The organism is Luteibacter sp. dw_328 (genome assembly GCF_018449605.1).
Lineage (GTDB): Bacteria > Pseudomonadota > Gammaproteobacteria > Xanthomonadales > Rhodanobacteraceae > Luteibacter.
Genome location: NZ_JAAVUW010000008.1, coordinates 115,343 through 171,958 on the forward strand (window position 1 = coordinate 115,343; position 56,616 = coordinate 171,958).

Sequence of the window (56,616 nt, forward strand, 5' to 3'; positions counted from 1 at the left end):
AACGCCGTTACCAAAGACACCGCATTCCAGGACTTCAAGGTCCGCGATATCACGCAGGCCGCCCTCGGTCGCCGTCGCATCCGCATGGCCGAAGAAGAAATGCCGGGCCTGATGCAGATCCGTGCGCGCTACGCCAAGGAGAAGCCGCTTCAGGGCGTGCGCCTCTCCGGCTCGCTGCATGTGACCAAGGAAACCGCCGTCCTCGCCGAAACCCTGCGTGAGCTGGGCGCTTCGGTGCGCTGGGCATCCTGCAACATCTTCTCCACCCAGGACGACGTCGCCGCGGCGCTCGCCGAGGGTGAGCTGCCGGTGTTCGCCTGGAAGGGCGAGTCGCTGGAAGAGTACTGGGACTGCACGCTCGACATGCTGACCCACCCGGGCGAACTCGGCCCGCAGCTCATCGTCGACGACGGCGGCGACGCCACGCTCTTCATCCACAAGGGTGTCGAACTCGAAGACGGCAGCGACTGGGTCAACACGCCCAGCGGCAACCACGAAGAGCAGGTCATCAAGGACCTGGTCAAGCGTACCGCCGCCGCCCGTCCGGGCTGGTTCAAGAAGGTCGCCGCCGAATGGCGCGGTGTCTCGGAAGAGACCACCACCGGCGTGCATCGCCTGTACCAGCTCGCCGAAGCCGGCAAGCTGCTGGTCCCGGCCATCAACGTCAATGACTCGGTGACCAAGAGCAAGTTCGACAACCTCTACGGTTGCCGCGAGTCGCTGGCCGACGGCATCAAGCGCGCGACGGACCTCATGGTCGCGGGCAAGGTCGCTGTCGTCTGCGGTTACGGCGATGTGGGCAAGGGTTGCGCGCATTCGCTCAAGGGCTTCGGCGCCCGCGTGATCGTCACCGAGATCGATCCGATCAACGCCCTGCAGGCGGCGATGGAAGGTTTCCAGGTCACCACGATCGAAGAGACCCTCGGCCTCGGCGACATCTATGTCACCACCACGGGCAACAAGGACATCATCACGCTCGAGCACATGGCGGCGATGAAGAACAACGCCCTGGTCTGCAACATCGGCCACTTCGATAACGAAATCCAGATGGATCGCCTCAACGGCGCGAAGGACGTCACCCGCGAGACGATCAAGCCGCAGGTCGACCGCTACACCTTCGCCAAGGGCAACGCCATCTACATGCTGGCCGAAGGCCGCCTGGTGAACCTCGGTTGCGCCCACGGCCACCCGAGCTTCGTCATGTCGAACAGCTTCTCCAACCAGACGCTCGCGCAGCTGGACCTGTGGGCCAACAAGGACACCTACGAGAAGACGGTGTACCGCCTGCCGAAGAAGCTCGACGAGGAAGTCGCTCGCCTGCATCTGGCGCAGATCGGCGTGAAGCTCACCGTGCTGACAAAGGACCAGGCTGACTACATCGGCGTGCCGGTGGAAGGCCCGTACAAGCCGGATCATTACCGCTACTGATCGATCGCTTCATTGCGATATCGAAGGCGCCCCTCGGGGCGCCTTTTTTTGTCCGGGCTGTCGTAGGAGCCGATTCATCGGCGAATGGGTGCTCGCGACGACCTGGCCGCTGCCGCGGGATCGCCGATGAATCAGCTCCTACAGGGGCCACGCAAGTCGGCCGGGGGCCAGTCGATACCGAATAGCCATCTTTCCATCTGGATGGAAAGATATATACTCAGGTCATCGTACCGGGAACCGCACCCATGCCCGCCATCAGCTTCGAGTTTTTCCCGCCCAAGACCGACGAGCAGCGCGCCCAGCTCGACGCGGCCGTCGCCCGTCTCAAACCGCATGCGCCCGACTACGTCTCGGTCACCTTCGGTGCCGGGGGCTCGACCCTGAGCTATACGGACGAGACGGTGAAGCGCCTGCGCGTCGAGCATGGCCTGTCGGTGGCACCACACCTGTCCTGCATGGGTGGCACCCGCGCCGAGATCGCCGCCCTGCTCGACCTCTACAAAGCCACCGATTGCCGCCGCATCGTCGCGCTGCGTGGCGACCTGCCCTCGGGCATGGCGTCCCCCGGTGACTTCCGCTACGCGGCAGAGCTCGTCGCCTTCATCCGCGAGCACAGCGGCAACCACTTCCACATCGAAGTGGCCGCCTACCCGGAAACGCATCCCCAGGCCGAAAACGCCCTCCACGACTTGCACCACTTCAAGGCAAAGGTCGACGCGGGTGCCGACGGTGCCATCACCCAGTACTTCTTCAATGCCGACGCCTATTTCCGCTTTATCGATGACGTGACGAAGCTGGGCGTGAAGGTCCCGATCGTGCCGGGCATCATGCCGATCGCAAACTTCAGCCAGCTGCGCCGTTTCTCCGAGCAATGCGGCGCGGAAATTCCGCGCTGGATCGTCAAGCGCATGCAGGCCCATGGCGACGACGCAGCCGCCGTACGCGACCTCGGTGCCGACGTGGTGGCCGAACTCTGCCAGCGCCTGCTCGACGGCGGCGCGCCCGGCCTGCACTTCTATACGATCAACCGGGCCAAGGCGACGATCAGCGTGCTGGAGCGACTCGCCGCGCGCTAAACGTGCGCACCGTCACTCTCCGCTGAAGCGCGTACGCGGATGATGGCGCACCATCGCCACGCGTGCCGCCCTCGTGAAACGTGTCCTCGTCCTGCTGTTGCTCCTGATCGCCCTGCCTGCCGCCGCGCAGACGACGATCCACCGCTGCGTCGGCACGGACGGCCGCCCCGTGTTCTCCGACCAGCAGTGCACGAGCATCGGCGCGACATCCATCATGCCGCCGCCGGTTCCGGCAGCCAGCTCCAGCGCCGCCGACGCGCCTGCCGGACCCAGCACCGGCCTCCTGTGTGCGAAAGACGTAGCCGGTCTACGCGAGGGCATCGCCCAGGCCTTCGCCAACCGCGATGCCAACCGCATCGGCGGGCTGATCCTGTGGAACGGCTACGGAAGCGGTGGCGCGGTAGAGAACATCCGAAACATGGAGGCGCTGGTCCACCAGCCCCTGTTGGCGGTGGAGGGCAATGAAGCCGGGGGGCTCGACGCCGTGACCTCGCGGCCCGGCAACGACGCCGCCACCCGCCGCGCCCATTTCAGCGTGGTGCGAGACTCCGGCTGCCTCTGGCTGCGCCCGCCGGCCTGAGCCTGGTGGCGCCCGTTGACGCGTCGCGCCATGGCCTCGCTGGCGCCGCGCGTTATCATGGGCGGTCCCCTGGAGAGCGAACCCATGCAGAACTACCCCGATTGGATCTGGCAGAACGGGCAGATCAAGCCCTGGCGCGATGCCACCGTTCACGTCATGGCGCATGCGCTGCACTACGGATCCTCGGTGTTCGAGGGCATCCGCAGCTATGAGACACCGGACGGCGCGGCCATCTTCCGCCTCACCGACCACCTCAAGCGCCTGTACATGTCGGCCAAGATCTACGACATCGAGATCCCCTACTCGATCGACGAGCTCGCCGCGGCGTGCCGCGACGTAGTCAAGAAGAACGACCTCAAGGCCGCTTACCTGCGCCCCGTCGCCTTCCGCGGCCTGGGCGGTTTCGGCCTCTCGGCCGAGTGCCCCACCGACGTCGCCGTGGCTACCTGGCCCATGGGCCCCTACCTCGGTCCCGAGGCGCTGGAGAACGGCATCGACGCCTGCGTGTCCAGCTGGCAGCGCTTCGCGCCGAACACCATTCCGGCCGGTGCCAAGGCGGGCGGCAATTACCTTTCAGGCCAGCTGATCGCGCGTGAAGCGCGTCGTCTCGGCTTCGGCGAAGGCATCGCACTGGCCTCGACCGGCCTGCTCAGCGAAGGCGCCGGCGAGAACCTGTTCCTCGTGTTCGAAGGTGTGCTGCATACACCGCCGGCGAGCGCGTCGATCCTCACCGGTATTACCCGCCACACGCTCATGACCCTCGCCCGCGAGGACGGCATCGAGGTGGTCGAGCGCGACCTGCCGCGCGAGTACCTGTATCTCGCCGATGAAATCCTGATGTGCGGCACGGCGGCGGAAGTCACCCCGATCCGCGCGGTCGACGGCAAACAGATCGGAAACGGCAAGGGCGGCCAGATCACCCGTCGCCTGCAGGAGCTTTACTTCGGCCTGTTCAGCGGAAAGACCGCCGACCGCTGGGGCTGGCTCGAGGCACTCTAAGCCCCCTCCTCCGTAGCGCACGGACGCGCTACGATGCCCCCGCCAGGGAACGAGCCAACAGGACTGGCTAATCAACAGGGGGAACACATGAAGATCCGTCATATCGCCGTTGCGGCGATCGTCATTGCGTGCCTGGTCAGTGGGTGCGCCAGTGTCAACAAGGCTGGCCGCGATGCCAGCGAACAAGCAAAGACGTTCTCGCCGATCACCGACAAGGCCGTCGTCTACATTTATCGCGACGAGATCCTTGGCTCGGCCATCAAGCTGCACGTGAGTGTCGACGGTACCGCCGTTGGCGACACCGGACCGAAGAGCTTCCTGCAACTCGCCCTGCCGCCTGGCCCGCATACCATCACCTCCAGGGGCGAAAAGATCTCGTCGCTCTCGCTGGATACACAGGCTGGCAAGACGTATTACGTTTGGCAGGAAGTGAAGATGGGCATGTGGTCCGCGAATAGCATGCTGCACCAGGTCGACACCGACAAGGGGCAGGACGGCGTTCGCGAGTGCGCTCTACTACGCACCGACGCACCGGCGTTCCGCTTGCCGGACGACAGCACGCCGAAGGTCGCCGCACCCGTCGCTTCCGCCCGCGCTGTTGAAGCGACTCCAGCGTCGGCTCCGGCCGAAGCAGCACCCGCTTCCATCAGCGCGCAGACCGCTGACGCGACCGCGCCCGCCGTCGGGACGGTCCAGGCAGAAGGTGGTCCAGCCTCCCTCGATCCGCGCGTGACCGTACCGATGTTCAACGCCGCACAGAACCTCGCCGCCATCCATCAATGCGACCGCATGATTCGCGTCCGTAGCGTCGATGGAGATAACGCACGCCTGTACAGCACGTGCCCGGCCGGCGGAAGTGCGCTGGAGATCGTCTGCAATGGGGCGAACTGCCACGAAGGCGCGCCGCAGGGGTAAGACAAAGCATCGCCGACAAGTCGGCTCCTACCGAGCGGGGTGTCGCCTTGCTCGGTAGGAGCCGATTCATCGGCGATGCTCTCGATCCCGCTTAGTTGCAAAACCCGTTCGGGTACGAAGACGACCGATAGGCATAAAGCCAGCTCGTCTTCCCACCATCGTTGGCGATATTCCAGTTGTTGCCGATTGATCCGATCGCCGTGTTCAGCGTCTGCGACCGCGTGAGGATGGGTGTGGTGAAGTACTTGTCCGCGTCCGCGTCGACACGGAACGACAGCTCGGCCAGCGCCGGCGTCGTGGCGCCATCGATGTACCACAAGGTCAGGGTGAACTCTGCCACGGACTCACCGATGTCGGACACGGGGCCGTCGTATTCCTGCTGGGTCACCGTGACACCAGCCACCTTCGACAGCGCAGAGGTGGATACGTCGGACAGCGTCGTTGCACCCGGGAATAGCTTGATCAGCGCGGCGACCGTCGTCGGCGTGGTGGTCGCGTCCTGCTTGGTCGAATGCGCCAGCACGAGGTTGCCCGGCGTCACGTCGGTCTCGAGCTTGGTCGACTTGTTCTTGCCCGCACCCGACACGTCCGTCCAATAGGACAGTTCTTCGTCCGCATGGCGAAACTTGAACTGGATGTCGGTATCGTCACCGGCACGCGTACGCAGCGAGTAGCCGCGCTTGTTCAGTGGGCACGTTCCCGGCGTGTCGTAGTAAGCCAGCGTGTCGCGGTTGCCAGCAGCGAAGTTGCCGGTGACGGTCTTGTCGAAACCGAGAGCCGACAGGCGGGCGGAAAGATTGGTCAGCAAGGTAGCCGCCGCGCTCGACGGATTGCTGGCGAAGCGCGTGGGGTCGACCAGGACCTTGTATTCCTTGCTGTCGACGTAAGCCGGCGTATTGGCATGACTGGCGATCGAACCCAGCATGAGGGTTGCCGACAGCAGCGAAAGAACCGTACGTTTCATCATGCGCATAACCCTTTATCGGTGGTTGAAGGCGGCGGTGGAACGCATGCCCGGCAAAGTCAGCCGGTACACGAGGATGCGGTTGTCGTTGTCGATGGGCGAGTCGCAGTTCTGCCCGTCCATGACGCAATGCTTCGCGATGAAGTCGTTGTCGTTGCCGACGAGAAGGAACCAGTCGTCGGGACGCGCCGGATCCAGCACGGGAAGGAGGTCCATGGCCTCCCACTTTTCGGAGAGCTGGGCCCTGCCCGTAACGTCGGCATCGATGCCCAGACCGAATCGCGCCAGGTCGGGCGGATCCAGGAGATTGACCAGCGGCGTCCACGCCGCGGCGCGGATGTCGCTGCGCAGCTCGCCATCCTTGCCCAGCACCGACCTCGTCGACGTCTCGTAGGTCGTCCTGGCAAGGTTGCTCGCGCCATCGGTGTCGACCAACAGCACGCTCTTGTACACGAGGGGCTTTCCACCATCGGCGCCGTAGCCGTTGCCGTCTCGCGAGAGCATGAGGAAGGTGTGGTTGTCGAGGACGCGGATTTCGCTTTGCGCCGCCGTTTTGTTGGGAGCGCTTCCATCACCGCGGTCGGCGTATACAGGCAGCCGAACGACGTAGTGCCCCAGCGGCGTTTTCGGTACGTCGTTACGACTCACGTCGTAAACGAGCACGCGGGTTAGCGAGCGCCCGGACGCGTCGCCCGGTGCCTCGCGGGTCGCCGTGTCCTGGATCAACGCGCTCTGCAACACAACGAACAGACGTGTGCCGTCCGGCGATAACGCCATCCCTTCGACACCCTGGTTGTTGCGTCGTCCGGTTACCGGCGGCCTCAGCGACGTAAAGTCCGGCTTGCCGTCCGCGTCCAGCGGACGCACGGCTCTGGGCGGCACGATCACCCCGGTGAGTTTCCCCTTCGCGTCGAACCGGTACACGTTTGCCGCGTACTCGTCACCGACGTAGAAACCGCCATCGTGAGTGAACTGCAGCGACTCCGCGTCCAGTGAGACCTTCCCTGCACCGATACCACTGGCCGGCGAAGGAAGGACGATAGCGCGCTCCGTCCGTAGTCCCTTCGCAGGCTCGGCGCCGGTAAACGGCTTCCCATCGAAGTCCCGCAAAGCAAGCCCGCCATCAACCACCAGCGACACGCTGCCCCCTGTGGGAGCCGCTTCAGCGGCGATCCCAGCCTGCGCCAACGTCAACGTGAACCTGAACCGATGTAACCGCCCCTCATAATCGAAGAACACATTATGTTCGGGATCGTTCCTCCCACGATCGGGCAAGGTCCAGAGCACCCCCGTATAGGTGTCCCCGTCGCGTTTCCAGCTACCCGGCTCGATCATCAACGACGAGAACGACCCCAGCGTGTCGCCGAGAAAATCTATGGTCCCCGCGGGCAATGATCCCGCGGCGACCAGCCCCTGATTGACATACGTCTTCCCGCCGAACGTGACCGAGCGCGGCAGCGGCGCCTGCGCGACATCCGCCGTACGAACATCGACGGTCTGCGCCGACGCGCTGCCCAGAAGTAGCATCAAGCCCAGACCGACGATGCGGCGAGCCATCAGAACCGTACATCCAGCGTCGCGAATACCTGCAGGGGCGCGGATGCGTGGAACACATAGGCGGTACCGGCCGGGTCGCTGGGCACAAAGGCGCTCGAGTCGAAGTTGCTGGCATAGCGCTTGTCGGTGAGGTTAGTCACGTTGAGCGAGAGGCGCACGTCCTTCGCCACCGAAAGCGGGCCGAAGTCATAGCCACCCGACACGTCCCACGTGGTGAATCCACCAAAGCCCTGGTCGTTCGTATAGGTGTAGTAACGCTTGCCGGTGTACTTGCCGCGTAGCGAGGCGAACCATGGCCCCTGCGTCCAGTCGATCTGCGTCGCGAACAGCTTGGTCGGCGTGTCGGTCTGGATCTTGCCGCTGGTGTGCTGGACGACACCGGCCTGCACGTAGTCACTGGCATACGTCGAGCGGTTGAAGGAGGCCGAGTTGTACCAGCGCAGGTGACTGGTCGGCTGCCACACGAAGGTCAGTTCAACGCCGTGGCTGTTCACGCCACCGACGTTGTAGAAGCGATTACCGCAGCTCGGCCCGACCGGCTGGCGTGAGTCGCAGGGGTTGTACTGCAGCAGACGGTTGTCGAAGCGCACATTGTATGCGGCGACCGAAGCGGCCACCTGGTCCGTCTCGATGCGATAGCCGGCCTCGAGGCTGCGCGATTTCTCGGGCTTGAGGTCGCCCTGCGTGTCCCAGATGGACTGGGCCACTGCCTGCGGACCGAGCTTGAACCCACCCTGGAACATCGCGACGTTCTTCGAGAAGCTGGTGAAGACTTCCTGGCCTTCGGCTAGCTTGTATCGCGCACCGAACTGCGGCAGCAATGCCTTGCTTGCGCTGAGCGAACCCGTGGCGAACTGGTTGTTTGAGTTAGCGGGAATCGGCTTCACGGCGTCGCCCGGCAAAGCCTCGGCGCGCGAGGTGACATGCGGGCTCTTGACGCCGACATCGATCGTGAGCGCATCGTCGAGGAAGCGCATCGTGTCCTGCAGGAAGGCCTGTCGCGTGTTCCATACCGTACGCTGGTCGAAAACGCCGAGGTCCGGCGTGGCGTCGATCGGACCACTGAGGTCCCGCGGCCCGGTGACGTAGCTGCTGTAGCGCGACGCCGTAGAGACATTGTGCTCGTACCAGACACCGCCTTCGATGTGCTGGTTCGCGATGTCCCACGCTGCCGACAGCACGGCGCCCGAGCGATTGATCGTATAGAGCGTGTTGCGGAAGATGATCGGCAACTGCTGCGGCGTGCCCGGGTAGGAATACGTGCCGCTGTTCCAGTTGTGTCCTTCGCCCGCATCCTCGTGGTGATAGACCTGGGCGTGGATGGTGACCGAGTCGCTCGGGAAGAAGTCGCCGGCGAGGTAGTAAAGATCGTCGTTGCGCAGGATCTGACCAGCGGTGAACGCACCGTCCGCGTCGGTATCCGCACCGCTCTTGTCACAGAGCTTGGCGTTGAGCGTGCCGGCATTGCAGTAAGCCTTGCCGATCGCTTTCTGCCAGTTCGGTGCCGAGCCACCCCAGTCCCAACCCAGGCCGCGCGCCAGCTCACTCTTCGACAGGTAGAAATAATCCGCCTGCGACGTGCGTGAGGTGTCTGCGAAGCCGGTGAAGCGCGCCCAGTCGAGGTCCCACACGGCCTTGCCGTTGAACTGTTTCGTCGTCGAACCGTTGTAAGCCGTCTGGTCGTTCCACAGGTCGGACGTGGTTTTCGCGCCGGACAGGTACATCGAGAAGCCGTTGTGCTCACCCGTGTCGAAGCGCGCATACGTGCGGCGATTGGCGTCGCTGCCGAAGGTCTGCGAGACGCGACCACCCATCGTCTTCGTCGGATCGTTCGATGTATAGGCGATGGTACCGCCGAGGTTGCTGGTCGACGGGGTGCCGAGATTGCCGATGCCCTCGGAGAGTTCGGCGCCGGCGAAGTTCTCGGAGATCAGCGCGCGGTTGATCGATAAGCCGTTGTAGTTGTTGTAAGCGCTGTCACCCAGCGGCATGCCGTCCAGCGTGTACCCGAGGCGCGTGCCGCTGAAGCCGCGCAGGCTGAGCGTCATCGACTGTTCGTTGGTACCCAGCGCGTCGACCGACTGTGCATTCACACCTGGCAGTGTGTTGAGAACTTTCTGAAGACTCGTTCCGGGCGGCAGGGCCTTCTGGTCCGAGGGACGCAGGCGCTGCACCTGGCGCGTCTCGCCCGTGCCGATCACGGAGACCGCATCGAGGTCCTGCACCTTGTCGCGCCTTGTGGCGCTGGCGTTATCAGCCGGGGCGTTGGTGTCGGTGGTATCGGTGTCGGTCGCGTAGGCAACGGAAGACAGGGCCATGCCGAGGGCGATGGCCAGAACGGTCTGCTTGAACAAGGGACTGCATCCTTACACTCGCGGACGCGTCGCGGCACACCTCCCCTGAGGGTGCCCATCACGCGCCGTGGAAGCGTCGGATAGTCGTGCAGTAAAATGGCAGCTTAGTGACAGCCCCTGTGACAGGACGCCTGGACGTCCGTCTTCGCTCAGCGGAAATCGATCGTCGAAATCGCGCCGGCCATGTCGGCCCGCGGTCGCAGGGAAACGTCCCAGTCGTACAGTTCGCACAAGCGACGCACGATCGCGAGGCCTAGGCCCGCACCACCGCCCGTGGCACTTTCGCCGCGAATACCGCGCTGGAACAGCTTCTCGGCGTCTTCCGGCTTGATGCCGGGGCCGGTATCGATCACGTCCACGCGGCCGTCGAGCACGCGCACCGTGACCTTGCCTTCCATCGTGTACTTGATCGCGTTGCCGATGAGGTTGGTCAGGGCCACCGAAAGCACCGAGGCCGGCGCGTTTACCGACACCGACCCATCGGACACCAACTCGATCTCGATGGGCTTGCCGCCCATCTGCGGGCGCTGGCTTTCGATCACATCCGAGGCGACCTTGGCCACGTCGGTGGTTTCGCCGCGCGTGGGACCTCGACGTTCGGCGCGCGACAGCAGCAACAGGGCTTCGATCATCTCGGTTGCCTGGCGCGATGCGCGCTCGATGCGCTTCAGTCGCTCGCGCAACTTGTCTGTCAGATCGGGCGAGCCCTGCAGGAGCTCCGTCGTGCTGGCGATCACTGCGAGCGGGGTGCGCAGCTCGTGGCTCACGTCCGAGTTGAATTCGCGATCGCGCTCGACGACCGAGGTCAGGCGCATGGCGTATTCATCGAGCGCCACGGCCAGCTCGCCGACTTCGTCGTCGGCGAAGTGCGGGGCCAGCGCCTCGGCTTTGCCCACGCGGCGGAAGTCACGCAGGCGCCTGGCCAGATCGGTCACCGGGCGCAGGACGCGCGCCGAAAGCCACACGCCAAGCACCAGCGAGAACAACCCGAACAGAAAGACCGCCGCGATGACGCTGGTGATGAGCTGGCGCTTGCCGAGTTCGTCGCGCGAGACGTCGAACTGGAGGAAGTTGATGATGCCGCCTTCGCGCCGGACGGCCACCTTGAAGTGGCGCGGCTTGCCGTCCTTGCCGGTCTCGTAGAGCTCGTGCACGCCCGTATCGAGCGACTGCCAGTTCAGCGGCGCCTTGTAAATCGTACGTTCGCTGAAGGTGGCGGCCTGGATGATGTTGAACTGCGGCCTCTCAGCCGGGTTCGCCCGAACCTGCGCGTTGAGCGAGTCCGCTTCATCCTGCAAGGCCGAGTTGATCAGTTGCTCTTCGACACGCTCACGGATGTTGATCGCCGCGAACGCGAAAAGAGCGCTCAGCCCGAGACCGAACAGCGTAAAGGTGACAATCAGGCGAAAACGAAGCTTACGTCTGGACCGCATCCGGATCGACCATGCGATATCCGATACCGTGACGCGTGTGGATCAGCGGCTTCTCGAAAGGTTTGTCGATGGCCGCACGCAGCCCGTGAATATGCACGCGTAACGAGTCCGAGTCCGGAAGCTCCTCTCCCCAGACCCGCTGCTCCAGATCCTGCCGCGTCACCACGGAGGGGCTGGCCTCCATGAGTGCCTGCAGCAGCTTCAGGCCGATCGGATTGAGCTGGATCGACTTACCTTCGCGGGTCACGGTAAGCGTGTCGAGGTTGTAGGTGAGACCGTCCACCTTGAGCACGCGGCTTTGCGGACCCTTGCCCCGACGCGCAAGCACTTCCAGCCGCGCCGCCAGTTCCTGCAGGGCGAAAGGCTTGGTCATGTAGTCGTCGGCACCGGACTCGAAGCCAACCAGCTTGTTGTCCAGCGAGTCGCGCGCCGTGAGCATGAGCACCGGCGTCTGCTTGTGCGCCTCGTGGCGGAGCTTCTTGGCGACATCCAGCCCGTCCATGCCCGGTAGGGTCAGGTCGAGCACGATGACGTCGAAATCGTGTACGACAGCCAGATGCAGCCCGGTGACGCCGTCGCCGGCGAAATCGACCACATGGCCGCGATCCTCGAGGTAATCCCCGATGTTGGTCGCGATGTCGGTGTTGTCTTCGATGACCAGAACGCGCATTCGGCACTCCATTGTGCGGTCGCGGGTGAGTCTTATCAGTATTGCGACCGGAAGCTTAACGCCGAATCCGTGAAGCGGACAGCAGTAAAAGAGAGGCCCGGACGGGAAACCCCGCCCGGGCCGAAAGAACTACTGCCCCGATACCGTCACCCCGCGTCGCGGAATCACAGTGAAACCTTTATAGGCGACACCCGTTTAAATCGCTGTTAACCCCTTCGGGGCCCTTGGGCGGCGCGGCTTGGCGACCGCGGGGCGGGCGGCAAGGCGGGTTTCACAGTGGGCAATAATGGCGTCGGCCACGTCGACGCCGGTGCTGCCCTCGATGCCCTCCAGGCCTGGCGAGGCATTCACCTCCAGCAACAACGGGCCACGGGACGAGCGCAGGAGGTCCACGCCCGCGACCTCCAGACCCAGGGCCGAAGCCGCCTGGATCGCAACCCGGCGCTCGTCGTCGGACAGCTCGACCGAAGCCGCCGTGCCGCCCCGGTGCAGGTTGGCGCGGAACTCACCCGGCGCCGCAGAGCGCTGCATGGCCGCGACCACCTGGTCGCCGACCACGAAGCAGCGCAGGTCGCTGCCATTGGCCTCCCGGATGAATTCCTGGACGAGGAAGTTCGCGTAGAGGCCACGGAAGGCTTCGATCACGCTCTGGGATGCCGAGCGCTTCTCGGCCAGGACCACGCCGGTGCCCTGGGTACCCTCGTTCAGCTTGATGATGTGCGGAGGGTCGCCCAGCATCGCCAGCAGGTCGGAGGTGTCATCCGGGTTGTCGCCGAAGGCGGTGACCGGCATGTCCACGCCCTTCACCGCCAGCATCTGCAGGCTGCGCAGCTTGTCCCGCGCGCGCAGCACGGCGTCGGAGGGGTTAGGCGTGAACACGCCCATCAGCTCGAGCTGGCGGAGCACGGCCGTACCGTAAAAGGTGCTGGAGGCGCCGATGCGCGGTATCACGCAGTCGATCGGCCCAAGCGGCTTGCCCTTGAAGTGGATCGCGAACATCTGCGGCGCGATGCTCATGTAGCAACGCAGCGGATCGATCACGCGGACGGTGTGCTTGCGCTTGCGCGCCGCCTCCACCAGTCGCTGCGTGGAGTACAGCCGCGCATTGCGCGACAGGATGGCGATCTTCATGTGGGTTCCCGGACGGCGCGGCGCGGCGTCTGTGAATAGGAAAGCGAAGGATCGACCTGGAAGCGCCCGTTCAGCGCCGTCCGGCCGAGCAAAAGGGGAAAGAGCATGTGCCGCCGGTCGGTCAGGTTCACTTCGGCAAGGAACGTCTGTCCGGCCAGCTCGATCTCGGTCTGGATAAACCAGCGGGTGGTCGCATGGCCGCCAGAATCGGTCACGGTACGCTGGCCGATGGCTTTGGCCTCGCAAGGATCAGACACGCCGCCCTTTCGGGTCGTGCGCACCTGGAAGCGCAGCCATGTGCCGTCGTCTCGCTCGTCGATCTCCAGCCATTCGACGTGCAGCGACGACGAGCGCGCGCCCGTATCGAGCTTGGCCTTGAGGACAGCGACGCCGAGCGACGGAAGTGCGAGCCGTTCGCGCCAGCCTAGGGTGATGACATCAGTCATGGGTCTGGTGCGAAGGTAGGGGGACGGCGGTGGACCGGGGGAACGGTCCGGATGCAAAAGCATGCCGAAGGTGGTGCCGGGTTTCAACCGGCACGATCATCGGACCCCTCCAGACTGTCACGCCCATGAAATCGACGTGAACAGCAAGGGGTCCGAGGCGCTTTCAAGGGCGAAGGGAGCCCCGCCCGGTCACCATCATGTAGACGGACGCGCCCACGCCAGCCAGCGAGACGATGGCCACGTAGTGCGCCGGCCCCAGGCCACCGGCGGTTCTGGCGAGGATGGCCACGAGCACCGGCGTGGCGGCGCCGGCGATGGCATAGGCCACGTTGTAGGAGACCGATATCCCGGAAAAGCGGATCGCCGGCGGAAACGAAGCCACCAGGATAGCCGGGACGATGCCCGCTACCCCTGCGAACACGCCGGCAAGCGCATAGAGCGGAAACAGGTTCGCACCGCCGCCCTGCAAGTCGATGTACAAAGCATAGGTGCTGAGCATCAGGCCGATCGACGACAGCAACATGGCGCGGGCGGTACCCATCCAGTCGACGAGAAGGCCGCCGCCGATGCAGCCCAGACACAGGGTGAACGCCGCGATGCTTCCGCCTTCAAACGCGCGCGCCGGAGCAATGTGGAACGTCGTCTGCATCACCGTGGGGGTCGTCAGGATGACCACGACAATCGCCGCGGTGAGCACCCAGGTCACCGCCATCGACAGCAACACACCCGGCAAGTGATCGCGAACGACGACCAACGCGGGAAGCTCTTCTGAAAGCTCCTTGCGCTCCCGCATGCGCGCGAATACCGGCGTCTCACTCAGCCACCGGCGAAGGTACACCGCGATGAAGCCGAAAACGCCACCCAGAATGAAGGCGATTCGCCAACCGTGGTCCAGCATATCGGCTTCGGAAAGGTTGGCATTGAGCCATGCCGCCAGCAGCGAGCCCATGAGGATGCCGGCGGTGAGGCCTGCCGAGAGGCTGGCAACGGCGATCCCTACGCGGCGTTGCGGCACGTGCTCGGCCACGAACACCCAGGCCCCCGGCACTTCACCGCCGATGGCCAGGCCCTGCAAGACGCGAAGCAGGGTGAGCAGGATCGGCGCCAGTACGCCCAGCGTCGCGTAGGTCGGCAGCACGCCAATCAGCAGGGTCGGCACGGCCATCAGGAACACGCTGAGCATGAACATCCGTTTACGGCCGATGCGATCGCCGAAGTGCGCCATCACGATGCCGCCGAGCGGCCGGGCGAGATACGCGACGGCGAAGATACCGAACGTCTGCAGCGTTGCCAGCCACTCCGACGTACCGGGTGGAAAGAACAGGTGGCCGATCGTCTTGGCAAAATAAACGAAGATGACGAAGTCGTAGAACTCCAGCGCACCACCGAGGGCGGACAGGAGCAGCGTTTTCACATCGCCACGGTTGAGCGTGCGGCGGGCCGCAGTATCGAGGGTCGAGCTCATGATTCGTGTCAGTCCTCGAGGAGGTTCGCGACGGAGTCGAGGATTTCCGCAGGACGGAACGGATAGCTATCGACGTCCGCCCGGGTGGCGATGCCGCTGAGCACCAGCACCGTGTGCAGGCCCGCTTCGATACCCGCGACCACGTCGGTGTCCATGCGGTCGCCGATCATGCCGGTGTTGTGCGAATGCGCGCCGAGCTTGTTCATGGCCGAACGGAACATCATCGGATTGGGCTTGCCGATGACGTACGGCTCGCGGCCGGTGCAACGGGTGATGAGCGCGGCCACGGCGCCCGTCGCGGGCAACGGACCCTCGGCACTGGGGCTGGTCGCATCCGGGTTGGTACAGATGAAACGCGCGCCGTTGCCGATCAGACGGATCGCCTTGGTGATCGCAGCGAAGGAGTAGGTCCTCGTCTCGCCCAGCACCACATAGTCCGGCGCGGTGTCGGTCATGATGAAACCCGCCTCGTGGATCGCCGTGGTGAGGCCAGCCTCGCCCATGACGAAGGCCGAGCCGCCGGGGGATTGGTCCTTGAGGAAGGTGGCCGTGGCCAGCGCGGACGTCCATAACTGCTCTTCAGGCACGTCCAGGCCCGAGGTACGCAGGCGCGCACTGAGGTCGCGCGGGGTGAAGATGGAGTTGTTGGTCAGCACCAGGAACGGCGTACCGCGATCCCGCCACTGGCGGATCAGTTCAGGTGCTCCCGGCAAGGCCTTGTTCTCGTGGACGAGGACGCCGTCCATGTCGGTCAGCCAGCAGGCAACGTTCTTGCGGTCGGTCACGGGGAATTCCTTACAGAAAAACGGGACACAGGCGCCAAGGGTACCGCGACGGGATGCCATTCGGCATGGCATGACTAATCGCACGCTTGCCGGCCATCGCAAGCTCCTACGATGAATTCGAGCCCGCCACGGGCCCAGGGGAAAGGAAGCATCATGCTCAAAGCCGTCGTAGCTCTCGCGGCGCTTGCCGTCACCTCCGCCCACGCCGAACAGACCCGCCACGACACCGTCGTGGACGGCGTTCGCATCACCTACTGGACCTCCCGAGACATCAAGCCGACGGATACGCCCGTGGTCTTCCTGCACGGTGGGCCCGGCTACAACAGCTACAGCTTCCGTCGCACCGCGGGGCCGCTACTCGAAGGCGACGCGCCCATGGTCTACATGGACGAGCGCGGCTCCGGCGCCAGCGAGCGCCCCCTCTCCAAGGACTATTCGCTGGGCGCCATGGCAGCCGACATCGAAGGCGTGCGCAAGGCCATGGGCGTGGATCGCATCATCCCCATGGGGCATAGCTTCGGCGGGGCCGTGGCGGCCACCTATGCCACGACGTACACCGCGCACGTGGATCGCCTGATCCTGGTCGATGCGGCCATCGATATGCCGGCGGCGATGGGCGTGTGGATGGATGCACTCAAGGCGAGCCAGCCCGACGCCTGGAAAGCGGAACAGGCGTCCGACCCCGGCCGCGCGCTCGCGGCGACCGATCCGGAAGACCGCTGCGCCCTGAGCAGGGCACGATTTGCCTTCGTCATGGATGCGGCGGAAAAACTCCCCGACCCAACGGTGTTCTACACCATGCAGCAGTTTCGTAAGCCCGAGGGAAAGACCGAGCAGAAACGTATCGACGCCGAGGGTGGCTTCCGCAGCTCGGGCGAGGTCGCGGGCGCCGTCTTCGGGCCGAAGTCCGATTTCGTTTGCTACCGCGCGGATCCTGCGGCGTTGTCCATGCCGGTGCTCGTCATCGTCGGCAAGTACGATTTCTCCGTCGGCGCCGCCCCGTTGAAAGCCTTCGCGAAGGAGCTAAGAAAAGGCCACTTCGTGCAACTCGACGAGAGCGCCCACTTCAGCTACCAGGAGCAGCCGCAGGCGTTCACGAGCGCCGTGGAAGGCTTCCTTCGGCAGCGTTGAGGGCTACTCGCTGGCGAGCCGCTTGTGCAGGGCGACGTACTCCTTGCGGTATTTCTTCGCCAGCGAGGTCTTCTGCCGATCGGTAATTATCTTGCCGCCCAGCTGGAAGAAACTGCGCTCCTCCTCGCGAAGATGGTCGTGCAGTTCGTCGGAGAGCTTGCTGAGGTTGGCGGTCCATTTGCGGCCGGAATGGGTCGCCGTCTGCAGCTCTTCCACGAGATCGTCCATCTTGTGGTGGTCGGCCAGCGCGTCCCGCGACGGATGCAGGCCGCGGTCATCCATCAGCATCGGCACATAGAGAAAGCGCTCCTCCGCCGCTTCATGGGCGGCCAGCTCGATGCGCAGCGCGGTGAACAACTCCACGCGATGCTCGCCCGGATCGGAGCGCATGAGCTTGCGCATCAGCGAGCGCTGGATGACGTGGCTTTCGCGGAGGGCTTCGAAGATCGTCTCGGACATGGCGTTCCCGGCGTTGTCATGGAGGCACCATCCTCGCCGGTGTCATGTCAGGGTTTCGTCAGCGGTTAAAAAGAGCCGGCGCTAATAGGGCCTCGGGTCCGGTTCCTGCGCAACGCTCTTCCATATGCCGTTCAAGAGCAGATGGCGAACCCTGCCGACATAGTCCCCAGTTGCCGCGAGCACCCTCGGCCTGGCATGGTCTCTGAACGAAACCACGGTGCGCGACTGGTCGCACAAGGCCGATACCACGTTCGCACCGTCAGCTTTCACGGGGGGAAGCCGTGTCTTCGGTTCAAGGACGCATAGGGTTTCGGAGGGCCCCGGGACATTCCCGACGTACACCTCGACACGATCCGAGCCACTGGCCTCGACGTGACTGCCCGCATCCGCCCAAACCTTTCCATGGTCGTCGAAGGCCTCCATACGACCGTCCGGGAAGTGGAACAGGAACGGCATGTGATCCATCTGTTCGGACCAGTGCAGGTACGTGTCGGACGCCTCGACCGTACTGGTCTTGGTTATCGCACTGCACCCGACCGACAAACCTGTGCTGACGACGATGAACAGGGCGTATCGAAGGGTTCTATTGACGCATGGCATGCTGTTGATTCTCCGGGTAACGTGAAACGAGAGGGGGACCGCCAGGCTCACCGCCGTTCCAGCCGCCGCCCATGGCGCGGATCAGGTCGACGCTGGCCTGCAGTTGACGAGTGCGTACACGCTCAGCCGCGCGCTCGGCCTTCAAGGCCGTCGCCTGGGCCGTTACCACTTCGAGATAGCTGACGACGCCCTCGTTGTAGCGGTTGGTGGCGAGCGCCTGCGATGACTTCGCTGCCTCGGCCGCCGTGTTCTCTTGCCGTCGTTCGCGGCCCAGGGCCTGCAGTAACGACAGGTTGTCTTCCACCTGCTGGAAGGCCTTCAGCACCACGCTGCGGTACTGGGCCGAGGCGGTGGCGAATTCCGCCCGCGCCTCAGCCTCGCGCCCGCGACGCAGGCCACCGTCGAAGAGATTCAACGACACCAATGGGCCGAGGCTCCAGAACTGATTGCCGGCGGCCAGCAAGTCGCCATGACCGACGTCCTGCCAGCCCAAGGCGGCGCCGAGGCTCAGCGTCGGATAAAAGGCCGCGCGCGCGACGCCGATGCCTGCGTTGGCCGCAAAGGCGCGACGTTCCGCGGCTGCGATGTCCGGCCGACGCTGCAACAACGTGGACGGAACGCTCAAGGGAATCACTGGCGGCGTCAACGCGGTAGCACGAGCTTCCAGCGCGAAGGTCGATGCGGGCTCGCCGATCAGTGCCGCAATCGCGTGTTCCGTGAGAGCGCGCCGAACATCCAGGTCCGTGGCCTGGGCTTCGGCATCCGCATACAGCGCGTTTGCCCGGGCGACATCGAGTCCGGACGAAACACCGCCGGCCATGCGGTCCTGTGTCATCGTCTGGCCGTCGCCGAAGGCGACTAGGGAATCCCGGAGGATGCGCAGTTCGACGTCGTCACCGCGCAGTTCGATATAGAGGTCGGCCAGTTGGCCCTGCAAGCTGAGACGGACGGTTGCCAGATCGGCCTGGGCGGCTTCACTCCGTGCCTTACCTTGCGCCACTTCGTTACGGACACGACCCCACAGGTCCAGCTCGTATCCGGCACGGAAGCCGACCGTCCGGCTGTCGTACTCATTGGGCTGATTGGAACCACGTAGCGGCCGGTTATCGGACTGCCGATCGTTCGTGGGGCTTGCTTCGATGCCCGCGTGTGGGGCCTGTTGTGACCCCAGCTCCTGCAGGTACGCGCGCGAGGCGTCCAGCCGCGCCACCGCTACGCCGATATCCGGGTTATTGGCGTTGAGTTTGTTTTCCAGGTCATCCAGCACCGGGTCGCCATATACCTTCCACCAAGGGCCCTTCCCAGCGGCGTCATCAGGCCGGGCCATGCTCCAGCCTTTCGGATAGGCAGCTCCCTTGTACGCCGCAGGCAGCTCGCCCACGGTCGGCCTGACATAGGCCGGCGCGAGCGAGCAACCACCCAGGGCCAGCAGCACGACGCAGCACCACGCGCGCATGGTCGACTCATGCACTCTTGTCATGGCGGCTCTCATCGGCCTGCGGCAGCGCCAGACGTACGACATCGCCCTGGCTCAGCGAGTCGGTGGGATGGTCGATGATCCGGTCGTGCGGGAGCAGGCCCTGATCGATCTGGAGCGTGTCGCCCAGATCCATCGCGATGTGGACGTCGCGCAACAGGACCTTGCTGTCAGGGCCCAACACTGCAACCTGGGGCCCAGCCGCACGGAACAGCAGCGTGGTCGCTGGTATCGTCACCGTGTTCGCGGCAGCGTGCGTGCTCAGATGGACTTCGGCGAAATCACCCGGCAGCAGATCCTGCTGCGGATTCTCAACCTCGAACTGCGCCAATAACGTGCCTGATGTCCGGTTGATGGCCCGCGAGGTGCCAATCAACGTGCCCTCCACGGTTTCGCCGCCGTGACCCAGGACCAGCAGCCTCACCTTCATACCGGGCACGATCGACGACGCATATCCTTGCGGCACCTGTGTGTACAGACGCATCCTGCTGGTGTCCGCGACGGAGAACAGCGGCTCTCCGCCGTTCGTGTTGGCCGTGATGAGGTCACCAATGTCCGTGTTGCGCGCCGTCACCGTGCCGTCGAACGGCGCGACGATGCGCTTGAACGATTCGAGCGCCACCAGGCGATCCACGTCAGCGCGTGCGGCAAGCTCATTCGCCCCTGCCGTCTCGGCCTCGCTGGCTTTCTCGTCGGCTTCCTGCTTCGACACCGAGTGCGATGCGAGCAGGTTGTTCCAGCGTCGCGCTGTGGTGTCGGCCAGACGCACGCTGGCCTGAGCACGCACGAGTTCGGCCTTGGCCTGCTCGAACTGCTGATCCAGCTCGGGCGTCTCGATCAGCCCCAACAACTGGCCGGCGTGCACCTTCTCGCCGATGTCCACGTTCCATTGCTTCAGATAGCCGCCAACGCGTGCGTGGATGGGGGCCGCGATCCATGCATCGAGGTGGCCCGGCAAGGTGAGCCCTTGCGTACCGCTCAATGCGGATGCCGAGATCACCTGCACGCTCGGCGTGAGCTGCGCCTGTGTCCACGCACTGAGGTCGCGTGATTCAACAGCACGTAACGCAAGCCCGGCAACGACGCCGACCGATGCGATCACGACGCCCATGGCAAGGGCCAGCCGAACGCGGAGTGGCCGCCCCGGTGCCGGCGTGATGGCATCATGCGACATGAGGCTGCTCTCCGATGAGGTGGTGGCCAGACCGGACAGTCGCGACGCGACCGTGCACGATGGCGAAGATGACGGGTACGAAAAGCAGCGTGGCAAACGTCGCAAACAGGAGGCCGCCGATCACGGCACGGCCGAGTGGCGAGTTCTGCTCCTGGCTCAGCGCCATGGGCAGCATGCCGATGATCATCGCCAGCGCGGTCATGCATACCGGGCGGAAACGAGTGAAGCCTGCCTCGAGCGCCGCCCTGACGGGATCGCCGTGCTCGGCGAGCCGTTCGCGGCAGAAGGTCACCACGAGGATCGCATTCGCGGTTGCCACGCCCATGCACATGATCGCGCCCGTAAGCGCCGGCACCGAAAGGCTCGTGTGAGTGAGAAACAGCATCCACACGATGCCGGCGAGCGCCGCAGGAAGCGCCGTGACGATCACGAAGGGATCGAGCCACGACTGGAAATTGACCACGATGAGTAGGTAGATCAGCACGACGGCGCCAACGAGACCGAACAGCAGGCCACTGAAGGCCTCGTTCATCGTGCCCACCTGGCCATGCAGACTGACCAGCGAGCCCTTGGGCCGTTGCGATGCAAATCGGGCCAGCACATTTTGTACGTCGCTGGCCACGCCACCCAGATCACGCCCTTGAATGGAGGCGTAGATGTCGTATGCGGGCATGATGTTGTAGTGGGACACGACCGCGTCACTCGGCCCACGGGTGAAACTGGCGACACCACCCAGGATCTGCGCGGCACCGTCGCCGGACGCCGTCACCGGCAAGGCCTTGAGGTCGGCCATGGAATCCATGAGGTACTGCGGCGTGGAAGCAACGATGGCATAGGAAACGCCATTCTTCGGATTCAACCAGAAGGCGGGAGCCACCTGGGCGCTGCCGGCCAGCGAGGACACCATGCTGTTGGTGACATCGCGCTCGGTGATACCCAGACTATCGGCACGCACGCGGTCCACCTTGACGTTGAGCTGCGGGTAGCTGGAGCTTTGTTGAAGGCGCACGTCGACGATGCCATCGATCTTGCGCAGCTCCTTCATGATGTGTTCCGCGTATGCCTCATTGCCTTTCCTGTCGCGGCCGGCAATGGATACGTCCAGCGGCGAGGGAGAGCCGAAGTTGAGGATCTGGCTGGTCATGTCCGATGGCAGGAAGGCAAACTGCGTACCGGCGAAGCGGCGCGGAAGCGTCTCCCGCAAGCGCTTGATGAAGTCGGCCGCCGGCCGGTGCCCTTCCTTCAGCACGATCTGTATGTCGCCATCCTGGGACCCGATGGTGCCGCTACTGCTGTAGACCAGGTTCACGCCGCTCAAGGGCAGACCGATGTTATCGATGATGGTGTCCAGCTGGTCGGGGGGAATGACATCGCGAATGGCTCGCTCGATGTGGTCGAACTCCGAAGCGGTCTCTTCCACGCGCGTACCCATGGGGGCGCGCACGTGCATCGAGATGGCATCGGAGTCGACCGTGGGAAAGAAGTCACGACCGAGCGAAGGAACGAGTGCGAAGGAAGCCAGAACAAAACCCAGGAAGCCCACGACAAAACGCTTGCGATGATCCATCGCGATGGCGAGCGTGCCGTAGTAAGTATCCCGAACGAGGGTGAAGCGCCGCTCGAACCCGGCCTGAAACGCCAGCAGGCCACGCACCACGACGCCATGCTGCGTCGGGCGATGCTGGTCGCCTTCGTGATGATTGAGGTAGGCGTCCTCCGGGTGAGCGCCCCCGCCATCTTCGACGTGATGCGGCTTCAGAAGGAACATGGCCAGCGTCGGTACCAGCGTGCGCGAAAGAAGGAAAGACGACACCATCGCGAAGATCACCGCCAGCGCCATCGGGCGGAACAGGAAACCGGCAATCCCGTCGAGCATGAACATCGGCACGAACACGATGCAGATGCAGAGGAGCGAGACGAAGGCTGGCGTAACGATCTGCTTCGCGCCATCCATGATGGCGGTCATCACGCCCTTGCCTTGCTCCAGGTGCCAGTTGATGTTCTCGATGGTGACCGTCGCATCATCGACGAGGATGCCCACGGCAAGCGCGAGGCCACCCAGGGTCATGACATTCAGGGTCTGCCCGAATAAAGCGAGCAGGGCGATGGCCGACAGGACCGACAGAGGAATGGATAGCGCGATGATGACCGTGGATCGCCAACTACCCAGGAACAGCAGGATCATCACCGAGGTAAGCACCGCGGCAATCACCCCCTCGCGCGCAACCGATGCCACAGCGGACTTCACGAAGACGGACTGATCGCCCAGCAGACTCATCGTCAGCGATTTGGGCTGGGTTTCCCCGATCAGAGGGAGCAGCTTCTTGATCCCGGCGACGACATCGAGCGTGGATGCGTTGCCGTTCTTCAGCGCTGGCATGAGTACTGCGCGCTTGCCGTCGACGCGAACGATATTGTTCTGTGGTGGCGCACCGTCGCGAACATGGGCGACGTCACCGATGGTGATCGTGGCGCCATTGACCGTCTTGATCGGCAGATCGTTCAGTTCGTCGATTGCGGTCGGACTGTTGTTGAGCTGGACGTGATACTCGAACGTGCCTATTTTCGCCGTGCCGACGGGAATGATCTGGTTCTGCGCGGCCAATGCACTGCTCACGTCCTGCGCGGAAAGGCCCTTGGCTGCCAGGGCGCGGGGATTGAGGTCCAGCGTCACCTGTTTCTGCTTGCCGCCGTACGGCGTCGGAATGGCAACGCCGGGAACCGATATCAGTGTCGGCCGCATGAAGTTCTGCGCGATGTCACGGATGGTGGCTTCCGATAGCACCGGACTGGACAATGCCATCTGCAACACCGGCACCGTGGAAGCGTTGTAGTTGAGAATCAGCGGCGGCGTGATCCCGGGTGGCATCTGCTTCACCACCGTTTGCGAAATGGAGGTGACCTGTGCCGTCGCCGTGCGAATGTCCACGCCCGGCTGGAAGAAGATTTTCACGATACCCACGCCAGGCAACGACTGCGACTCGATGTGCTCGATATCGTTGACCGACGTGGTGAGCTGTCGCTCGTAGTAGTAAATCACGCGTCCGGACATCTGGTCCGGTGGCAGACCGTTATAGGTCCAGACGACGCTGATCACCGGAATGCCGATGTTCGGAAAGATGTCCGTCGGCGTGCGCAGGACGGCGAGCGGTCCCGCGATCAGGATCAACAGGGCCAGCACGATGAAGGTGTATGGACGCGATAATGCGATGCGGACTAGCGCCAGCATGCAGAAAACTCTTGTCGCGTCGCGGATTGTCTTGGCGCGTTACGTTTCATCGGCGGTATCGATGGCATCTGACCTTGGCATGAGTGCCTGGGGTCATTCTCCGTACCGATGCTTGTGGAAATCTTTTGTCTGCGAAGGAAATCCGGTGTAACGCCAGCTCGCCTAGCGGGCCGCGATCGAAATGTGCACGAGAAGGCCTTGCCCGGACGGTGCTTCCAACAAGGTAATCCAGCCATCGTGCAGTTCGACGGCGCGCTGGACGATGCTCAAACCGAGACCGAACCCCGCCTCCTTGCTATCGGCCCCACGGTGGAAACGCTGGAATGCCGCCTCGCGCCGTTCCGCGGGAATACCCGGACCGTCGTCGCAAACCGTGATCAGCGCCCTGCCTCCCTCGCGCGCCAGTCCGATGTCCACACGACTGCGGTCGGGCGTATGACGCAGTGCGTTCTCCACCAGGTTGCGAATCATTGCGGTCAGGGCCACTTCGTGACCGGACACGATCAGCTCAGGCTCGTCGTGGTTCAGACTGAGTTCGATTTCTTTCTCGGCGATGCCCGGCGCCAGCTCCTCAACCACCTCAGTAGCAAGGGTGACCAGGTCGAGCGGTACACGGTGCTGTGACGCGGCGCCCGCTTCGAGCCGCGCCATAGCCAGGATTTGCTCGATGCGGCGTGCGAGCCGTGCGAGGCTGCGGCGCGCGTTACGCACCGTGTATTGGATCTCCACCGGATCGTCGGTGATGAGCGCGCTCTCCATGTGGATCATGGTGGCGGCGAGCGGCGTCCGTAGTTCGTGGGCAACATCACCTGCGAAGCGTTGCTCGCGTTCAATGGCGTCCTCAAGACGCTCCAGTTGCTGGTTGAGGGTAACGATGAGTGGCTTGATCTCGTCCGGCGAGCCGTCGACGGCAATCAGCTTGCGGCTGCCGGGTTCGCGGCGCGCAAGGACGCGGGTAAGCGTGTCCACCGGCCTGAGGCCACGCCTGACGGCAAGGCCCGCCAGAAACGCGAGCATCGGCAAGCCGATCACCAGGGGCAGACCGTGCTCCAGGATCAGTCCGTTTGTAATGTCACTTCGGTTATCCGCGCGCTCGCCGATGCGAATCGTGAGATTGAAACGATTGGTCAGCGTGAACAACCGCCAGCGCGCGCCACCATGCTCCATGTCGCTGAAGCCGTGTTCACCGTGCCCTGGCGGCGGGAGGTCAGCGAGATTGGCGGTGGCCGCAATCAGGGTGCCATGAGGGTCGTACGCCTGGAAGCCGACCTCGGGCTCGTAGTTGCGTGCATGCACCGAGATCACGACGGCGCCGTGCTGGGCCTCGGTGGCCAGTTGCAATGTGCGGGTGGGGTCCTGCCCCGCATAGCCGCCCTGGCCATAAGCAATCAGCGTACCCAACGTGCGCCCAGCCTCGGCCAGGCGTCCGTCGAGCAGATGATTCATCTCATGCCGTTCGCTCTGGTAGCTGAAAACACCCAAGGGGATGAGCACCACCACCTGCACGAGGATGATCAACCATGTGATGCGCGCGCGGAGGCTGCTCGATGTCACTTCGGCTCCCTCGGCATCATGTAGCCGATGCCGCGCACGGTCTGGATCACCTCCGCGCTCAGCTTGCGACGCAGCCAATGCACGTGCACCTCGATGGCGTTGCGGTCTACCACGGTGTCGAAGCCATACACCGAACCCTCGAGGGACTCGCGCCTCACGATCCGGCCGGCGCGTTCCATAAGGATGCGCAGCACGGCGAACTCACGGCGCGTGAGCGCAATGCGTTCGCCGCGAAAGGTGACATCCGTCGTGTCCAGGTCGAGTACCAGGCCGCCGACCTCCACGCGGTTGTCAACCAGACCCTGGGCCCGGCGCGTCAACGAGCGAATACGAGCGGCCAGCTCACCCAGGTGGAAGGGTTTGACCAGATAGTCGTCGGCGCCCAGGTCGAGACCCTTGATCCGGGCCTCCGGGGCGTCCCGCGCCGTCATCACAAGGATCGGCGTCTTCACCCCCGCCCGCCGGGCTTCCAGCAGGACTTCCAGGCCATCCTTGCCCGGCAGACCCAGGTCGAGCAGCACCAGGTCGACCGAGCCATCAGCCAGTGCTGCCGCGCCGTGGCGGCCGTCGGTAAGCCAGGTCACCGCGTAGGATTGCTGCTCAAGCGCGTGCTTGATCGCTTCGCCCAGCTCGGCGTCGTCTTCCAACAGGAGGAGGTGCATGGCGGGGGTGCGGGCTCGGTATCGGCAGGGATCGAGGGCAGCATGATCCCCGAGAAGGCTTTTCCCAACCTTTTTGCGCCATGCGCTACTTCGAGGTCACCGGGGGCGACACCGGGTCGATGGCGCCCACGCTGACGTGCCCGCTCCAGTCCTCGAATACGTCGGCAGCCTTGCTGTCGACGTATTTCACAACGACCGGCGACGGCGGACACGAAGCCGCCAATGAGCTCATCGCGCCGGCGTCCAGGGTCCCCGGACCACCCATGTCCCGTGCATCCCGCGTGCCCTCCATGCAATAGGTCCCGGTCGCGGCGGCGCCGACCAGACGGCGGGTGCCGTCCTGATAACGTTGCTCGGCTCGCGGCGCGGCGACAGCATCCGCGTAGGTTTTCTTCAGTGATGCGAGGTAGTCGTCCGCCTTGGCCAGTTCCGCAGGGCTCAGCTGAGCCTTCAACTCGTCGTAGGGCGCCTGGAAACGCGGCGTATGTCGCTCGGATGCCAACGCGAACCAGGCCAGGGCGAGCGGCCGATTCACCGGCTGCTGGTCACCGTTGAGGGCCATGACGCCCAGGACATACTGCGCGGGTTTGCTGGCCCAGCTCGCTGCTTCCTTGAAGAACTTATCGGCGTAGCGGTGTTTGTTCTCGCCGTAGCTCTGGGTGGCAAGGCAATAGAAATACTCACCGGGGAGAAACTTCTCCATACCCGAGATGCACTTTGCGGCGGCCAGTTGCTCGTTGCTAGGCGGCGCTGTCGATGTTTGAGCATCCTGGGCCTTGAGCGCTGGCGCGCCGAGGCAGAGCAGAACGGTAAGAAGGGCCGTTCCGACGCGACCTGATGACATGCTCCGACGTGACTTAGGCATCGTGTATCTCTCCGTGATTCCGCAAAGTCTAGCTGCAGAAATATCCCAGGAGAACGGCGCGAAAATGCGACATGTCCGCACGAGTTTGCGAGCTTAAGGAGAGAGAGCAATGATGGCGTCGAACACCTATCACGTTGATCCCGAGGCAACAGCCCATGAGCTGATGAATGCCGCCACCGAATGGCTTCAGTTTGATCGTGGCCTTACTGGACTACTGGCCGATCTGGTGCACGACGCCGATATGGTCGACTGCCAGCGCATGGCGCTTGGATTGGAAGCGATCGGCGCACTGACCCAGATGGGCGTGCAATGCACGGCGCAGGCTCACGTGTGAATGTGCTGGGAGAAGACTGCGGGGAACGGGTCTACGCCATTGTGGAGAATCGTTGGGCTCTTCTGACTCGGGCCTGCGCCTGCACCACGTACCCGTATCCGGATGCGAAATTTCGTGCACATGCAGTGCTCGATGGTATTGAGAGCATCCCCTCGCAACACCGACGCACTGGCTCGGAACAGCCCGTTGATCGACCTACCGATATCGCCACTCACGGGTGACGCGACTCTCCCATCGGTCCAATGGTAGGTTCGCATTCGCGGCACGCGCAGGAGCGCCTTGAATGGATTCGAACTACCAGGCCTTGGTCGACGCTGTCATCCAGGCCGAGACTGCCGGTCACCCACGTCACGAACTGGTGTTGCACATAGGAGCGACGCCGCAATGTGTTCAAGGCGTGGGTTTCGAAGACTTACCGTTGGTGATCAAGGCGAAGACTGTTGGAAAGGCTTACTTCGACCATTGCGTCGCACTTGCTCTCTTGAAACGGCTGCCAGACATCGTCGGCGCCCCCAAAGCGATCTTCCGGTCGGATACGCAGGCAGGCTCGGTGGTGGTACTTACTTTTGAACTGCACGGCGGCCATCCCATTGTCGTGCCGGTCGCTCCCCGTCGCCAGGTAGGTCGATCCGACTTCGTCAATGAAGTGACGAGCATCTACGCCAAGGAAGGCCCGAACCGAATCGCGCGATGGGCGCAAGCGGGGCTGCTCTTATGGCAGCCATAAAAAAACCGCATCCCACTCGACATTTCGGCTCTGTTCGCCTGGTGTGGAGTTTGGATACGGCAAGCCTGATTTTAGTCCCGCCGTGGAACAAAGGCAACTCTGAAGAGTCGTATCGCCCAGATATCGGACCGACACCGCTCACCGGTGCGAGGCAGGCCTTAGTAATGGAGCGGGTGAAGGGAATCGAACCCTCGTCAGTAGCTTGGGAAGCTACAGCTCTACCATTGAGCTACACCCGCGTCGGCAGGGGATGGTAATACGTCAGCGCAGTGAGGGGAAAGGTGGCGCCCGGCTGAACGCTCCGGGGAGGCGCCCCGCCGGCCCTCGGCGGCAAGCGCATAATCGTGCCAGGGAATTCTTACGAGGACCGGGCCATGCGTCGATTGCTCTCGCTTTCCATCACCGCAGCGCTGGCTCTGGGCGCGATCGGTGCGACCTCGGCCCAGTCCCGAACGGTGTCCACCGCCGACATGCCCAAGCCCGGCGTCAGCTATATCTCCGGCCCCTCGACGCCGGAGCGCCGGGAAACCGTGAGCACCGGTACCCTGCCCCAGCCCGCCCGGCTTTATGTGAACGGCCAGGTTTCGGATGGTGGCTATGACAGCCAGGGCGGGGCCTATGGCAATGGAGGCTATGACAACCAGACCGCCAACACCAACGGTGGTGGCTATTATTCGGGCGGCTACGGCAACTATCCCGGAAATGGCAATTACCCTGGCGGCGGCAACGGATACGGCCACGGTCATGACCACGACCACGGCGGCTATCCCGGCAACGGCGGCTACCCAGGGAATGGTGGATACCCCGGCAATGGTGGTGGCAACGGCGGCAACGGCTACCAGCCGCCCGGCAACTCGAGTTCCGTCGTCTTGAAGCCCAAGCCGCCGACCGGCAAGCCGATGGTCAAGGTCGCTCCGCCACCCAGGCAGGACCGCGACTCGAACCGCAACGGCAACAACGGCTGGAATGCCTATCCCCAGCCGATTCCCGTCAACACCGGCGTGAACGCCAATCGCCCCTCCCAGCCCGGAACCGGCATGGGCACCGGCAACCAACCCGGCACGGGCATACCCCTCCGCAGCGGTGGTAACAACGGCGGCGGCTACGGTTACGGGCACGGCCGCTGAGGCCTCCTGTTCGCGGCGGCTACGGCCGCCCGTTACAATCGGCGGATGCATATCACCCTCAATGGCGATGCGCGTGACTGCGCGCCCGGCACATCCGTGTCGACCCTGCTCGATGCCGCCGGCTATGCCGGCAAGCGCGTGGCCGTGGAAGTGAATTTAGAGATCGTGCCGCGCAGCGCGCACGCGACCCACCTGCTCGCCGACGGCGACCGGGTCGAGATCGTCCATGCCATTGGCGGCGGCTGAGCCGCGCCCACCGACGGAAGACCCCGCATGAACCACTACTCCCCCGCTGGCGACGATCTCCTCACCGTTGCCGGACGTACGTTCCACTCGCGCCTGCTCACCGGCACGGGCAAGTACAAGGATTTCGACGAGACCCGTCGGGCAACGGAAGCCGCTGGTGCGCAGATCGTCACCCTGGCCATCCGCCGGGTGAACATCGGCCAGGACGCGAGCCAGCCCAACCTGCTCGATGCCCTGCCGCCGGATCGTTTCACTCTGCTGCCGAACACGGCCGGCTGCTACACCGCCGACGACGCCGTGCGCACCTGCCGCCTCGCCCGTGAACTCCTCGACGGCCACAATCTGGTCAAGCTCGAAGTGCTCGGTGACGAGCGCACGCTTTACCCCGACGTGGTGCAGACGCTGGTCGCCGCCGAAAAACTGGTCGCCGATGGCTTCGATGTCATGGTCTACACCTCGGACGACCCGATTCTCGCGCGCCGCCTCGAAGCCATCGGTTGCGCGGCGATCATGCCGCTGGCCGCACCGATCGGTTCGGGGCTCGGCATCCAGAACCGCTACAACCTGCTCGAGATCATCGAGAACGCGAAGGTACCGGTGATCGTCGACGCGGGTGTCGGCACGGCTTCGGACGCCGCCATTGCGATGGAGCTGGGCTGCGACGGCGTACTGATGAATACGGCGATTGCCGGTGCCAAGAACCCGGTACTGATGGCGCATGCGATGAAGCTTGCCGTCGAAGCCGGTCGCGCCGCGTTCCATGCCGGCCGCATTCCGCGCAAGCGCTTCGCCTCGGCGTCGAGCCCCATCGATGGGCTGGTCGGCTGACATGACGCAAGACGACGACACCCCGGGCGACGCACCCTACCTCCGCCGTATTCGCAGCTTCGTCCTGCGCGAAGGCCGGATGACGACGGCGCAGCAACGCGCCTTCGACGATCACTGGTCCCGTTTCGGGCTCGACTACAACGCAAGCGAACGAGACCTCAGCGCAACGTTCGGCCGCGAGGCACCCCGGGTGCTCGAAATCGGCTTCGGCAATGGTGAGGCACTCGCCTGGGCCAGCGAGCATGATCTGGCTCGCGACTATATCGGCGTGGAGGTGCACAGCCCGGGTGTCGGCCGCCTGATGAACGCGCTCGCCGCCCGCGAGGCAAGCAACGTGCGCGTCTACAAGCACGATGCCGTCGAGGTCCTCGAGCACGAGATCCCCGCGGGCAGCCTGTCCGAAGTCCGCATCTGGTTTCCCGATCCCTGGCACAAGAAGCGCCATAACAAGCGCCGACTGGTCCAGCCGGCCTTCGTCCAGCTGCTGGCCTCACGCATGGCCCCGGGCGGCCTGCTCCACCTGGCCACCGACTGGGAGGCGTATGCGGAACACATGCGCGAGACGATGGAAGCCGCCGAAGGCTGGCATAACCGCGTCGGCCCGGGCGTGAGCGCCGAGCGGCCCGCGTGGCGCATCGAGACCCACTTCGAGCGTCGCGGCACGCGGCTCGGCCATGGCGTCTGGGATTATTTGTACGAATGGCGCGGTTTGACCACGACACCTTGACCGCTTAACTGGCATAAGGGGGGCTTCGTGCTTACGGAGTCCCCCCGATGTCCATTTCAAGCGTCGCCGATCTGATTGCGGAAACCCTCGAAGAAGCCGGCGTCCGCCGCATTTACGGCCTGGTCGGCGACAGCCTCAACGCCATTACCGATTCCCTGCGCGAACGCAACCGCATCGATTGGGTGCATGTGCGCAATGAAGAGGCGGCCGCGTTTGCTGCCGGTGGCGAATCCCAGCTGACCGGCGAACTCGCGGTCTGCGCCGGCAGCTGCGGCCCCGGTAACCTGCACCTGATCAACGGCTTGTTCGACTGCAACCGCTCGCGCACTCCCGTGCTGGCTATCGCCGCACATATTCCGAGCGCCGAGATCGGTAGCGGCTATTTCCAGGAAACCCATCCGACCGAGCTGTTTCGGGAATGCAGCGTGTACTGCGAGATGGTGTCCGATCCCGCGCAGATGCCCCATGTGCTCGACTCGGCCATCCGCGCCGCGGTCGGCCAGCGTGGCGTGGCCGTGGTGGTGATTCCCGGCGACGTGGCGATGCGCAAGGCACTCGTGAAGGCGGTCACGCCAGCCGCTGGACTGTTACCGCCCAAGCCCAAGGTGATTCCGGCCGAGCGCGAACTCGATGCCCTCGCCGCCCTGCTCAACGCAGGCAAGCGCATCACCCTGCTTTGTGGCCGCGGCACCGCGGGTGCCCACGACGACCTGATCGCCCTGGCCGATGCCCTGAAGTCGCCGATCGTGCATGCGCTCGGGGGCAAGGAATACGTCGAGTACGACAACCCGTTCGACGTCGGCATGACAGGCCTGATCGGTTTCAGCTCCGGCTACTACGCGATGGAAGACTGCGACACCCTCCTTATGCTTGGCACCGATTTCCCGTACCGGCAGTTCTATCCGGAGGACGCAAAGATTGCCCAGGTGGACCTGCGCCCCGGCAATATCGGTCGGCGATGCCGCGTCGACCTCGGCGTCGTCGGCGACGTGGGCGAAACGATCCGCGCCCTGCTTCCCCGCATCGAACCCAAGCGCGTGCGCGGCCATCTCGATCGCTGCCTCGCGCATTACACACGCGCTCGCCAGGATCTGGACGAACTCGCCGTGATCGAACCCGGCCACGACCTGATCCATCCGCAACAGCTCACGCGCCTGGTCAGCGAGCTGGCGGAAGAGGATGCGATCTTCACTGTGGACGTCGGCACGCCCACCGTGTGGGCCGCGCGCTACCTGCGCATGAACGGCAAGCGCCGTCTGCTGGGTTCCTTCGTGCACGGCTCGATGGCCAACGCCATGCCTCAGGCGATCGGCGCACAGGCGTCGCATCCGGATCGCCAGGTCGTCTCGCTCTCAGGCGACGGCGGCTTCACCATGCTGATGGGTGACTTCATCACCCTCGCCCAGCAAGGCCTCCCGGTGAAGGTGATCGTGCTCAATAACGGCACCCTGGGCTTCGTCGAGCTGGAAATGAAGGCCGCCGGACTATTGGAAACCGGCGTGGAACTAAAGAACCCGGATTTCGCCGCCATGGCGAATGCGATGGGCATCCACGGCCGTCGCGTCAGCCGCGCCAGTGATCTGCCCTCGGCCGTCGCCGAGGTGCTTTCGCACGACGGCCCTGCCCTTCTTGACGTGGTCAGCAATCGCCTCGAACTGTCCATGCCACCGAAAATCAGCGGCGAGCAGGTGAAGGGTTTCAGCCTGTATGCGTTGAAGGCCGTAATGAGCGGACGCGGTGATTCGATCATCGACCTGGCCCTGAGCAACCTGAGTCGTTGAGGACCCGAAAAGCGGGCCGTATCACGGCCCGCTTCAGCCGGGAGCCACCCCCAACGCGTATACTCCTGCGGCATCAATCGCCGCCTGGCAAGACCATGCCACCGCACGTCCCAACCGACCGGATCCGGATAGCCGGCTAGTGGCTCTTACCCTCACTCCCGAAATGATGCTTGTGCTGGGCCTGGTGGGCTTCACCATGCTCATGCTCGTTCTGGAGTGGATCCGGGCCGATATGGTGGCCCTGCTCGTCGTGGTCACGATCGGCCTGACCGGCCTGATTCCCGGCGACCAGGTGTTCAACGGCTTCGCCGGCAACGCCGTCATCGCGATCATCGCGATCATGATCATGGGTGCGGGCCTCGACCGCGCCGGCGTGCTCAACCTCACCGCTGCCTTCGTCATGCGCATGGCACGCGGAGTGGAGTCGCGACTGGGGGTGGTGGTGAACAGCGTCACCAGCCTGTTCAGCGCGGTCATTCCCAGCCAGGCGCTGGCGGCACTGATGATTCCCGTGACCAGCCGCCTGTCCGCCCGTACGGGCGTGCCGATGTCGCGCCTGCTGTTGCCCATGGCGTTCTGCATCCTCACCGCCACCAACACCACGCTGATCGCCAACTCGCCACTGATCGTCCTCAACGACCTGATCGCCAGCGCGAACAGCAACCTGCCTCCCGGCGCGCACACCATCCCGAAGTTCGGCCTGTTCAGCGTGACCCCGGTGGGTCTGGTACTGGCCGTGGTCGGCGTGCTGTTCTTTTACCTGTTCACCCGCAAGCTCCTGCCCGAGCGCGAAGACGATCGCCTCAAGGTGACACCGGGCCGCACGGAGAGCTACTTCGCCGATACTTATGGCATCGTCGGTGAAACCGCCGAACTCACCGTCACGGCGGAGAGTCCGCTGGTCGGCATGAGCATCGGCGAAGTGGAGCAGTTGCACGGAGCTCCACTGATCCTGGCCATCAAGAACGGCAACGAAAGCCGTGTCGCGCCACCGTCCGATCAGATGATCTGGGTCGGTACGGTGCTCGGCGTGCTGGCCCCTCGCGACGCCATCAATGCCTTCGCCAACAACCAGTTATGCCGCGTATCCATGCGCATGCGCCAGCTCGGCGAGCAATTCAACACCACGCGCGCCGGCATTTCCGAGGCGGTGGTACCGCCGAGCTCGCGCTTCATCAAGCAAACCGTCGGCGAACTGCGCCTGCGCAAGCGCTTCGGTATTTCCGTGCTTGCGGTGAATCGCGGCGACGAAGTCTTCCGCGAGGACGTCCGCTCGGTAAGCCTGCGCGCCGGCGACACGCTGGTGCTGCACAGCAAGTGGCGCGACCTGATACTGGCCGAGGAAGACCGCGACTTCGTGGTGGTCACGGACGTGCCCAAGGAAGAGGCGCGTCCCGGCAAGATCTGGCAAGCCGTCTTCTTCTTCGTGCTGGCGAAGTGCCTGGCGCTGTTCACCCACCTCGACCTGTCCGTGGCGATGATGACCGGTGCCGTCGGCATGCTTCTCACCGGCGTGCTGAACATGGACGAGGCCTACAAGGCCATCAACTGGAAGACCATCTTCGTCACGGCCTGCCTGATTCCGCTGGGCTGGTCGATGGATTCCACCGGCACCGCCTCGTGGATCGCCCAGGAAGTCCTGGCCGTGCTCGGCCATGCGCCGCAGTGGACCCTGCAGCTGTCCATCGCCGTACTCACCCTGATGTTCTCGCAGGTCATGTCGAACGTGGGCGCGACCGTGATGATGGTGCCGATCGCCATCAGCGTGGCGGTGAGCACCGGGGGTAACCCCTCGGCTTACGCGCTCATCGTGGCCGTATCCTCGTCGAATACGTTCCTGCTGCCTTCCGGCCATCCGGCACTCATGATGGTGGCCGGCCCGGGCGGTTACCGCGCCAGGGATTTCCTACGCGTCGGCCTGCCCCTGACGATCATCGTGCTGACCCTGACCCTGGTCACGATCAACTTCATGTATCGCTAAGGGCAGCCGCTAGGGCCAGCCGCTGAGCCGCGAAATTTCTCAGGCCAGCCGCACCGCGCCATCGAGCACCGTCACCGGTACCGCACGCAGGCGATCGCCCCGGCAGGGTCCCGCAGTGCAGTCGCCGGTGTCGGCCGTGAAGGTGGCACCGTGCGCCGCGCAGATGATCGTCCCGTTGCGCACCAAGAACCGGCCCGGCGCGTAATCGAGCCGCCGGCCCGCGTGCGGACAGACGTTGAAATAGGCGCGAGCCTCATCGCCATGCCGATAGACCATGAGCGACTCCACCTCGCTGTTGACGACGGCGTCGACCTCGATGGCGTTGCCGTCGGGAATGTCCGCCAGGAGGCAGAGGGGAGGGGTATCGGTGTTAGGAGTCATGGCACTTGTCTGTGGGGGTGGGTTGCCCCAAGGTAAAGGGGAACCACGCATGTCATTGTGCCATACGGATTTTTAACCAATGCGCTTCGTCTTCCCGCCCGTTCGCCGCTCGCGTAATCCGCTCGCCCGCGCCTTGTCCGTCGTGGCCGGTCTGGCCGTGCTCGGCGTCCTGTTGGTGTTCGGCGTGGTCGTCATCGGCGTCCTGCTGGCCGGTGGCCTGGTGTTCCTGGCCGTGCGCCAGTGGAAGCTTGCCCGCGGTGGCCGTCCCGCGGCGGCCCAGCCGTCAGTCACGCGCCCCACCGACGATCCCAAGGTCCTCGAGGGCGAGTTCGTGGTGATCCACCAGCGCGATCCGGTCCACCACTAAAACCGCGCGCAAGAAGCGGATGGTGAGGGGGCTTCGCCCCGTCTACGCTGGTCTCCAACGAGTGGAGACCACGATGAAAACCCAGGTCCAGTTCATGCACAGCGCCACCGACGATGCTCTCGAACGTGCCCGCGCCACGCTCGACAGCGAGGACGGCGCCAGTGACCTCGCCACGCTTGCGGCCGTCGCAGGGCTCAGCCCAACCCATCTGCAACGCGCCTTCCGTCGCCGTTACGGGGTAAGTCCGGCCGAGTACGCCCGCGCGCGCCGTTTTGGCCAGCTCCGCGAGGCGCTTCGTGACGGTGTCGCGGTCACCGACGCCGTCTATGAGGCCGGTTTCGGCTCCGGCAGCCGCGTGTATGAGGAAAGCGACCGCCGGCTCGGCATGACGCCAGCCAGCTACCGCGCAGGCGGCGCGGGCGCCTCGATCCGCTACACCACCACCGGCACGTCACTCGGCCGCCTGCTGGTCGCTACGACGGCGAAAGGCATCTGCTCGGTAACGCTCGGCGAAGACGATACCGCCCTGGAAACGCGGCTCGCGGATGAATTTCCCCTGGCGGAACGTGAGCGCGTGGACGAAGGTCGCGACGAATGGCTCGACGCCGTGATCGCTCGCGTCGCCCGCGATCTCGGCTGGGGTGACGGCGACACACCGGCGATGCCGCCCATCGATGTGGCCGCGACCGCATTCCAGTGGCGCGTCTGGGATGCGCTGACGCGGATACCGCGCGGCGAAACCCTGAGCTACGGCGAGCTCGCCGCCAAGCTTGGCGTACCCAAGGCCGCGCGAGCCATCGGTCGCGCCTGCGGCAGCAACAAGCTCGCCCTGCTGGTCCCCTGCCATCGGATCATCCGCGAAGACGGCAGCCTCGGCGGCTGGCGATGGGGCATGGAAATCAAACGGCAACTGCTGGCCACGGAGCGTGCCATGAGCGCCGCTCAAGGCTGACCTTCGAACGTTTCGCTACCGCCGCACCCGCGGCGACGATATCGTTCCGGATTCAGCCTGGATCGCCCATGTCCGACGCCGCCTGTACCGCGCAAGAAGCTCCCGCCGCCGCCAGCCCCCGCTGGCTGGTGCCGCTGTCATTGCTGTCGATGTACCTGATCTGGGGCTCGACCTATCTCGGCATTCGCTATGCGCTGGTGAGCTATCCCCCCTTCATGCTCGCGGCGATCCGCTTCGCCATTGCCGGTGTGGTGCTGTTCGCCGTGCTGCGCCTGCGTGGTGTCACGTTGCCGACGGCCCGCCAGTGGAAGAACGCAGCCATCGTCGGCACCTTGCTCCTCGCTGGTGGGAACGGGTTGGTCTGTTTCGCCGAGCAATCGGTGAGTTCGGGTATCGCCGCGGTCGCGGTGGCGAGCATGCCGCTGTTCGCGGCGGTGTTCGGCGGCCTTTATCGCGAGTGGCCCACGCGTGGAGAAACGATCGGCCTGATGCTGGGTTTCGTCGGCGTCGTCGTGCTCAATCTCGGCGCCGGGTTGTCCGGGTCACCGCTCGGTGCGATCGCACTGATCTGTGCCGCCATGGCGTGGGCCTTCGGCTCGGTGTGGTCCAAGCGCCAGGACATGCCGTCGGGGCCGATGAACACCGCGGCGCAGATGCTCTGTGCAAGCGTTTCCCTTTCGATCATCGCCCTGCTTCATGGCGAGCGTTTCCCCGCTCATCCGCAGGTCGGCGCCACGGTCGCCCTGGGCTACCTCATCGTGTTCGGCTCCATCGTCGCCTTCAGCGCCTACCTCTACGTGCTGAAAACAGTGCGCCCGGCGCTGGCCACGAGCTACGCCTACGTCAACCCACCGGTGGCCGTGCTGTTCGGCGTCGCTGTGGCCGGCGAACATGTCGGTCCCTTCGATCTCGCCGGCATGGCCATCATCCTGGTGGGCGTCGGCATTATCACAATGATGCGTACGCGCAAGGCCTGAAGGCCGCAGTTTGTGAAATCCGTCGCATAAATGGCCCATGTAGGGCACTTTTCAGAATTATTCGATGTTTGTCCGCGATAGCGACACCTAGGCTCGGGTTCTCAGTCGCAGGAGCGCCCGATGTCCCGTCTTACCCCGAAATCGTCGCGGTGTTCGCGGCGCGTGTACCTGTGCTGCGCACGCGGCGGCACCCTCTTCGGCATCGCCATCCTCGCCGTGGCCTCGTGCCAGACCTTTAGGGAGGGGCCAGCGACGGGCGCCTCCTCGCCCGTCGCGGATTACCTGGAGTACGACGCCTGCCTCGACCGCGGCGGTCGATGGCTGATGCATGCGCACGCCTGCATCGAGCAAAGCGAGGCGGGCCTGCACGAACGACGCGAAGCCTTTTAGGGCTTCGCGCAGGGGTTCGCCTCAGAGTTCGCGCAGTGCCGTGGTGACCGGCACGCGCGCGGCACGCAGTGCCGGGAACAGCCCGCCGATGAACCCGATGGCGAGCGCCCACTTGATGCCCGTCCACAGCAGTTCTCCGCTGACATGGAAGCGGAACACCACCTGGCTGAAGTTGGCGCCAAGCGTCGACGTGGTATAGCCGTTGAAGACGAGCCACACCACGCCCGCCCCGATGAGTCCACCGAGAAGGGCGAGCATCATCGTTTCGAGCATGACCGAGACCACGACGGGGACCCCGCGAAAGCCGATGGCACGCAACGTGGCGATCTCGCGGGCCCGTGCCTGGATCGCGGCGAACATCGTGTTGAGCGCCCCGAAGATCGCACCGATGGCCATGATGACGCCCACCGTGATGCCCACCGCGCGCAGCACCTTGGTCAGGCCTTCGGATTGCTTGCTGAAGTAATCCTGTGTCGTGCTGACGTCCACCTTGAGCCGCGGATCGGCGACGAGGTTGGCCTTGAAGGTGTCGAAGGCGGCGGGCGAGTCCAGCATGACCGTGACCGACTGCACGCTGCTGCCGCGCCGATAGGCAGAGGCCACGCTTTGCGTATCGGCCCACAGCTCAGACTCGAGGGCGTCGTGGGATTCGAACACACCGACCACCGTCCAGGTCTGCCCGGCAAGGCGGAGGGTTTTGCCGACATCGATACCGTCGAACTGCGCTTTCGCCCCTTTGCCAACGATGATCTCACCCAGGCCGGGTCGGAACTTCCGACCTTCGACGATCTTCACCTGGTCCCTGAGCGTCCAGACATCGTCACTCACGCCACGAATCGGCACGTTGGAATCGCTGTTCGGGTCGCCCTTGCGCGGCAGGTTGGCGACGACCACGAGTTCGCCCGACGCGATCGGCTTGCCTTGCGCATCCTTTTTTACGCCCGGCGCCTGCATCACGACGTTGGCACTGTCGCGATCGAGGATGGAGTTGAGCTCCGCCTGCGATCCGCCGCGCAGCACGATGGCGGTGCGGTCGTTGCCGGTGGAGCGGAGTGTCTCGGCGAAGCCGTCGCTCATCGCGAGCATGGCCACGAGTACACCGACGACACCGGCAATCCCGACTACCACGACGGATGACGAACCCAGTCGCTGGGTCACGGTGGCGAGTCCCACACGGGTCACCTGCCAGGTCTGCCGGCCACGTCGGGTAAGCGCCATCCACAGCACGAGGATCACCGCCAGCGCCGCGATGCCTTGCCACGGCAGCGCGATCCACAGCGCGAGGAAAGCGGCGACGATCAGGAGCATCAACAGGCCGAAGCCGAGTTTCTTCATCGATTTCATGTCGTATTCCTCAGCGCCCGGCGAGCGCGTCGACGATGTTGAGACGCATCGCACGGATGGCAGGCAAGGCACCGACGAGCGCGCCGATCACCACCATCAACACGAGACCGAGAATCCACGTGGAAGCACCAATGGGCGGAAGGTTGAGCGCGCCGCCGCTCATCGTCGTGACGATAGGCACCACGACTCCGGCAGCCGCCAGTCCCAGCACGCCGCCCAGGACCAGCAGCAGCACACCTTCCGCAAGCACCATGCCGAGCACGCTCTGACTGGAGAAGCCGATGGTCTTCAGGACGGCGAGTTCGTTCGTGCGTTCGCGCACGGCCTGCGCCATGGTGTTTCCGGTCAGCAGGATGAGCGTGAAGAACACCGCGCCCATGATCGCCGAGACGATAAGTCCGATGTCGCCGAGTTGCTTGGCGAACGAGGCGTTGAAAGCCTGTTCCGTCTGCGTCTTGGTTTCATGGTCCGAATTGGCCGACAACGCATCGATTGCCTTTGCCACGCTGTCCGCCTTGTCGGCGGAGGTGAGCTTCACCACGTACCAGCCCACCGTCGTACCGACGCTGTGGAACGCGTTGGCATCTTCGAAATACTTGTGATGAAAGAAGAATTGCTGGTCCGTGCCGTTGGCGGCGCCCTTGGCTGGCGTGTAGATGCCGACGATGTCGAAGGGCCAGGTCTTGTCACCGTTACGCTGCGGGAAAATCGTCGACTGCAGGGGAATCTTGTCGCCCACCTTCCAGCCGAAACGCTTCGCCAACGCTTCGCCCACGACGGCACCTGTCCGCGTCGTCTCGAAAGCCTTGCGTTGATCCGCCGGCAATTCCATCTCGCGGTAGATGTCGAGGTAGTTGTCGCTGACGGCGAAGCTGAGCACGAAGTTCTTCGGGTCCTGGTAAATGCCACCGAACCAGTTCGCATAGCCCACGGACTTCACTCCGGGGATGGCCTCCATGCGCGTCTGCAGGCTCGCCGGCAGGGACTGGATGATCGAGTAACGCGAGGTGGTGATCAGGCGATCCACACCGATTACGCTGTCGCCTGAGTCGAAAGCCGCACGCGTGGCGTCGAGCATGCCGAACAGAAGGAAGGCGGCGAGGATCGAGACCAGGGTGAGGAACGTGCGGGACTTGCGCCGGAACAACGCTGCCCAGATGAGATGCATGTATTTCATGCCGGCATTCCTCGCTCAGGCCACGGCTTGCTCGACAAGGGAACCCTTGTCGAGATGCAGCGTATGGTTGGCGTACTCGGCCGCCTTGGGATCGTGGGTCACCATGACGATGGTTTTTCCGTGCTCCCGATTGAGCTCACGCAGCAGCCCGAGGATGTCCTCGGCAGACTGGCGGTCCAGATCGCCCGTCGGCTCGTCGCAGACCAGCAGCGTGGGATCGGACACGATGGCGCGCGCGATCGCCACGCGCTGCTGCTGACCGCCGGAAAGCTCGGAAGGCTTGTGCGTGGCACGATCGGAAAGACCGACCAACTGCAGTGCGATGGACGCGTTCTGCTTGCGCTGTGCCGCCGACAGCTTGGTCAACAGCAAGGGCAGTTCCACGTTGCGCTGGCCGGTAAGCATGGGCATGAGGTTGTAGAACTGAAAGACGAACCCGACGTGCGCGGCGCGCCACTTGGCCAGCGCGCCCGAGCCGAGCTGATCGATACGTTCGCCGGCGACCGTGATGCTGCCGCCGGTCGGCGTATCCAGCCCGCCGATCAGGTTCAACAGGGTGGTCTTGCCCGAGCCCGATGGCCCCATCAGCGCGAGGAAATCACCTTCCTCGATCTTCAGGTTCACACCGTGCAGCACCTCGACCTTCTGCCGGCCGCGCTCATAGACCTTCGAGAGATCCTGGATGTCGATCAGGGTAGCCATCGTTATGTCTCCGGACGCGTCAGGGTGAGGTTTTAGCGATGCTGACGGCGGTGCCGTCGGCGAGGGATTCGGGCGGTGCGACGACGACGGTTTCGCCCATGGTCACGCCGTCGGTGACCAGGCGCATGTCGCCGCTGGCCGGCTTCACGGAAGTCACCGGCCGGCGCTTCGCTGTGTTGTCGGCAACGACGAAAACGATGTCATGGCCATCGCGCTGCACGACGGCCGCGGCGGGAACGAAGACCCCCTTTGGCGCCGCGGACTGGGCCGGTGCACGACGCTCGAGGAAGGAAACACGCACGCCCATGTCGGGGACGATGCGGCCGTCCTTGTGCTCCAGCGCGACGCGCACCTTCACGGTGGCCTTGCCACGATCGGCGGCCGGCACGATGGCGATCACATGGGCGGGAATCTTCCAGTCGGGATAGGCGTCGAGGACGGCTTCCGCGGGCATGTCCGGCTGTACACGGCCGATATAGGCCTCGTTGACGTCCACATCGATCTCCAGCGAATCCATGTCGACGATGGTGCCGACGCCGGTCCGCGTGAAGCCACCGCCGGCCGAGAGGGGCGAGATGATTTCGCCGACCTGGGCCGCCTTGTCCGTGATCACCCCATCGAACGGGGCGCGAACCACGGTGTAGTCGAGGTTGACCTGCCCGACCTGGACCTGCGCATCGGCGGAGTCGGCCTGGCGCCGCGCCGTGTTGAGCTGCGCGCGAAAGGTGTTTGCCTGGGTGCGGGCCTGTTCCGATACCTGCTTGGATACCAGGCCGCGCCCGACGAGCGCCTCGGCGCGGTCGGCGTCGCGCAAGTCCTGGTCGAGCTGGGCCTGGGTCTGGGCCACGGTGGCATGGGCCGCCGCCGCGCTTGCCCGGGCAGCGTCCAGACTGGCGCGCAGGGCGTTGTCCTCGAGGCGGGCCAGCACCTGACCCTTCTTCACACGGTCGCCTTCTTCGATCAGCACTTCGGTCAGGGCGCCGGTGATCTGCGCGGAGACAGTTGCCTGGCGGCGAGCCGTCACGTAGCCGGTGGCCTGGAGCACCGCCCCGGCCTCCGCATTGGCAGAAGGCGACACGGCGGTGGCGGTCCTCACCTCGACCGGGCGATGGGCGACGAAGGCCCATGCACCGGCACCGACCGCGAGCAGGACGGCGACCACCCCGACCGTGACCAGCGCGAGCCGGAATCCCTTGCCGCCACCCCCACCCCCGTGGGATTCCTTGTGCGATTTATCGATCTTCAGCTGCCTCAGCAGCTCGGCGTTCGAATTCATGCTTCCCTCTGTCCCCTGCGGTCCCACCTGATGGCAGGATCATGCGACCCGAGGCGACGCTGCACCACTTCCGCCCATCAGTCATCTGCCGTGACAGGTGTCACCTGCTAACCTGATGCGATGAATACGATCATCCCCGCGCCGGCCCAGCCGAGCATCCCCGTCCTCGGCCAGACTGCGCGTTTTCCGGTCCGCCGTATTTTCTGCATCGGCCGTAACTACGCCGACCATGCCCGTGAAATGGGCGCGTCGGTCGACATGTCGAACCCGATGTTCTTCACCAAGCCGGCCGATGCCATCGTCACCGACGGCGCCGACGTGCCCTACCCCTCGGCAACCAGCGATCTCCACCACGAAGTGGAAATGGTGGTGGCCCTGGGCGCCGGCGGTTCGGACCTTTCCGTCGAGCAGGCCGGCAAGCTGGTCTGGGGCTACGGCGTCGGCCTGGACCTGACCCGCCGCGACCTGCAGGCGCAGGCCAAGGCCAAGGGCGCACCGTGGGATGTCGCCAAGGGCTTCGACCATTCGGCTCCGATCTCGGCCCTGGTGCCGGCGTCGGAAGTCACACCGACCTCGTCCACCCGTATCGCGCTGGAGATCAACGGCGAACTGCGCCAGGAGGCCACGTTGGGCGACATGCTCCTGGACGTGCCCGCCATCCTCAGTGCGCTGTCGAAGCTGTTCGAACTGAAGGCCGGCGACATCGTCTACACCGGCACGCCGGCAGGCGTCTCCGCCCTCGTGCGCGGCGACACGTTCCGTGCGACCCTCGACGGCGTCGCGACGCTCGAAGGCCGGGTCAGCTGACTTCGCGAAGTGCCGACATCCGTCCCGCTAGTTTCCAACGTTCCACGTTCAGCCAATAAGGAGAAAGACCGATGAGTTTCGTCGCGGAATTCAAGAAATTCGCTCTACGCGGTAATGTCGTCGACCTGGCGGTCGGTGTCGTGATCGGTGCGGCATTCGGCAAGATCGTTACCTCGCTCGTCGACAACATCATCATGCCGCCCATCGGCTGGTTGATCGGTGGCATCGATTTCTCCGACTGGAAGTGGGTGCTCAAGCCCGCCGATGCGGTTGCCAAGAAAGCCGAGGTCGCGATCCAGTACGGCGTCTTCATCAACGTACTCATCCAGTTCCTGATCGTCGCCATCGCGATCTTCGTCGTGGTCAAGGCGATCAACCGCCTCACCCGTCGCGAGGAAGAAGCCCCGGCTGCGCCGGCGGCCGACGTTGTACTGCTGACGGAAATCCGCGATCTGCTTCGTTCGCAGCAAGGGAAGTGAGCTTGACGCACTTGTAGGAGCCGCTTCAGCGGCGAACCCTCAGCGGTGATATTGCGAATGAGGGTTTGCGTTTCATCGTGGGAGCTGCTCAACCGCTCGCCCAATCACCGCAATGCCTCGTTCGCAAGCGCGACAATCCGAAGGTTCGCCGCTGGAACCTACGCCTGCGCAGCGAGCGATCCGCAAAAAAAAGAGGCCGCCGATTGGGAATCGGCGGCCTATCTGGGGAGACTCGTTATGCCCGGGAGTTGAGCCGTCACCGGCTCGGGCACTTATTATTGGTATTCGGGTAGTTTGTGGTCAGCGTTGAACACGGTCGTTATCAGAAGTCGTAGTTGATGCCAAAGCGGACATAACGCGGCTGGCTGAAGTACGTGACCTTGTCGTAGTTGATATTGGGCGTGGTCGAGCTGCCGGCAATCACGTACGTGGCAGTCGGGACGGATTCGCCCAATGCGTTATAGACCATCACATTGAAGCCAAGTTTCTGGTTGGCCCACATCGGACGATATTCCGCCGAGAGCGAAACAATGTGCTGCCAGGGCTGGCGACCGGCGGCACCCGGTGAAGACGGAAGACCGTCACAGTAGTGGTAGTAGCTGCCGTACCCCACCGGATTGCTTTCATCCGCACCGTAGTAACCCAGGCAGGTCTTCGGCGTGCCAGACATGATCGCGATGTTCGCCGACAGCATCCATTCCTTCGCCGCTTGCCACGAGCCGTAGATCTTGAGTTGGTGCTTGCGGTCGTTGGAGAGCAGGCCGTTGGAATTCTCCATCAGTTTGCCGAAGTCCCAGTCCACCGTCGCAGACACGTCGGTCTGGTCGATATCCGAGCGAACCTGGCCTTCCGTGTCGCCGTAGCTACGCGAGAAGACATAGTCCACCTTGGCCTGCCACGTGCCGTCGAATGGATGCTCGAGGAACGTTTCCAGCCCGTAGTAGCTGCGCTTTGCCTTTGGCATGCCGAAATCGTCCGCCGACACGCTGACGCTGTTGTAACCGCCGGCACCATCCGGGATACGGTAGGTGTTGCTTCGACCCGGGTTCGACAGATAGCAACCATTGAGTTGGCTGGCATCGACGGCGTAGCCGAGCGAGTTCGCCTTGGCGGTGATCGTGTCGGTGTCGCAGATATCGTCGAGGATATTGCGCAGCTTACGTACCTGCGCCTTCATGCCCCAAACGTAATCCGGGTTGATCTGCTGCGTAAAGCCCAGCAGATACTCATCCTGGTATTCCGACTGGATGTTGCTGGCGGCGACGGTCTTCGCATCCGGCGACTGGCCGTACTCGTTGTTCGCCGACACCGCGCCACCCGTCGCCGAGGCAAGCTGGGTCAGGCCGGTTGGATTGCCGTTACCGTCGATACCGGTATAGGTGTAGTACTCGTTCGTGTACAGCGAGCCAGCAGCGGCGCGAAGGGCAACCGAAGCAGGCATGGCGAGGTAGTAACGACCAGCATTGCCGTAGACCTTGAGGGTGGAGTCGCCGTTCACGTCCCAGCTGAAGCCGAGTCGCGGAGCCCACTGCGGCTTGGTCATGCGCAGGAAAGCGTCTCCGTTCGGGTTGTAGTTGGTGAACTGGTCGTTGCGCAGGCCGATCTTCACCAACCAGCGATCATCCACCTGCCAGCTGTCTTCGATGTACTGCGCGCGCTGCTTCACGCGAACCGAGGCGGCGGTATCGTAGAGATACTTCGAGACGTAATAGCCGTCTTCTCCGCCGGCACCTGTATTGGGCGCGGCCACGTAGGGGCTGTCACTGATCGCGGTGCCAGGGTCGCCGGAACCATAGTCCCAGGCCGTAGCGGTCTGACCATCGTCAATGTCGTGCGAGTTGAGGTTATCGATACCACCGGTGATCGTGTGGTCGCCGATCTTCCACGAAAGATCGATGCGCAGATTATTCGTCGTCGCCCGGTGGCTCGGGTCGTTGGCCGTCAGCACCGTCTGCGAATTGACGATGGGGTTGCCGCCAGTAATGCCGGGGTTCTCGAACTCGGACCCATTGATGTACGTCAGCGTCGGATCGTAGCCCGGCGTTTCGCTGTAGTACTTCATCTTCTGCTTGCCGTAGAGGGCGGTAAGCGTCAGGTCGTCGGTGATGTAGCTGGTGAACTTGGCAACGTAGACATCGGCACTGTTCTTCGTCGACGTGTCGTAGCTGTTCAGGGCGCCGGTGGTGTTGGTTGCATAGTCGTAGTCGTAGAGGTTGCCCTTGTACGAATGCTTCTGCGATGCGCCTGTCAGTTCGAGGATATTGTTGTCGGTGATGTTCCAGTCGACCTTCGAATACCATTTCGGATTGTGATATTCGTACGCCGTGTTGTAAGACGAGGTCACGGCGCCAACGCTGTCGCCGACGTTCTTCGATTGCTCGACGGCGGCGAAGAAGAACAGTTTGTCCTTGATCAGGGGACCGCCGACATACGCGCTTTCGGTGGTCGTCCACGACGTGTTGTTCGAGTAGCGACGATAGATGTCGCCCGCACTGGCACCCGAGACGTAGTACGAGCTCGGACTGACGCCTTCGAGCGAGGCCGGCGACCACTGCACCTGCGCGCCGAAATGCCACTCGTTCGTCCCGCGCTTGCCGCTCTGGCTGATGACGCCGCCGTCGGAACGACCATAGGCCGCACCGTAGCCGCCGCTGAGGATTTCCTCCTGGTCGATGGCGCCGTACGGCAGGCTGATGCCGCCAAAGCCGCTCAGCGGATCCGTCGTGTTGAAACCATTGAGGTAATAGGCGTTCTCGGTGACCGACGAACCGCTGAACGAGACCAGCGAGCCACCCGACGTATTGCCCGTGAAGCCGCTGTAACCCGGCACGACACCCGGCGCGAGCAAAGCGATCGCTTCGGCGCTACGCGAGAGGGGAAGCTTCGCCAGCTGCTCGGAGGTGATCACGGTACGCGAGTCGACGCTCGTCACGTCGATGGCCGGCAAGGCATTGGCTGAAACGGTGACCGAGCCGAGGCTCGTGGCGGCCCCGGTAGCGGCGGCGAAGGATACTTCCGTACCCGAACCGACCCGTAGCGCGACATCGTTACGTGCATCGACGGCCTTGCCGCCCTGCATGAGCGCTACGGTGTATGACCCCAGCGGCAGCGAGCCGATGCTGTAGCGACCGTCCGCACCCACCGCCACTTCACGCGTCAGGCCCGACGAGCTCTTCGCCTGTACCGTCTCGCCTTCGGCGGCAGGCGCCTGGCCGAAGATGCTACCGGTGGTCGACTGGGCGATGGCCCCTGCGCTTCCGAGGGCCACGCCGAGCGCAAGGCTGATCCGGCTTAGGCGCACCCATTGAAGTTTATTGATTCGCACTTTTAAACACTCCCCAGAGAACGTGGCAATCCCCACGACCTCAATTTAGTGTTAAGACGACGTTCGCATGCGGCCGAAAGTGCCACGTAACTTGACTATTAATCGGACGTATGGACGTCCGTAATCGCTTTCGCCGTATGACTTCCGTCGAGGACAGCCTGGCGGTATCCGCGCGGGGAAACACCGAAAATGTCGCGGAATGAACGACTGAAGTGGGTCATGTCGCCAAAGCCCCAGGACTGAGCTATCTGCGCGATACTGCGGTGACGCAATGCGGGATCCGCAAGTTCACGACGGCAACGCGCGATTCGCTCGGCACGTACCCAGCGCATCAGGGTCAGCTTTTCGTCGGCAAACAGCTCGAAGAGGTAGCTAGGCGAAAGTCCCACGCCAGCGCCGATCATTTCCACGCATAGCTTCGGGTCGGCAAGATGATCCCGCGCGAAGCGGCGTACCTGCTGTTTGTACTGCTGTCGAAGTTGCGATGGCGAAGCCTCCACCGAAACCATCGACTCGAAGGCAGCGGCAAGCATGTGCGGGACGGCATCCGCCACGCGGTCGGCCACGGCCTCGGTGAGCTCGGAGGCATGCGCGAACAGTTCCTGGAAGAGAACACGCAGATAGCCGACGGCACTGAGGTGTCCGTGAAGGCCGACCGCCGACATCTGGTCCAGCCGCGGCATCGTCTCCCGCAAGGCGGCCAACGGCATGTAGAGCGTCTGTACCGTGGATTGATGGGTCTGCAGGCGAAAGGGACGGGACAGATCGATCAGGCAGAAATCCCCCGGCGAGATGTCGCCGCGACGGCCGTGTTGTTCCACCGATGCGCTGCCCTCCAGGTGGTGGCTGAGCAAGGCGGCGCCTCGGTGAATTCGCGCCACGTTGTCGCCGGTCAGGATATGCGGCGCATGGCGGAAGGTTCCCAGCCGAAGGCGCTCCCCGGCGTAGCCGTCGAGCATCACGCTCATGCCTTGCCGCTGGCAGACGCTTTGCCAGAAGGTCCGGGCAGCGACAGTTCCGCCCTGGGCACCCGGGAGCGGCGATGAATCCTGGAACTGGGTCGACAACGGAGGCTAACTCCCTTGATCAGCGGATCGGGCGGCGCGGCGGGGGCCCGCCGTCCGGGCCTGGCGGTGGACCGGGCGGTGCATCGAAGCCCTTGTCGTCCATGCACAGGTCCATCAGGTCGGCATCGACGCCGTCATCCGGGTCGTCCGCCTTGCCATCGATGTCGATCCAGCAATCGTCCAGCGCGGCCGCGAGCTGCGGGTCCTGGGGCAGCGGGGCGCGCGGCGGCTCCTGCGCAGCGGCAACCGCCGCTAGCGCCGTGCCGAAAGCGAACAGCAGGGAGGGCAGCGTGGGAAAGGGCTTCATGCGTTGGATATCCATGGACCGACGTTGAAGCCAAACTAAGGGGCGCCCGTCACCACCGGTTGTCCGTGTGTGTCCGGTTTGTGTCGGGTTTTTTGCCGGGCTGACAAACGCGCCGTAGACTGGTCTGGTATCAAGCTATCGCATGGCCATGGATCTCCAGTCGCTCATCCTTGTCGTCGACGACGACCCCGAACTGCGCCGCCTGATCACGGCGTTTCTCGGTGGTCACGGCTATAGGGTGCAGGCGGCTGAGAATGCCCTGCAGATGAACCTGGCGATCGAGCGTGAGCGTCCCGATCTGGTCGTACTCGACGTGATGATGCCGGGAGAGGACGGCCTGAGTGCCGCCCGCCGCCTGGCCGCGGACAAGGGGCCGCCGGTGATCATCCTCAGCGCCCTGGGCGGCGATACCGACCGCATCATCGGCCTGGAGGTCGGGGCCGACGATTACCTCGCCAAGCCCTGCAATCCGCGCGAACTGCTCGCGCGCGTGCGTGCGGTATTGCGCAGAACCGGCAACAGCGAACCGGTAGCGGTCGAGGATGCACGCCCCTACGGCTTCGCCGGCTGGCGCCTGGACGTGACCCGCCGCGACCTGCGCGATCCCACGGGCATCTTCATCAACCTGTCCGACGGCGAGTTCGCTCTGCTGCGAAGCTTCGTCGAGCATCCGCAACGCATTCTCAGTCGCGACCAGCTGCTCGACCTTGTGCATGGCGGGCGCTCGGAAGTATTCGACCGCGCGATCGACACCCAGATCAGCCGTCTGCGACGCAAACTCAACGACCGCGTGCACGAGGAGATGATCCGCACCGTGCGCAACGAGGGCTACATGCTGGTCCCCAGGGTGTCGCGCCTGTGATGCATCTGTCCCGCCTTTCAATCTTCTCCCGCACGTTCCTCATGATGATCTGCGCGGTACTGGTCGCCGCGGCGATCGGCTTTGCCGTGCTGTTCATCAGGCCACCCTCGCGCCTTTCCGCCGTGAGCCTGTTCGAACTGGCGGCCGTGCTGCAGCCGGAAACCTCGCCCTTCGGCAACCGGCCTTTCGGCGCACAACACCCCTTCCCCGGCGAAGGCGGCCCGCCGCCGGGCGCCGATTTCGACCGCGGCGGCGACGCCGACCTGGAGGTCGCCACGATGCCGGGCCCGCCAAGCGCCCCGGCCTCATTCGACGAGAAAGGTTCCGAACGCATCGCCATGCACGTGGCGGACATGTTCAAGGTATCCAGCGACCAGGTTCGCGTGTTCATTACCGAGCACGACATGCCCGGCGCGCATGGCCCGATGCGCCTCGGTCTCGGAGGCGGCTCGGTGGTCGCTCTGAAGCAAGCGGACGGCCGCTGGCGCGTGGCCACCGTTCCGGTCGAGTCGTTCCCCACCGTGCTCCAGCAGCAGGTCTTCCTGTTACTCGCACTCGGCATCCTCGTCCTGCTGCCTCTCGCCTTCCTCTTCGCCCGCGCCCTTGCCGCACCGATCCGGCGTTTTTCAGAGGCCGCACAGCGGCTGGGCAGCGACACCAGCGCGCCGCCCGTCGTGCGCGAAGGGCCGCCAGAGATGCGTCAGGCCGTCGACTCCTTCAACGCCATGCAAGCGCGGATCAATCGCTTGCTGCAGGAGCGGACGCAAATGATCGCAGCGATCGCGCACGACTTGCGCACGCCGCTCACACGTCTCACCTTCCGCCTGGATGGACTGCCCTCGCCGCTCGCGGAGAAAGTCGACGCCGACATCCAGGAGATGAAGGCGATGATTTCCGCCGCGCTCGATTTCATTCGCGACCGTTCCCTCGGTGTGCATCGCCAGCGCCTGGACGTCCGATTGCTGGTAGAAAGCGTCGTCGACGACCTGGCCGACATCGGCCACGACGTGACCGTACAGGAGGGTTCGGCCATCACGATCGAGGGGGACCCGATCGCGCTGCGTCGCGCGGTGGTGAACCTGGTGGAGAACGGATTGAAATACGGTGAACGCGTGCGGCTGCGACTGCGTAGCACCGGCGACGGCTGCATCCTGGAGATCGACGACGATGGACCGGGTATTCCCGAAGCCATGCAGCAGCAGGTGTTCGAGCCGTTCTTCCGCCTCGAGGCCTCGCGCAACCGCGACACCGGTGGGATCGGCCTGGGACTGGCCACCGTTCGTGCGATCGTCCTGGATCACGGTGGCACCGTGACGCTGCGCAATCGCAAGGATCGAGGCCTTCGCGCCGTGGTGAGCCTGCCCGCCACGGCGCCTCCAGGCAGCTGAGCCTGGCCATCCATGACTTCCTACCTACGCGGGAGCACCCTCGCGTAGGGTCATAATCGACCTTTCCGTCCCCGGGGGTCCCCATGCGCCATACGCTTCGTCTCCACGCGCTCGCCGCGTGCCTTGTGCTCGCCTTTTCCGCCCATGCCGCCGACAAGGCCACGACGATTCCGGACAAGGCCGTGACCGCGGCGACCGAACTGCGCGACCGCGCAATGAACGACAACACGGGCTATGAGTTCGTTTCCGCACTCACCACCGAAGTCGGCCCGCGCCTCGCCGGTAGCTCCGCCGACGCCCGCGGCGTCGCGTGGACCGTCGCGAAGTTCAAGGCGATGGGCTTCGACAAGGTCTACACCGAGAAGGTGAGCTACCCGCTGTGGCAGCGCCGGAGCGAGCATGGCGCGATCGTCGCACCCTTCCCGCAGCCGCTGGCGCTCACCGCGCTCGGCTATTCCGCAGGCACCCCGGCTGGGGGCCTCACCGGCGAAGTCGTCGCCTTCAACGACCTCGACGCACTCAAGGCGGCGGATCCGTCGACCGTCAAGGGCAAGATCGTCTACGTCAGCACCCACATGCAGCAGCAGAAAGACGGTCACGACTACGGCCTGGGTTCGGCCACGCGTACCCACGGCGCCGTGCTCGCTGCCCAGATGGGTGCTGCCGCCTACCTGCTCCGCTCCGCCGGCACCGATGCGCACAGCCGCACGCCGCACACCGGCGTCACCGGTTTCACCGACCCGAAGCAGGCCATCCCCGCCGCCGCCCTCTCACTGCCCGACGCGGACCAGCTGGAGCGCGTGCTGAAGGAAGGCAAGCCGGTCACGCTCAAGCTCGATCTCGATGTCGGCTTTGCCGGGACATACGAAGGCGCGAATGTGATCGCGGAAGTCACCGGTCGTAAATACCCGAACGAAGTCGTCGCTATCGGCGGCCATCTCGATTCATGGGACCTGGGCACTGGTGCGATCGATGATGGTGCCGGCGTTGCCATCGCCGCCGCAGCCGCAAAGCTCATCAAGGACATGCCGCAGCGCCCGGACCGCACCATTCGTGTCATCGCGTTCTCGAACGAAGAAATGGGTTTGTGGGGTGGCCGCGCTTACGCCGAGGCCCATGCGAAAGAGGTGGCGAAGTTCCAGCTAGGCACCGAGTCCGACTTCGGCGCCGGACGCATCTGGCGCATGAGCGCGAGCGTGAAGCCCGAAGCCCTCGGCGCGATCCAGCAGATTGCGAAGGTGGTCGAGCCGATCGGTGTCGCCTACGACGCCAGCAAGCCCGGCGGCGGCGGCTCCGACCTGTCGCAGATGCACGGCAAGGGTATGGCCGCCCTGTCGCTCACGCAGGACGGCACGGACTACTTCGACTACCACCACAACGCTAACGACACGCTCGACAAGATCGATCCGAAGGCGCTGGCGCAGAACGTGGCGGTGTATGCGACGTTCGCTTACATGGCGGCGCAGGCGAATGGCGACTTCGGCTCGAAGCCGGGCGCGTTCGCGAAGGATGGCGCACACGATTGATCCATGCCGAAGCACGCCGCAGCCCTGTAGGAGCCGCTTCAGCGGCGAACCCTCAGCGATGATGTAGCGAGAGAGGCTTTGTGTTGACTCGGGCGACGGTTTAACCGCTTGCGTGATCAGGGCAAAGCCTCACTCGCAGATCGGTTGAGCTGAGGGTTCGCCGGCACAGCCGGCTCCTACAACAGCACTGACATCAGTGCACTGGATGAGGCTGCAGCTTCTTCGCGGGCGCGAGGCGCTCCTGCAGGCGGTTCATGTAGAGATAGATCACCGGCGTGAGGTAGAGCGTCAGGATCTGCGACACCACGAGGCCACCCACGACGGCAAGGCCGAGCGGCTGTCGTGTGGAGGCACCGGCGCCGATACCGAGGGCGATCGGCAGGGTGCCCGCAAAGGCGGCCGCCGTCGTCATCATGATCGGGCGAAAACGCACACGGCAGGCTTCCGCAATCGCCTCGGACGGCGCGACGCCACCGTCGCGCTGACGCTCCAGGGCAAAGTCGATCATCATGATCGCGTTCTTCTTCACGATGCCCACCAGCATGATGATGCCGACGAACGCGAACAGGTCCAGCGACGCGTTGAAAATCACCAGCGTCAGCAGCGCACCCACGGCTGCAGCGGGAAGCCCCGACAGAATCGTCAGCGGGTGGATGAAGCTCTCGTAGAGGATGCCCAATACCAGGTAGATCACGAACACCGCGAGCAAGAGCAGCAGACCCATGCCCTTGACCGAATCCTGGAAGGCCTGCGCCGTGCCCTGCACACTCCCGCTCAATGTCGGCGGCAGCTTGAGCTCCGTCGTTGCGCGACCGATGCTCGTCACGGCATCACTGAGCGACACACCCGGCGCAAGGTTGAACGATACCGTTACGGCCGGAAGCTGGCCCTGATGATTGACCGTCAGCACCTGCGGCTTGCGCTCGAAGCTTGCCACGGTATTCAACGGCACCAGCTTGCCGCTGTCTGAGGTGACATAAAGCCTCGACAGCACCGCCGGGTCGTCCTGCATGCGACGCTCGACCTGAAGGATCACCCAGTACTGCGTGGCCGAACCGTAAATCGTCGAGATCTGGTTCTCACCGAACGCCGAACCGAGCGCCGTCTGCACCTGGTCCATCGTCAGCCCCAGCGGCGCGAGCTTGTTGCGATTGACGGTGACGACCATCGACGGACTGTTGAGGTCGAGATCGGTGGTGACGTCCTGGAAGCCGGGCAGCTTCTGGAACGCGGTGACGAGCTTCCCGGACCAGTCGTAAAGCGCATGTAGATCGGTCGACTGCACGGTGTACTGGTACTGCGCCTTCGACTGGCGCCCGCCGACCTGGATCGACGGTGGATTCTGGATATACGTGCGGATGCCCGGCACCTCGGCGAACTTATGCCGCAGTTCCTGGATGATCTGGTCAGGCGTGGTGTGCCCGCGCTCAGCGGAATCCTTCAGCCGGAGCAGCAACGAGCCGGAGTTGATCGTCGCGCGCGCGCCGCCGGCACCCACGCTGGACATGACGCCTTCGATGTTCGGGTCTTTCTGTGCGATCTCCGCTAGCGACTGCTGGCGTGCGGACATCGCGGAAAAGGAAATGTCGGTCGGACCTTCCGTGGTGACACGCAGCTGACCGCTGTCACCTGCCGGAATGAAGTCCTTCGGCGTGATCACGAACAACACGCCCGTCGCAGCGAGGCTCAGGGCAAACACGCCGACCACGGTTCGCGGATGGCGCATGCACCAGGCGAGCGTGCTCGTGTATCCGTTGGTCATCGACGCGAAACCACGATCAAACCAGACGACGATGAAGCTGCGCTTGTCGTGTGCATGCGCCTTGACGAAGCGGCTGCACAACATGGGGGTGAGCGTGATCGAAACGAAGCCGGAAATCAGGATGGAAACGCTGATGACGACCGCGAACTCGTGAAACAGCCGACCGACGATGCCGCCCATGAACATCACCGGGATGAACACGGCGACCAGTGACAAGGTCATCGAGAAGATCGTGAAGCCGATCTCGTTGGCACCCTTCACGGCGGCGTCGAAGGGTGTCTCGCCGAGCTCGATGTGACGCATGATGTTCTCGAGCATCACGATCGCATCATCGACGACGAATCCCACCGCGAGGGTCAGGGCCAACAGGGAGAGATTGTCCAGGCTGTAGCCCAGCGCGAACATCGCACCGAAAGTACCGAGCACCGAGATAGGCAAGGCGACGGCTGGAATGAGTGTCGCCGAGGCATTGCCCAGGAACAGGTAGATCACGATGACGACGAGGATACCGGCGAGGATCAGGGTGAACTGGACGTCATGCACCGAATCGCGGATCGAGTCGGAGCGGTCGTACATCACGTCCAGCTTTACCGACGGTGGCAAGGTGGCGCTGAACGCAGGCAGCAGGGAGAGGATCTTGTCGACCGTCTCCACGGTGTTGGCACCCGGCTGCCGTTGAATGGCCAGGGTGATCGCACGATTGCCGTTGTACCAGCTCGCTTTCTGGTCGTCCTGCACGCTGTCGCGCGGCACGGCGATATCGGAGAGCCGCACGGGCGCACCATTTCGATAAGCGACGACGATCTGGCCGTAATCGGCAGCCCGCATCAACTGGCCATCCGAACGAATGGACAGCAGCTGCCGCCGACCATTGAGCGAACCGGTCGCCTTGTTGACATTCGCGGCGGCGATCGCGTCGACCATCTTGTCGACGCCGATGCCCGTCGCGGCGAGCCGGTCCGGATCCACGGCGATGCGCACGGCGTACTTCTGCGAGCCGTACACGCTCACCTGTGCCACGCCATCGACCATCGAGAGCCGCTGCGCCAGCTCGGTCTCGGCGTAGTCATCTACCGTGGACAACGGCAGCGTCGTCGATTGCATGGTAAGGAACAGAATCGGTGCGTCGGCCGGGTTGACCTTGCGGTAGGTGGGCGGCGTCGGCATGTCCTGCGGCAGCTGTCGCTGCGCGGCGGAGATCGCGGCCTGGACGTCCTGCGCCGCGCCGTCGATGCTGCGATCGAGCGAGAACGTCACGGTGATCGTGGTCGAGCCCAACGAACTGGACGAGGTCATCGAGTCGATGCCGGCCACGGTCGAGAGCTGCGATTCGAGCGGCGTCGCCACCGACGACGCCATGGTCTCCGGCGACGCTCCGGGCAATGAGGCACTGATGTTGATCGTGGGAAAATCGACGTTCGGCAGTTCGTTCACGGGCAGCCGCGGGTACGCAGCGATACCGAAGATGACCAGTGCCGCCATCAGCAGCGTCGTCATCACCGGGCGACGGATGCAGAGTTCCGGCAGGTTCATGCGCCTTCCTCAGCCTTTGTCGGCGCGTACGCGCGCACCGTCCACCAGAAGCATCTGCCCTTCGGTGACGACCTGTTCGCCGCCCTCGAGACCCTTGTCGATCACCGCGCGATCGGCCGTGGTCGCTCCGGTGGTGACGCTTCGCTGCTCCACGGTCTTGTCCGCTTTGACGACGAAGACGAACGAGCCCGACGTGGAACTCTGCAGCGCGATCACCGGAACGCTGACCGCGTCCGCAAGACGCGTCGTGGGCAGGGTCACGTCGGCGAACTGGCCGGGCGTGAGCCGACCGTCCGCGTTGTGGAACCGGCCTTTCAGGATGATCGTTCCCGTGGTCGGATCCACCGCGTTGTCGATGAACTCGAGTTCGCCCTGCAGCGGTGTGCCCTTGTCGCCGGGAATACTCGCCTGCACGGGCAACGGGCCCTTGCGCACGCTGCTGCGCACGGCGGAGAGGCTGTCTTCCGGAATGGAGAATGCGACACGGATCGGGTCGACTTCGTTGAGCACCACGATGTCGGTCGTGTCGGCCGTAAGCGTGGCGCCGGGGTAGGCCAGCGGGGCGCCGGTCACCCCGTCGAAGGGGGCGCTGATCGTGGTGAAGTCGAGCTGGGTCTGCGCGGCTCGCGCCGCGGCCCGATCGCTTTCCAGTGCCGCACGGGCGACACCGAGGTTGGCCTTGTACAGGTCGTAATCGGCGCGGCTGACGAAGCCCTTGCCAAGCATGTTTTCGTAGCGGGCCAGGTCGGCCTCGGCTTTCACCAGCTGCGCCTGGTCACGTGACACATTGCCCTGCGCCTGGTCGTAGGCGGCTTTCAGCGGCCGCGGATCGACCCGGGCCAGCAGATCCCCTTTTTTGACGTGGGTGCCGGGAGTGAACGCGAGTGCCTCCAGCTGCCCACTGACCCGCGAACGCAGATTGACCGTGGAATACGCTTCGGCCCGACCGATCACCTTCAGCGAGAGGTCGATCTCGCCGCGGGTCGCGAGCGCGGTGGTTACCGGCACGCCGGCCGCGGTCTTATCGCCGGGCTTCGGGCCGTCCTTACCGCCGGCGTCGTGGCGCCAGATCGTCGCGGCAATGGCACCGACGGCGACCAGCACCGCTATGACGAGAAATTTCTTCCCTGGGGAACGTTGCATGTGGGCTCCGGCCGAATCCTGGGGGTCCGGTCGCCGCGCTCGGGAGCGCGGACTGGTTTTGGTTCGGACATCCTTCGTACAAACGCAGGTCGTGGCGTTTGGTTGACCGGCCGGTCAGCTTTCTTCGGACGGGCCGTCGAGGCTCT

The 56,616-nt window shown here is 64.3% G+C and carries 50 protein-coding genes and 1 tRNA gene (2 of these 51 only partly in view); 23 read left to right on the plus strand and 28 right to left on the minus strand.

The genetic code is table 11. The features are described from left to right. From ahcY to HB634_RS18885, 5 genes are all read left to right on the plus strand, one after another. On the plus strand, positions 1–1,428 hold the 3' portion of the coding sequence (gene ahcY, locus HB634_RS18865) for an adenosylhomocysteinase (RefSeq protein ID WP_213949718.1). 3 nt of this gene lie to the left of the window's left edge; 1,428 of the gene's 1,431 nt are visible here — the last part of the coding sequence; the start codon falls outside the window, past its left edge; its stop codon occupies positions 1,426–1,428. A 245-nt stretch (positions 1,429–1,673) separates the two neighbouring features. Further along, positions 1,674–2,504 carry a methylenetetrahydrofolate reductase [NAD(P)H] gene (metF, locus tag HB634_RS18870; RefSeq protein ID WP_213949719.1) on the plus strand — a complete coding sequence of 277 codons (831 nt, stop codon included), beginning with the start codon at positions 1,674–1,676 and terminating at the stop codon, positions 2,502–2,504. 73 nt (positions 2,505–2,577) lie between these two features. Further along, positions 2,578–3,084 carry a DUF4124 domain-containing protein gene (locus tag HB634_RS18875; protein WP_063571437.1) on the plus strand — a complete coding sequence of 169 codons (507 nt, stop codon included), beginning with the start codon at positions 2,578–2,580 and terminating at the stop codon, positions 3,082–3,084. 84 nt (positions 3,085–3,168) lie between these two features. Continuing rightward, positions 3,169–4,083, plus strand: a complete 915-nt coding sequence (locus tag HB634_RS18880) for a branched-chain amino acid transaminase (protein ID WP_213949720.1) — start codon at positions 3,169–3,171, stop codon at positions 4,081–4,083. 87 nt (positions 4,084–4,170) lie between these two features. Then, the gene (locus HB634_RS18885; RefSeq protein WP_213949721.1) at positions 4,171–4,998 is read left to right on the plus strand and encodes a DUF2846 domain-containing protein; all 828 of its coding nucleotides are present in this window, start codon (positions 4,171–4,173) and stop codon (positions 4,996–4,998) included. A 91-nt stretch (positions 4,999–5,089) separates the two neighbouring features. Here HB634_RS18885 and HB634_RS18890 read toward each other — a convergent pair whose 3' ends face one another. The 9 genes from HB634_RS18890 to HB634_RS18930 form a co-directional block, all read right to left on the minus strand. After that, a complete protein-coding gene (locus HB634_RS18890; protein WP_213949722.1) occupies positions 5,090–5,965 on the minus strand; it encodes a hypothetical protein in 876 nt (291 codons plus the stop codon). Between the two features lie 12 nt (positions 5,966–5,977). Continuing rightward, positions 5,978–7,519, minus strand: a complete 1,542-nt coding sequence (locus tag HB634_RS18895; protein ID WP_255548698.1) for an esterase-like activity of phytase family protein — start codon at positions 7,517–7,519, stop codon at positions 5,978–5,980. After that, positions 7,519–9,837, minus strand: a complete 2,319-nt coding sequence (locus HB634_RS18900) for a TonB-dependent receptor (protein WP_063571439.1) — start codon at positions 9,835–9,837, stop codon at positions 7,519–7,521. The genes HB634_RS18895 and HB634_RS18900 overlap by 1 nt, the downstream gene beginning before the upstream one ends. 185 nt (positions 9,838–10,022) lie before the next feature. After that, the gene (locus HB634_RS18905; RefSeq protein ID WP_213949723.1) at positions 10,023–11,306 is read right to left on the minus strand and encodes a HAMP domain-containing sensor histidine kinase; all 1,284 of its coding nucleotides are present in this window, start codon (positions 11,304–11,306) and stop codon (positions 10,023–10,025) included. After that, the gene (locus tag HB634_RS18910) at positions 11,290–11,976 is read right to left on the minus strand and encodes a response regulator transcription factor (RefSeq protein ID WP_159889890.1); all 687 of its coding nucleotides are present in this window, start codon (positions 11,974–11,976) and stop codon (positions 11,290–11,292) included. Before HB634_RS18910 ends, HB634_RS18905 begins: the two co-directional genes overlap by 17 nt. Positions 11,977–12,171: 195 nt before the next feature. Beyond that, positions 12,172–13,107: a 30S ribosomal protein S6--L-glutamate ligase gene (gene rimK / locus HB634_RS18915; protein ID WP_213949724.1), complete on the minus strand. Its 936-nt coding sequence runs from the start codon at positions 13,105–13,107 to the stop codon at positions 12,172–12,174. After that, positions 13,104–13,553, minus strand: a complete 450-nt coding sequence (locus HB634_RS18920) for a RimK/LysX family protein (RefSeq protein WP_063573686.1) — start codon at positions 13,551–13,553, stop codon at positions 13,104–13,106. Before HB634_RS18920 ends, rimK begins: the two co-directional genes overlap by 4 nt. Before the next feature lie 163 nt (positions 13,554–13,716). After that, positions 13,717–15,018 carry an MFS transporter gene (locus tag HB634_RS18925; RefSeq protein ID WP_063573684.1) on the minus strand — a complete coding sequence of 434 codons (1,302 nt, stop codon included), beginning with the start codon at positions 15,016–15,018 and terminating at the stop codon, positions 13,717–13,719. An 8-nt stretch (positions 15,019–15,026) separates the two neighbouring features. Beyond that, on the minus strand, positions 15,027–15,803 hold the full coding sequence (locus HB634_RS18930) for an HAD-IIA family hydrolase (RefSeq protein WP_345777514.1): 777 nt from the start codon (positions 15,801–15,803) through the stop codon (positions 15,027–15,029). A 153-nt stretch (positions 15,804–15,956) separates the two neighbouring features. Between HB634_RS18930 and HB634_RS18935 the strand changes: the two genes are divergently transcribed. Beyond that, complete coding sequence (locus tag HB634_RS18935; RefSeq protein WP_213949726.1) at positions 15,957–16,934, plus strand: alpha/beta hydrolase; 978 nt, start codon at positions 15,957–15,959, stop codon at positions 16,932–16,934. Positions 16,935–16,937: 3 nt separating this feature from the next. Here the strand turns inward: HB634_RS18935 and HB634_RS18940 are convergent, their stop codons facing one another. From HB634_RS18940 to HB634_RS18970, 7 genes are all read right to left on the minus strand, one after another. Further along, positions 16,938–17,393: a hemerythrin domain-containing protein gene (locus HB634_RS18940; protein WP_213949727.1), complete on the minus strand. Its 456-nt coding sequence runs from the start codon at positions 17,391–17,393 to the stop codon at positions 16,938–16,940. A gap of 583 nt (positions 17,394–17,976) precedes the next feature. Then, entirely contained in the window at positions 17,977–19,473 is a 1,497-nt protein-coding gene (locus tag HB634_RS18945; protein ID WP_213949728.1) for an efflux transporter outer membrane subunit, read from the minus strand. Beyond that, positions 19,457–20,644, minus strand: a complete 1,188-nt coding sequence (locus tag HB634_RS18950) for an efflux RND transporter periplasmic adaptor subunit (protein ID WP_213949729.1) — start codon at positions 20,642–20,644, stop codon at positions 19,457–19,459. The genes HB634_RS18945 and HB634_RS18950 overlap by 17 nt, the downstream gene beginning before the upstream one ends. Beyond that, positions 20,634–23,873 (minus strand): efflux RND transporter permease subunit, encoded by a 3,240-nt coding sequence (locus HB634_RS18955; RefSeq protein ID WP_213949730.1) that lies wholly within the window; start codon positions 23,871–23,873, stop codon positions 20,634–20,636. Before HB634_RS18955 ends, HB634_RS18950 begins: the two co-directional genes overlap by 11 nt. A gap of 162 nt (positions 23,874–24,035) precedes the next feature. Then, positions 24,036–25,427, minus strand: a complete 1,392-nt coding sequence (locus tag HB634_RS18960) for an ATP-binding protein (protein WP_213949731.1) — start codon at positions 25,425–25,427, stop codon at positions 24,036–24,038. Next, positions 25,424–26,089 carry a response regulator gene (locus tag HB634_RS18965; RefSeq protein ID WP_213949732.1) on the minus strand — a complete coding sequence of 222 codons (666 nt, stop codon included), beginning with the start codon at positions 26,087–26,089 and terminating at the stop codon, positions 25,424–25,426. The genes HB634_RS18960 and HB634_RS18965 overlap by 4 nt, the downstream gene beginning before the upstream one ends. Before the next feature lie 85 nt (positions 26,090–26,174). Beyond that, positions 26,175–26,954 (minus strand): hypothetical protein, encoded by a 780-nt coding sequence (locus HB634_RS18970; RefSeq protein ID WP_213949733.1) that lies wholly within the window; start codon positions 26,952–26,954, stop codon positions 26,175–26,177. A gap of 109 nt (positions 26,955–27,063) precedes the next feature. Here HB634_RS18970 and HB634_RS18975 point away from each other — a divergent pair, with 109 nt between their 5' ends. Further along, entirely contained in the window at positions 27,064–27,288 is a 225-nt protein-coding gene (locus HB634_RS18975) for a hypothetical protein (protein WP_063571194.1), read from the plus strand. 283 nt (positions 27,289–27,571) lie between these two features. After that, positions 27,572–28,015, plus strand: coding sequence for a hypothetical protein (locus HB634_RS18980; RefSeq protein WP_063571195.1), 444 nt, complete (start codon positions 27,572–27,574; stop codon positions 28,013–28,015). Between the two features lie 165 nt (positions 28,016–28,180). On the opposite strand, the gene HB634_RS18985 is transcribed toward HB634_RS18980, so the two are convergent. Beyond that, a tRNA-Gly gene (locus HB634_RS18985) sits at positions 28,181–28,254 on the minus strand. Positions 28,255–28,389: 135 nt separating this feature from the next. On the opposite strand from HB634_RS18985, the gene HB634_RS18990 reads away from it, so the two are divergent. From HB634_RS18990 to HB634_RS19015, 6 genes are all read left to right on the plus strand, one after another. Beyond that, positions 28,390–29,142 (plus strand): hypothetical protein, encoded by a 753-nt coding sequence (locus tag HB634_RS18990; RefSeq protein ID WP_213949734.1) that lies wholly within the window; start codon positions 28,390–28,392, stop codon positions 29,140–29,142. Between the two features lie 45 nt (positions 29,143–29,187). After that, positions 29,188–29,388 carry a sulfur carrier protein ThiS gene (thiS, locus tag HB634_RS18995; protein WP_063571197.1) on the plus strand — a complete coding sequence of 67 codons (201 nt, stop codon included), beginning with the start codon at positions 29,188–29,190 and terminating at the stop codon, positions 29,386–29,388. Positions 29,389–29,415: 27 nt separating this feature from the next. Continuing rightward, entirely contained in the window at positions 29,416–30,216 is an 801-nt protein-coding gene (locus tag HB634_RS19000; RefSeq protein ID WP_063571198.1) for a thiazole synthase, read from the plus strand. A 1-nt stretch (position 30,217) separates the two neighbouring features. After that, positions 30,218–30,943, plus strand: a complete 726-nt coding sequence (trmB, locus tag HB634_RS19005) for a tRNA (guanosine(46)-N7)-methyltransferase TrmB (RefSeq protein WP_213949735.1) — start codon at positions 30,218–30,220, stop codon at positions 30,941–30,943. 47 nt (positions 30,944–30,990) lie between these two features. Continuing rightward, positions 30,991–32,724 (plus strand): ubiquinone-dependent pyruvate dehydrogenase, encoded by a 1,734-nt coding sequence (poxB, locus tag HB634_RS19010; RefSeq protein WP_213949736.1) that lies wholly within the window; start codon positions 30,991–30,993, stop codon positions 32,722–32,724. 163 nt (positions 32,725–32,887) lie between these two features. Further along, positions 32,888–34,705, plus strand: coding sequence for an SLC13 family permease (locus tag HB634_RS19015; protein WP_063571199.1), 1,818 nt, complete (start codon positions 32,888–32,890; stop codon positions 34,703–34,705). A 39-nt stretch (positions 34,706–34,744) separates the two neighbouring features. Here the strand turns inward: HB634_RS19015 and HB634_RS19020 are convergent, their stop codons facing one another. Beyond that, the gene (locus tag HB634_RS19020; protein ID WP_213949737.1) at positions 34,745–35,086 is read right to left on the minus strand and encodes a Rieske 2Fe-2S domain-containing protein; all 342 of its coding nucleotides are present in this window, start codon (positions 35,084–35,086) and stop codon (positions 34,745–34,747) included. Between the two features lie 79 nt (positions 35,087–35,165). Here HB634_RS19020 and HB634_RS19025 point away from each other — a divergent pair, with 79 nt between their 5' ends. The 4 genes from HB634_RS19025 (at position 35,166) to HB634_RS19040 (ending at position 37,772) form a co-directional block, all read left to right on the plus strand. Then, positions 35,166–35,453: a hypothetical protein gene (locus HB634_RS19025; protein ID WP_063574385.1), complete on the plus strand. Its 288-nt coding sequence runs from the start codon at positions 35,166–35,168 to the stop codon at positions 35,451–35,453. A gap of 73 nt (positions 35,454–35,526) precedes the next feature. Then, a complete protein-coding gene (locus tag HB634_RS19030; RefSeq protein ID WP_255548699.1) occupies positions 35,527–36,405 on the plus strand; it encodes a methylated-DNA--[protein]-cysteine S-methyltransferase in 879 nt (292 codons plus the stop codon). A gap of 68 nt (positions 36,406–36,473) precedes the next feature. Beyond that, a complete protein-coding gene (gene yedA, locus HB634_RS19035; RefSeq protein ID WP_063572923.1) occupies positions 36,474–37,382 on the plus strand; it encodes a drug/metabolite exporter YedA in 909 nt (302 codons plus the stop codon). A 120-nt stretch (positions 37,383–37,502) separates the two neighbouring features. Continuing rightward, a complete protein-coding gene (locus HB634_RS19040; protein ID WP_213949738.1) occupies positions 37,503–37,772 on the plus strand; it encodes a hypothetical protein in 270 nt (89 codons plus the stop codon). Positions 37,773–37,793: 21 nt separating this feature from the next. On the opposite strand, the gene HB634_RS19045 is transcribed toward HB634_RS19040, so the two are convergent. From HB634_RS19045 to HB634_RS19060, 4 genes are read right to left on the minus strand one after another with little or no spacing between them, the layout of a single operon-like run. Beyond that, positions 37,794–39,116, minus strand: coding sequence for an ABC transporter permease (locus HB634_RS19045; protein WP_063572925.1), 1,323 nt, complete (start codon positions 39,114–39,116; stop codon positions 37,794–37,796). Positions 39,117–39,126: 10 nt separating this feature from the next. Continuing rightward, a complete protein-coding gene (locus HB634_RS19050; protein ID WP_063572926.1) occupies positions 39,127–40,293 on the minus strand; it encodes an ABC transporter permease in 1,167 nt (388 codons plus the stop codon). A gap of 15 nt (positions 40,294–40,308) precedes the next feature. Continuing rightward, positions 40,309–40,995 carry an ABC transporter ATP-binding protein gene (locus tag HB634_RS19055; RefSeq protein ID WP_063572927.1) on the minus strand — a complete coding sequence of 229 codons (687 nt, stop codon included), beginning with the start codon at positions 40,993–40,995 and terminating at the stop codon, positions 40,309–40,311. Positions 40,996–41,014: 19 nt separating this feature from the next. Next, positions 41,015–42,271: an efflux RND transporter periplasmic adaptor subunit gene (locus HB634_RS19060; protein WP_213949739.1), complete on the minus strand. Its 1,257-nt coding sequence runs from the start codon at positions 42,269–42,271 to the stop codon at positions 41,015–41,017. Positions 42,272–42,391: 120 nt separating this feature from the next. Here HB634_RS19060 and HB634_RS19065 point away from each other — a divergent pair, with 120 nt between their 5' ends. Then, positions 42,392–43,078 (plus strand): fumarylacetoacetate hydrolase family protein, encoded by a 687-nt coding sequence (locus HB634_RS19065; RefSeq protein WP_063572697.1) that lies wholly within the window; start codon positions 42,392–42,394, stop codon positions 43,076–43,078. Positions 43,079–43,149: 71 nt separating this feature from the next. Next, positions 43,150–43,557, plus strand: coding sequence for a large-conductance mechanosensitive channel protein MscL (gene mscL, locus HB634_RS19070; RefSeq protein ID WP_063572696.1), 408 nt, complete (start codon positions 43,150–43,152; stop codon positions 43,555–43,557). A 322-nt stretch (positions 43,558–43,879) separates the two neighbouring features. On the opposite strand, the gene HB634_RS19075 is transcribed toward mscL, so the two are convergent. The 3 genes from HB634_RS19075 to HB634_RS19085 form a co-directional block, all read right to left on the minus strand. Continuing rightward, positions 43,880–46,882, minus strand: a complete 3,003-nt coding sequence (locus HB634_RS19075) for a TonB-dependent receptor plug domain-containing protein (protein ID WP_213949740.1) — start codon at positions 46,880–46,882, stop codon at positions 43,880–43,882. Positions 46,883–46,980: 98 nt separating this feature from the next. After that, on the minus strand, positions 46,981–47,949 hold the full coding sequence (locus HB634_RS19080; protein WP_213949741.1) for a helix-turn-helix domain-containing protein: 969 nt from the start codon (positions 47,947–47,949) through the stop codon (positions 46,981–46,983). A 19-nt stretch (positions 47,950–47,968) separates the two neighbouring features. Next, the gene (locus HB634_RS19085; protein WP_063574337.1) at positions 47,969–48,256 is read right to left on the minus strand and encodes a hypothetical protein; all 288 of its coding nucleotides are present in this window, start codon (positions 48,254–48,256) and stop codon (positions 47,969–47,971) included. A 148-nt stretch (positions 48,257–48,404) separates the two neighbouring features. Between HB634_RS19085 and HB634_RS19090 the strand changes: the two genes are divergently transcribed. The 3 genes from HB634_RS19090 (at position 48,405) to HB634_RS19100 (ending at position 52,032) form a co-directional block, all read left to right on the plus strand. Next, the gene (locus HB634_RS19090; RefSeq protein ID WP_213949851.1) at positions 48,405–49,118 is read left to right on the plus strand and encodes a response regulator; all 714 of its coding nucleotides are present in this window, start codon (positions 48,405–48,407) and stop codon (positions 49,116–49,118) included. Further along, complete coding sequence (locus HB634_RS19095; RefSeq protein WP_063573896.1) at positions 49,118–50,506, plus strand: ATP-binding protein; 1,389 nt, start codon at positions 49,118–49,120, stop codon at positions 50,504–50,506. Before HB634_RS19090 ends, HB634_RS19095 begins: the two co-directional genes overlap by 1 nt. A gap of 83 nt (positions 50,507–50,589) precedes the next feature. Beyond that, complete coding sequence (locus HB634_RS19100) at positions 50,590–52,032, plus strand: M20/M25/M40 family metallo-hydrolase (protein WP_213949742.1); 1,443 nt, start codon at positions 50,590–50,592, stop codon at positions 52,030–52,032. 193 nt (positions 52,033–52,225) lie between these two features. Here HB634_RS19100 and HB634_RS19105 read toward each other — a convergent pair whose 3' ends face one another. From HB634_RS19105 to HB634_RS19115, 3 genes are all read right to left on the minus strand, one after another. Continuing rightward, positions 52,226–55,327 (minus strand): efflux RND transporter permease subunit, encoded by a 3,102-nt coding sequence (locus tag HB634_RS19105; RefSeq protein WP_213949743.1) that lies wholly within the window; start codon positions 55,325–55,327, stop codon positions 52,226–52,228. Positions 55,328–55,336: 9 nt separating this feature from the next. Next, the gene (locus tag HB634_RS19110; RefSeq protein WP_213949744.1) at positions 55,337–56,470 is read right to left on the minus strand and encodes an efflux RND transporter periplasmic adaptor subunit; all 1,134 of its coding nucleotides are present in this window, start codon (positions 56,468–56,470) and stop codon (positions 55,337–55,339) included. 114 nt (positions 56,471–56,584) lie between these two features. Then, a protein-coding gene (locus HB634_RS19115) for a MarR family transcriptional regulator (protein ID WP_063571745.1) crosses the window boundary here: on the minus strand, positions 56,585–56,616 show its final stretch. It continues 430 nt past the right edge of the window; 32 of the gene's 462 nt are visible here — the last part of the coding sequence; the start codon falls outside the window, past its right edge — the gene reads right to left on this strand; the stop codon is at positions 56,585–56,587.

What these genes read in the sequence shown, in the direction of transcription:
- metF (WP_213949719.1), top strand. Translation starts at nt 1,674, where the DNA reads ATGCCCGCCATCAGCTTCGAGTTTTTCCCGCCCAAGACCGACGAGCAG.
- HB634_RS18880 (WP_213949720.1), top strand. Translation starts at nt 3,169, where the DNA reads ATGCAGAACTACCCCGATTGGATCTGGCAGAACGGGCAGATCAAGCCC.
- HB634_RS18885 (WP_213949721.1), top strand. Translation starts at nt 4,171, where the DNA reads ATGAAGATCCGTCATATCGCCGTTGCGGCGATCGTCATTGCGTGCCTG.
- HB634_RS18890 (WP_213949722.1), bottom strand. Translation starts at nt 5,965, where the DNA reads ATGATGAAACGTACGGTTCTTTCGCTGCTGTCGGCAACCCTCATGCTG.
- HB634_RS18895 (WP_255548698.1), bottom strand. Translation starts at nt 7,519, where the DNA reads ATGGCTCGCCGCATCGTCGGTCTGGGCTTGATGCTACTTCTGGGCAGC.
- HB634_RS18900 (WP_063571439.1), bottom strand. Translation starts at nt 9,837, where the DNA reads ATGGCCCTGTCTTCCGTTGCCTACGCGACCGACACCGATACCACCGAC.
- HB634_RS18905 (WP_213949723.1), bottom strand. Translation starts at nt 11,306, where the DNA reads ATGCGGTCCAGACGTAAGCTTCGTTTTCGCCTGATTGTCACCTTTACG.
- HB634_RS18910 (WP_159889890.1), bottom strand. Translation starts at nt 11,976, where the DNA reads ATGCGCGTTCTGGTCATCGAAGACAACACCGACATCGCGACCAACATC.
- rimK (WP_213949724.1), bottom strand. Translation starts at nt 13,107, where the DNA reads ATGAAGATCGCCATCCTGTCGCGCAATGCGCGGCTGTACTCCACGCAG.
- HB634_RS18920 (WP_063573686.1), bottom strand. Translation starts at nt 13,553, where the DNA reads ATGACTGATGTCATCACCCTAGGCTGGCGCGAACGGCTCGCACTTCCG.
- HB634_RS18925 (WP_063573684.1), bottom strand. Translation starts at nt 15,018, where the DNA reads ATGAGCTCGACCCTCGATACTGCGGCCCGCCGCACGCTCAACCGTGGC.
- HB634_RS18935 (WP_213949726.1), top strand. Translation starts at nt 15,957, where the DNA reads ATGCTCAAAGCCGTCGTAGCTCTCGCGGCGCTTGCCGTCACCTCCGCC.
- HB634_RS18940 (WP_213949727.1), bottom strand. Translation starts at nt 17,393, where the DNA reads ATGTCCGAGACGATCTTCGAAGCCCTCCGCGAAAGCCACGTCATCCAG.
- HB634_RS18945 (WP_213949728.1), bottom strand. Translation starts at nt 19,473, where the DNA reads ATGACAAGAGTGCATGAGTCGACCATGCGCGCGTGGTGCTGCGTCGTG.
- HB634_RS18950 (WP_213949729.1), bottom strand. Translation starts at nt 20,644, where the DNA reads ATGTCGCATGATGCCATCACGCCGGCACCGGGGCGGCCACTCCGCGTT.
- HB634_RS18955 (WP_213949730.1), bottom strand. Translation starts at nt 23,873, where the DNA reads ATGCTGGCGCTAGTCCGCATCGCATTATCGCGTCCATACACCTTCATC.
- HB634_RS18965 (WP_213949732.1), bottom strand. Translation starts at nt 26,089, where the DNA reads ATGCACCTCCTCCTGTTGGAAGACGACGCCGAGCTGGGCGAAGCGATC.
- HB634_RS18970 (WP_213949733.1), bottom strand. Translation starts at nt 26,954, where the DNA reads ATGCCTAAGTCACGTCGGAGCATGTCATCAGGTCGCGTCGGAACGGCC.
- HB634_RS18975 (WP_063571194.1), top strand. Translation starts at nt 27,064, where the DNA reads ATGATGGCGTCGAACACCTATCACGTTGATCCCGAGGCAACAGCCCAT.
- HB634_RS18980 (WP_063571195.1), top strand. Translation starts at nt 27,572, where the DNA reads ATGGATTCGAACTACCAGGCCTTGGTCGACGCTGTCATCCAGGCCGAG.
- HB634_RS18990 (WP_213949734.1), top strand. Translation starts at nt 28,390, where the DNA reads ATGCGTCGATTGCTCTCGCTTTCCATCACCGCAGCGCTGGCTCTGGGC.
- thiS (WP_063571197.1), top strand. Translation starts at nt 29,188, where the DNA reads ATGCATATCACCCTCAATGGCGATGCGCGTGACTGCGCGCCCGGCACA.
- HB634_RS19000 (WP_063571198.1), top strand. Translation starts at nt 29,416, where the DNA reads ATGAACCACTACTCCCCCGCTGGCGACGATCTCCTCACCGTTGCCGGA.
- trmB (WP_213949735.1), top strand. Translation starts at nt 30,218, where the DNA reads ATGACGCAAGACGACGACACCCCGGGCGACGCACCCTACCTCCGCCGT.
- poxB (WP_213949736.1), top strand. Translation starts at nt 30,991, where the DNA reads ATGTCCATTTCAAGCGTCGCCGATCTGATTGCGGAAACCCTCGAAGAA.
- HB634_RS19015 (WP_063571199.1), top strand. Translation starts at nt 32,888, where the DNA reads ATGATGCTTGTGCTGGGCCTGGTGGGCTTCACCATGCTCATGCTCGTT.
- HB634_RS19020 (WP_213949737.1), bottom strand. Translation starts at nt 35,086, where the DNA reads ATGACTCCTAACACCGATACCCCTCCCCTCTGCCTCCTGGCGGACATT.
- HB634_RS19025 (WP_063574385.1), top strand. Translation starts at nt 35,166, where the DNA reads ATGCGCTTCGTCTTCCCGCCCGTTCGCCGCTCGCGTAATCCGCTCGCC.
- HB634_RS19030 (WP_255548699.1), top strand. Translation starts at nt 35,527, where the DNA reads ATGAAAACCCAGGTCCAGTTCATGCACAGCGCCACCGACGATGCTCTC.
- yedA (WP_063572923.1), top strand. Translation starts at nt 36,474, where the DNA reads ATGTCCGACGCCGCCTGTACCGCGCAAGAAGCTCCCGCCGCCGCCAGC.
- HB634_RS19040 (WP_213949738.1), top strand. Translation starts at nt 37,503, where the DNA reads ATGTCCCGTCTTACCCCGAAATCGTCGCGGTGTTCGCGGCGCGTGTAC.
- HB634_RS19045 (WP_063572925.1), bottom strand. Translation starts at nt 39,116, where the DNA reads ATGAAATCGATGAAGAAACTCGGCTTCGGCCTGTTGATGCTCCTGATC.
- HB634_RS19050 (WP_063572926.1), bottom strand. Translation starts at nt 40,293, where the DNA reads ATGAAATACATGCATCTCATCTGGGCAGCGTTGTTCCGGCGCAAGTCC.
- HB634_RS19055 (WP_063572927.1), bottom strand. Translation starts at nt 40,995, where the DNA reads ATGGCTACCCTGATCGACATCCAGGATCTCTCGAAGGTCTATGAGCGC.
- HB634_RS19060 (WP_213949739.1), bottom strand. Translation starts at nt 42,271, where the DNA reads ATGAATTCGAACGCCGAGCTGCTGAGGCAGCTGAAGATCGATAAATCG.
- HB634_RS19065 (WP_063572697.1), top strand. Translation starts at nt 42,392, where the DNA reads ATGAATACGATCATCCCCGCGCCGGCCCAGCCGAGCATCCCCGTCCTC.
- mscL (WP_063572696.1), top strand. Translation starts at nt 43,150, where the DNA reads ATGAGTTTCGTCGCGGAATTCAAGAAATTCGCTCTACGCGGTAATGTC.
- HB634_RS19085 (WP_063574337.1), bottom strand. Translation starts at nt 48,256, where the DNA reads ATGAAGCCCTTTCCCACGCTGCCCTCCCTGCTGTTCGCTTTCGGCACG.
- HB634_RS19090 (WP_213949851.1), top strand. Translation starts at nt 48,405, where the DNA reads ATGGATCTCCAGTCGCTCATCCTTGTCGTCGACGACGACCCCGAACTG.
- HB634_RS19095 (WP_063573896.1), top strand. Translation starts at nt 49,118, where the DNA reads ATGCATCTGTCCCGCCTTTCAATCTTCTCCCGCACGTTCCTCATGATG.
- HB634_RS19100 (WP_213949742.1), top strand. Translation starts at nt 50,590, where the DNA reads ATGCGCCATACGCTTCGTCTCCACGCGCTCGCCGCGTGCCTTGTGCTC.
- HB634_RS19105 (WP_213949743.1), bottom strand. Translation starts at nt 55,327, where the DNA reads ATGAACCTGCCGGAACTCTGCATCCGTCGCCCGGTGATGACGACGCTG.
- HB634_RS19110 (WP_213949744.1), bottom strand. Translation starts at nt 56,470, where the DNA reads ATGCAACGTTCCCCAGGGAAGAAATTTCTCGTCATAGCGGTGCTGGTC.